The sequence below is a fragment of the Dysosmobacter sp. Sow4_B12 genome (genome assembly GCF_052116665.1).
In the GTDB taxonomy this organism is placed as follows: domain Bacteria; phylum Bacillota; class Clostridia; order Oscillospirales; family Oscillospiraceae; genus Oscillibacter.
This window is the reverse complement of sequence record NZ_JBQKKR010000001.1, coordinates 221,538-278,889: the sequence shown is the minus strand read 5'-3', so window position 1 is coordinate 278,889 and position 57,352 is coordinate 221,538. Positions and strand designations below refer to the sequence as shown.

The window sequence follows — 57,352 nt, the reverse complement described above, 5'->3', positions numbered from 1 at the left end:
GGCGGATGGTCTGCGGGACATCCTCACCCAGCTGATGAACATGAGAGAGGAGTGGCGTCATGCCAACTGTGCGGGAAATTGAACAGGCCCTCTTTGAGTTGGCCCCCGGAGAGGCCGCCATGGAGTGGGACAATGTGGGACACCTCCTGGGGGACCCGGACCAGACCGTGGAGCGGGTGCTGGTGGCACTGGACATCACGGAAGGTGTGGCGGACGAGGCCATCGCCTCTGGCTGCCAATTGATCGTGGCCCATCACCCCATTATGAACTGCCGCTGGACGCCGGTGCAGAACATCCGGGACGATACCTTTCAAGGGCATCTGCTTTTGAAGCTGCTGCGGAACAATGTTTCTGCTATCTGCATGCACACGAACTTGGACATTGCGTGGGGAGGGGTGAACGATGCTTTGGCCCAGCGGCTGGAGCTGGTAGACCCTGGGCCCCTGTGTGAAAACGGATTGGGCCGTGTGGGCGAATACCCGGAAAGCGTAGCCTTGGCGGATTACGTTCGCTTCGTGTGCCATGCCTTGGGCTGCAATGGCCTGCGGTATGCCGATGCTGGAAAGCCTGTGCGTCGGGTGGCTGTTGGCGGTGGCGCCTGCGGGGAGTTTGAGGACGATGCCATTCGAGCCAGTTGTGATACGTATGTCACTGCTGACCTCAGCTACCACCAGTTCTTGGACGCGGCAGGGAAAGGTATCAACCTCATTGATGCAGGCCACTTTCCAACGGAGGATCCCGTCTGTGAAAAAGTCATTGCGTATTTAACGGACCAGTTCCCGGAACTGGCTGTTACCAAATCCGCTTCCCACCGGGAAGTGATTCAGTACTATGTTGAAGGAGAGTAACTATCATGTCTGGACATTCCAAATGGCATAATATTCAGAAAACCAAGGGTGCGCAGGATGCAAAGCGATCCGCCGCATTTACCAAGATTGCGAAAGAGATCATTGTGGCCGTCAAGGAAGGCGGTGGTTCCGGCGATCCCAATAACAACTCCCGTCTGGCCACTGTCATTGCCAAGGCTAAGGCTGTGAATATGCCTAACGAGAACATTAAGCGCACCATTGACAAGGCGCTGGGTGCCGGCAGCACCGAGAACTTCGAGGCTGTTACTTACGAGGGCTATGGCCCCGGCGGCGTGGCTGTCATTGTGGAGGCTTTGACCGACAACCGTCAGCGCACTGCGCCTGAGGTCCGGCACGCTTTTGACAAGTGCAACGGCAACCTGGGTGCGCAGGGCTGCGTCAGCTGGTCTTTTGATAAGAAAGGTGTTATCGTCATTGACAATGAGGATGGCGAGTTGGACGAGGACACTGTTATGATGGATGCGCTGGAGTCCGGTGCTGCCGATTTTGAGGCTGACGGTCCTGCCCTGGAGATTACCTGTGATCCCGATGCCTTTAACGATGTGGTAAAGGCTCTGGAAGAGAAGGGATACAGCTTTGTTAACGCCGACATTGAGATGGTGCCTCAGAATTACATTACCTTGTCCGATGAGGGTGATGTGAAGAATATGAACAAGCTCATCGACATGTTGGAGGACAGCGATGATGTCCAGAATGTCTGGCACAACTGGGATAACGACTAAACGAAATAAGAAAAGGACGGCTTAAGCCGTCCTTTTCTTATTTCGTATAATTGCACAAAACTTACATTTTGTGCAATTATACGAAAAAGAAGTACTCTACTACTGGTCGGTTGCCTTTTTCCAGGGAAGTGGGTATCTTGAATGTGAGGTGAATTACATGAATAAAGAACGGTTGGGAATCTTTATCGCGGAGAACCGCAAAGCCCTGGACATGACCCAGAAGGACCTAGCGGAGCGTTTGCACATCACGGATAAGGCCGTCAGCAAGTGGGAGCGGGGAGTTTCACATAATTAAAGATACCACACCAATCCCATGCTGACTTTTGCTCAACCGATACAGCCGGAGGGCTGGATAACAAGAAAAGGCGGTATGCGCCCCGTGGAGGGGTAGCGTACCGCCTTTTCTTGTGGGGGTTTCCAAAGGGGGCAAAGCCCCCATTTGGCACACGACTTTGCGAAGCAAAGTGTAGTGTGTTATACCTGCTGGCGTGGCTGACGGGGGAAACGGGGTGCGGTGCTTTTTGCGCCCCGTTTGCTCCGGCAGGAAAACAGGCTGAATTTTTGTGAATGGGAATGAACAAAAAATCGGGCTGGTTTCAGAGAACGGCGGCAGGTATATGAAAGCCCCGTCCCTCGTCCTACGCTCCGACTTGTGGACAAAATCTCCCGAAGCTGTGGCCACACTCCCGGAAAAGTAGCAGGACAGCGGGCAACCGTCAAGGCTGAAATGAACGGTTTTATACCCGGCCTTGACCGCCGCCCTCCGTCCCGCTGAACGGGCAGACAAGGCGGCCAATCCCTCAAAGTGCTTGGCCGCACTTTTTTTAATTTGGGAGCGTTCTCCCTTGCAAAATTGAAATGGGCGGGAAGCCATTTTGTGGCTTTCCCGCCTTGATTACCTTTTGCAAAGACGGGCGGGGCTGTCAACGGCGGCGCATGAAATGCGCCGTTCATCTTGACCGTTGACTGGCTCGGCTGGCTTTGCTATTCGGTAGCCAGACGAATGCTTTTGGTCGCCATGTTATTTCTAAAAGCAAGATCATGTTCTACGAAGATCATGGTAGGAGAAAATTCTCTAATCAGATTTTCAATTTGCATTCGAGAATAGATGTCAATATAGTTAAGAGGTTCATCCCACACATACAGATGCGCTTGTTCACAAAGGCTTTTTGCTATCAACACTTTTTTCTTTTGTCCCGCCGAAAAATCTTCCATTTTCTTTTCAAACTGTATTCGTGAAAAATCCATTTTCCGTAAGATTGCCTTAAACAAACTTTCATCAACACGATTGGCTTCCGCAAACTCTGATAACGAACCGTTCAGCATAGAAGTATCTTGAGGTACATAGGACAATATCATGCCAGAACCTATTGCAACTGTCCCACGATGTTCTATTTGTTGCCCAACCAGTAGCTTTAGAAGGCTCGTTTTCCCAGAACCATTTTTTCCATAAAGGGCAATGCGTTCTCCCTGTTTTACTGTAAACGAGATTGGCTGGCAGACATTTTTGCCGTCAAAAATCGGTACAACATCAGAGAAAGTCACTAAGGTATCTGAAAAATAGAGAAGCGGAGCGATTTTCAAATCTTCTACGGTTTCCAAATTTTTGAGAAGGCCGGACTTTTCCTCGATTGCACGTTGCTGCCGCACTTCGATAGCCTTTGAGCGTTTCATCATTTTGGCAGATTTGTGACCAATATACCCTCGATCAACCGGGCCGTTCCCATATTTTGACGCTTCAATTCGGTCTGACCAGACAGAAGTTCTTTTAGCTGCCTTTTGCATATTATCAATGCTTTTTTTCAGCTTCACATTTTGAGCGAGTTCAAATTCTTGTTGACGCTGGAAGTTGGTAAACCAAGTAGAAAAATTTCCGCTTTGCACTTCGATGTTTGACCGATTGATCGACAGGATATGGTCAACACAGCCATCTAAAAAACAGCGATCATGAGAGACTAAAATGAATCCCTTTTTCCGTTTCAGGTATGCTGAAACGGTTTCTCTGGCTTCCATATCCAAATGGTTTGTCGGTTCATCAATCAGTAAAAAGTGTCCATCATTCAGAAAGAGGGTGGCAAGCAGCACCTTGGTCTGCTCCCCATTGGAAAGCGTAAAAAATGGTCTCCAAAGCACATCATCACGGACTTCCAGATAGGATAGTTCTCTCAACAGCTCCCATTCTTCCGCCAGCGGGCAGACTTCCGAGAGAATGTCCGCAGTTAATCTGTTTTTATTGCTAACAGGGTATGGAAAGTAATCAAATTGCACAGAGGCTTGTATTTTCCCATGGTATTCGTACTTTCCAAGCAGAAGATTTAGAAAAGTTGTTTTACCTCTGCCATTTCTACCAATGAACCCAAGTTTCCAATCTGTATCAATTTGAAAATTGACATTTTCAAAAATGTTATCATAGCTGGATGGATAGGCAAAGGTAAGGTTCTCGACTCGGATCATCGACATATCGCATTCCTCCTTTATTCCGGGGATAAAGAACATAAAATAAGAGCTGCAAGAAAGTCAATTCTTGCAGCTCGTCACAGCATAATAGTACCACCCCTATCAAGAGTGATACGCCTACGATATATCGAGTGAATAGACTTTTAACTTTCTTGCAATGGGTACAATGGTACTGTAAAACACAGTATCACTGTATATTCCAATTTATTTGCAAGAAAAGTTAATCATCTTTCCACCTCACCTCTAATTTTATGTATGTTAGTGTATCACAAAGACACAAGCAAGTCAAGGAAAAGGGCAATGATGATAATGAGTATAAGGCAGGGTACTTTCTGTTTTTGCTTCTCTGCGGGATATGAGATTTCGTAAAATCCGATTTAGATGTTAAGGCTCATGTATAAAAGCGGATAAGGATTGCCCTGTTCGTCAAGGTCTGTCCTTTTATAAACCTGAAAGCCCATGTGTTCATAAAAGCCCTTGGCCTGTGGGTTTTGCTCATTCACAGCCACCCGCTCTACGGCATAGGTTTTAATCCCATATTGGAGCAGGCGCTTTCCGAGCCCCTTTCCTCTTTCTTCCGGGGAAATGAACAGCATATGTGTTACCTCCACAACTTCAAATTTACTGTTCAGTTTCTTCCATTCTACCACAATTCCGAGAGCGTGGAAATGGGGGGATTTTCAGGCAGATTTCCCACCTTTCGGATATACGGGACGGGCGGTCATTTCGGTGTAGACTTAGGTTAGTTCATCGATGGACAGCACCTTGAAAACCGAATGACCGTCCGAAAAGGAATACCCCCGGCTGGGGAAGCACCGCAAGGAGCCGACTTCTGGACACTTTGTCCAGAGGTCACTTTGGGACAAGTTGTCCCGAAGTTATGGTGAGCGTGCCAACGCCGGAACACGCCGCAGGAATGGGGCAGGAAGCCTTTTCGGGGAGAACGGCAGCGGAAAGCAAAACGGAGGGAACGCATGAAAAATAATCCCTACAAAGACTTGCCGCCGCTGGAATGCAGGCCGGACGGTTCCCTTTACCGCATGACCCCGGCGCAGCGGAAACGGGCAAGCGCCCTGATACGCCGGGAGTGCTGTTGCTGTGAGGACGGCAACTGCATTGCCCTTGACGATGGGGACACCTGCACCTGCCCGCAGACGATTTCTTTCTCGGTCTGCTGTAAGTGGTTCCGCTGGGCGGTCTTGCCGCTGGACGGGACGCTGGAAGCGGAAATTTTCCGGGATAAGGACTTGAAACGCTGTGCGGTCTGCGGCGGTGTGTTCGTCCCCAAATCCAACCGGGCAAAATACTGCCCCGGCTGTGCCGCCAGAGTTCACAGGCGGCAGAAAACAGAAAGTGAACGGAAAAGGAGGTCTGCTGTGGACAGTTAGGAGCGAAAAAAGCCTTGATTTATCAGGCTTTGCAAGCCCCAAACCGGGGCAGGTGGTATAAAGTATCGCCCGCCCCGGAAAACGGGCTTCTAACCGTCCACAAAACGAACTATGACAAATACCATCTATATCCACCAGCCGGAAAAGGCGTTCAGCTTCACCCGGCTCCCGAATTTTCTCTTTGAAGCCCCCACATTCAAGCCCCTGTCCAACGAGGCAAAGGTTCTGTACGCCTTTATCCTGCGCCGGACAGAGTTATCCCGCAAGAATGGGTGGGCGGATGACTGCGGACGGATTTTCCTGTATTACCCTATCTGTGAAGTGGTCACACTGCTCCATTGTGGGCGGCAGAAAGCGGTGAATACCCTGCGGGAACTGCAATACGCCGGACTGGTGGAGATCCAGAAGCAGGGCTGTGGAAAACCCAACCGCATTTTCCCAAAATCCTATGAAGCGGTTCCAAACACCGACTTTAAGAAATCCCGTTCTGGTACACCGGAGGACTGAAAACCGTACCCATGAAGTACGGAAATCACTCCTGAGACGTACGAAAACCGGACGGTATATAGAAATACAAAGATAAAAAGACTGATTTATATTCTATCCATTCCAATCCTATCCGAGCTATTTTCTGCGGGATTTTCCCTGTGGAAAACCCCGGATAGGAAAGGAATGGGGAAAGGAGCAGAATGGCACAACACGCAATTTTACGGTTTGAGAAGCACAAGGGCAACCCGGCAAGGCCGCTGGAAGCCCATCACGAAAGACAGAAAGAACAGTATGCCAGCAATCCCGACATTGACACAAGCCGGAGCAAATACAACTTCCATATCGTCAAGCCGGAGGGACGCTATTACCACTTCATTCAGAGCCGGATTGAGCAGGCCGGGTGCCGAACCCGCAAGGACAGCACACGGTTTGTCGATACGCTGGTAACTGCCAGCCCGGAGTTTTTCAAGGGGAAATCCCCAAAGGAGATACAGGCGTTTTTCCAGAGGGCGGCGGACTTCCTCATTGGCCGGGTAGGACGGGAAAATATCGTGTCGGCGGTGGTACACATGGACGAGAAAACGCCCCACCTGCATTTGACCTTTGTTCCGCTGACAAAGGACAACCGCCTGTGTGCAAAGGAGATTATCGGCAACCGGGCAAACCTGACGAAGTGGCAGGACGATTTTCACGCCTATATGGTGGAGAAATATCCTGACTTGGAGCGTGGGGAGAGCGCCAGCAGGACAGGCCGGAAGCATATGATATAATTGCCATAGAGCAAAAGTATTGTAAGCGTGGGTTGTTTCTTTAGAAGGAGGATTTTTACGGTGAAACAACCTTACAATACTACCATTTACAACACGGCTCTTTATATGCGGTTAAGCCGTGACGATGAAAGCTATGGTGACAGCGTAAGCATTGAAACGCAGCGGACAATCCTGCAACAGTACGCAAGGGAGCAGGGGCTTCATGTGGTCGGGGAATATGTGGACGATGGGTGGAGTGGGACAAACTTCGAGCGTCCGAGTTTCCAGCGCATGATGGACGATGTGGAAGCCGGAAAAGTAAACTGCATTGTCACCAAAGACCTGTCCCGTTTCGGGCGGGAGCATGTGATGATGGACTACTATCTGGAATTTCTGTTCCCGGAAAAACGGGTGCGGTACATCGCCGTTGCGGAGAATGAGGACACAGAAAAGGGACTGTCCGATTTTGTGCCATTCAAAAACCTGTTCAACGAATGGTTCGCAAAGGACACCAGCCGCAAGGTAAAAACTGCTTTCAAGGCAAAGTTTGCCGCCGGACAGCGTATCAGCGCCTATGCTCCCCTCGGGTACAAGAAGCACCCGGAAATCAAGAACAAGCTGATAATCGACGAGGAAACCCGCTGGATCGTGGAGAAGATTTTTGACCTTGCTATTCACGGCAAAGGGGCGGCCAGCATTACAAGGATATTGATTGCGGAAAAAGTACCGACGCCGGGATTTATCAACTTCCAGCGTGACGGGACTTTCGCCAATATCTATGCTGGCGCACCAGAGGAAAAAGGCTACGCATGGACGATAGCGCAGGTCAAAAGCATTATGAAAGATGAAACCTACATCGGCCATACCATCCACTACCGGGAGACCAATATTTCCTTTAAGAACAAGCGGAGGATACGCAAGCCCCAAAGCGAATGGGTGCGGGTGGAGAACACGCAGGAGCCGATTATCAGCGAACAGGTTTTCCGGCAGGTACAGGAGCAGATCGCAAGCCGCCGGAGGGAGCGCAAGAATGGCACGACACAGATTTTTGCGGGGCTGATAAAGTGTGCGGACTGCGGCTGGTCGCTGGCCTACGGGGAGAATAGACAGAACAGCAAGCCCTATGGCTACTACCATTGTAGCAAGAACGGGCAAGGCACACGCCAATGCTCCATGCACTACATCCGCTATGATGTGCTTTACGCCTATGTCCTCTCCCGTCTGCAATACTGGTCGGCGCTGGTACAGCACGATGAAGAACAGCTTTTGAAACGGCTGCTGAACGCCAATGACAAAGGACAGGCCGCCGCAAGAAAAAAACAGGCTGCTGAACTGAAAAAAGCGGAGAAGCGGAAAGCCGAGGTCGATACCCTGTTTGCCCGGATGTATGAGGACTGGGCGGCGGGGCGTATCACAGAATACAACTTCAATATGCTGTCCGGGAAGTACCAAAGCGAACAGGCGGAACTGGAAGAAAAGATTGAACAGCTTCAATCTGCTATTGCCGCTGAAAGCCAGAGTGCCGCAGACGCAGAAAAATGGATTGCCTTGATGAAAGAGTGCGTCAATCCCACGGAACTCACCGCTGAACTCTTGAACACGCTGATTGAAAAAATCCTTGTCCATGAGGCGGTCAAGAACGAGGACGGAAGCCGGGAACAGGAGGTAGAAATCTTCTACCGCTTCATCGGCAAAATTGATTGAATGACACCAATATCTTTAAGTATGTGATACCGGTCTCAGCTACCCGGACGTAACGTTGTTAGAGCCTCTGGCGGCGGCCCTGGGGCTGGGCGTAGAGGAACTGATGGCCTGCCGGCGGCAAGAGGAAGGAGAGGAGCCTGTGAAAGTCTTGCTGGATATTTCCCGAGACAGTGTAAAACAGGAGCGGCGGCGGGGTTGGTCCCGGCTGATCGGCGTGTTGGTGCTGCTGGCGATGACGGGGCTGGTGGTTTTATACGCCGTGTCGTTTCGTTCCGTCCGGGAGGACGGCGGAAACATCTTGAAGCTGAAGGAGACCATGGACGGCGTGAACTATCTCTACATGGAGGAGCCTGGGCGCAAGGACCATCTGCTGAAGCTTCGTTGCGGCGACGGCGTGGATTTTGAGGCCATCCAGCTGGCCAATGAATGGGGAGAAGAGAACAGCTTCCGAATGTCCTTCCGGTGGAACCGCTGGACCCGGCGGGGCGTGGTGACGGAGTGTGAGCCGGACGGAGTTCACCTGGGGGGCCTAATGGACGTGACCTTCGAGGCCGACTGCGCGCCGCTGTTCGGGTATCCCGAGGTGTTTTTCACCACGGAGAACTACTACCCCGACCCATATAGCGAGCCACGGGGCAAAGGCTTCCTCTGCGATGCTCGCTTCTGGGTCACGGAAGTTCCCGTGAACAAGGGCATGCTGGACGAGGTGCAGGACGGCGGCTCTCCCTATCCCGATGAGATCAAAGAAACCATTCTCCTGGTGAAGGATTGCCGGAACGCCGCCATCTGTGACTGGGACGGCGACGGGCAGAACGAGGTGGTGGTCCGCACCCGCTGGCAAGAGAAGTCCTACACCGTCTACGACATGGTGGATGGAGAGCTGGTGTCCGTCTGGCCGGATACGGTGCCCCAGGAGGTCCGGGACAAGCTGGTGTGCATCTGGGAGCAGTGACGCCATGAAAAAAGAGTATCAAGAGCCTTCCCGGTGGCGCATCTGGATAGATACCCGGAGCCGGGTCGTGTCCTTCCATGAGGAGAAAGGCTGGGAACTGTTGGAGTTCCGGAGCCGGGAGCTGTTTCTGCGCTGTATCGACCAGTACAGCGCGGCTCAATATCGCTATCAGTGAAAACGATAATGAAGCCCCTCCCGCGTGTTCCGCGGGAGGGGCCATATCATATGCGAGCAAAACTGTAAGCCGGGTTCTGTATTTGACGGCCATCTATCTCGACGCACTGTTGCCAGTACGCTCAAGCCACCTCCTGGAAGCGGCCGGGCAGGCCTGTTGCTTCCGCACCACGGTGTTGCTCCGGATAGAGTTTACAGCGTCGCCATGTTCCCATGTGACGGGTGAGCTCTTACCTCGCCTTTCCACCCTTACTGGCGGCGCAAAGCGCTGCCAGCGGTATATCTCTGTTGCACTTTTCCTCAGATCGCTCTGGGCGGGCGTTACCCGTTATCCTTGCCCTGTGGAGCCCGGACTTTCCTCATGACCGGCCTTTCGGCTTGGCCACGCGACCGTCTGTTTTCCTCGCGGCATTTATTGTACAGGAAGGGAGGTGGATTGTCAATTCCGAAAAGGCAATCCGAAGTTGTAATTTTGCCCCGTTTGCGGTATAATTCCCCTGTGTGAAAAAACCGCCTTGCGGCGGTGGAGATAAGGAGCGTTCTCCATGGATTTTGAGGAATATTTACATTCATTACGGGATAAGACAGTGGCGGTTATCGGCATCGGTGTTTCCAATCGGCCACTGATCCAATTGCTGCTGGACCGGGGAGTGACTGTAACAGCATGCGACAAAAAGAGCCGGGAGGCTTTAGGAGCTATTGGTGATGAGTTAGAGGGACGAGGCTGCCATCTGCGGCTGGGAGAAGACTATCTGAAGAATCTAACGGAGGATGTGATCTTCCGTACACCGGGCATGCGGCCGGATTTGCCGGAGCTTACCGCTGCTGTGGAGCGGGGCAGTGTGCTGACCTCGGAGATGGAAGTCTTTTGTGAGGTTTGCCCTTGTCCCAAGATTGCTGTCACTGGAAGCGATGGTAAAACGACGACGACTACCATCATTGCCGAGCTTTTAAAGCGGGCTGGAAGGACTGTTCACCTGGGCGGCAACATTGGTCATCCTCTGTTGGCAGAGACCGGGTCCATGTCCCCTAAGGACATTGCTGTTCTGGAGCTGTCCAGTTTCCAGCTGATGACCATGACCAAAAGCCCCCACATCGCGGTGATTACGAATCTGGCCCCTAACCATCTGGATGTTCACAAGGACTTCCAGGAGTATATCAGTGCAAAGGAAAATATCTTTACACATCAGACCGAAAATGACATTGCAGTGTTTAATGCTGACAATGCTTACACAGCGGAGGAGGCGGAGCACGCTGTGGGCCGGGCTCGTCTGTTTTCCCGTCAACGGGAGCTGGAGGATGGCGTATTTCTGCGTGACAATGCCATTATCGCCAGAAGTGGTGGGCAAGAACGGGAAGTGATGCAGGTGTCTGATATTAAACTCCCGGGTGTCCACAATGTAGAGAATTATTTGGCAGCTATCGCTGCGGTGGATGGACTGGTATCTGACAAGACTATCCGGGAATTTGCCAGAGAGTTCGGCGGCGTGGAGCACCGCATTGAGCTCATCCGTACCCGGAACGGTGTCCGGTGGTACAATGACTCCATTGCTTCCAGCCCCAGTCGCACCATTGCAGGGCTGAATTCCTTCCCGGGGAAGGTAATCCTCATCGCCGGCGGAAAGGACAAGGGAATTCCTTACGATGCCCTGGGCCCGGTGGTGAATGATCACGTGAAGCTGCTGCTGCTGTGCGGTGCCACAGCTGGCGTGATCCGTCGGTCTGTGGAGCAGGCGAAGAATTATCATGGCCTGGAGATTTTGGATGTGGAGGATTATCAAGAAGCTGTGTCCATAGCCGACAGTCGGGCTGTGGAGGGGGATGTGGTCATCTTGTCTCCCGCCAGTACGTCCTTTGACCGCTTTGCCAATTTTATGGAGCGGGGCAAGGCCTTTAAGGCCATTGTGAATCGGCTGACCTAACAGAGCGACTAGGTCAGGCTCCTGCTCGCATAAGATGCGGAGAGGAGGTGGTGTCATGGGTCCGGGTTTCTTTTACTATCGCCGTCGGTGGAATCGCCGGCAGGCCTTGCGAGCCATGGCACTATTGACGGCTGCCGGTGTGCTGGCTATGGGTTTGTATATCTCGGCCCAAATGCGGCCGCTGCTGGAGAACTTGGCCACTGCCCGGGTGTCCAGCGCTGTTACCCGTATCGTCAGTGAGGCGGTGTATGAGGCCATTGAAAACGGGGAGATTCAGTATGACGGTCTGGTAACACTGGAGAAGGACAGCCAGGGAAAAGTTACAGCCGTCCGTAGCAATATGGCTGCTTTCAACCATCTGCAATCAGAAATACTTGACACGATATTGACCAGGGTAGGGCAAGTATCTGCCCGGGAGCTGTCCATTCCCATCGGCACCCTTACCGGGTCAGCCCTTCTGGCAGGACGTGGGCCCCGTATTACAGTGCGGATGGAATCTCTTGGTACTTCGGAGGCCCGGTTTGAAAACGCCTTTACATCCGCCGGCATCAACCAGACCCGCCATCAGATCATGCTGAACGTGGATGTGTACGTCAGTGTGCTGCTACCGGGATTTACGACTGCTACAAAAGTCTCCAATTCTTTTACTGTGGCGGAAACAGTGATCGTGGGCGCTGTGCCCGACACTTATACTTATTTCAGCACTACCCCAGAGACCTATGAGGAGGACTTAAAAGATTATATCTTGAACGGAAACTGAGGAGGAACCATGGACTACCGTGAGAGAATCAAGCAACTGAGGGACATCTTGAACGAAAATGGCTACCGTTATTACGTACTGGATGCACCCACAATGAGCGATTACGAATATGACATGCTGAACCGGGAATTGGAAGAGCTGGAAGCCCAGCACCCGGAGGAGGTGACGCCGGATTCTCCGACTCAGCGTATCGGTGGACAGACGTTGGAGGGCTTTCAGCCGTACACCCATGAGGTTCCGTTGGAAAGCCTCCAGGATGTGTTTAGTGCCGAGGAGGTAGCGGAATTCTGTGAGCGCATGGATGAGGGCCTGGGGGGAATGGTGGAGTATTCCGTGGAACCCAAGGTGGATGGTTTGTCCGTGGCTCTGGAGTATCGGAACGGTGTGTTCGTCCGGGGCGCCACACGGGGGGATGGCCGGGTAGGGGAGGATGTGACGGAGAATCTGCGGACGATCCGTTCTATCCCCATGTCCCTGCCGGACAAGCTGCCCCGTCTAATTGTCCGGGGTGAGGTCTACATGGCCCGGTCAGTATTTGAGGAGATCAATGCCATGCGGGAGCTGCAGGGCAAACCTTTGATGGCCAATCCCCGCAACGCCGCCGCAGGCTCTTTGCGGCAGCTGGACCCGAAGATCTGCGCCGAGCGGCGGCTGGACATCCAAGTGTTTAATTTGCAGCTGGCGGAGGGAAAGTCGTTTTTGTCCCACGCTGAGACACTGGAGTATCTCCGTACCCAGCGGTTCAAGGTCATTCCCCACAAGACTCTTCATGGGGCAGCTGCCCTGCAAGAAGAGATTGCCCGCATTAATGATGAGCGCCTGGACTATCCTTTCGATATTGACGGCGCGGTTGTAAAGGTAAACTCCCTCACAGATCGCGTGAAATTGGGGTCTACTGCCAAATTCCCCAAGTGGGCGGTGGCCTTTAAATATCCGCCGGAAAAGAAGCCCTCCCGGGTACTGGATATTGTGGTACAGGTGGGCCGTACCGGCGTGCTGACCCCTAAGGCGGTGCTGGAGCCGGTGCGCCTGGCAGGAACCACTGTCACCAACGCCACCCTTCACAACCAGGATTATATCGCGGAAAAGGACATCCGGGTGGGAGACACGGTCATTGTTCAGAAAGCCGGAGAGATCATTCCGGAGATCGTGGAGGTGGACTTTACAAAGCGGCTGGATGGAGCGGTGCCTTATATGCTGCCGGAGGTCTGCCCTGTGTGCGGCGCCCCAGTGGTCCGGGATGAGGATGGTGCCGCCCTCCGCTGTACCGGCGCCGAGTGCCCGGCCCAGCTGCTGCGGAACATCACTCACTTTGCAAGCCGCGGTGCCATGGACATTGATGGCTGCGGACCCGCCGTGATCCAGCAGCTGGTGGACAAAAATCTGGTCCACACCGTTGCGGACTTGTACAGCCTAACGGTGGAAAAGGTCCTGGATGCCAATCTAGCGGGCATCAAGCTGAAATCCGCGGAAAACCTTGTCCGGGCTATTGAAAACTCCAAGGCCAATGATCTCAGCCGGTTGATTTATGGCCTGGGAATCCGCCAGGTGGGCGAGAAAGCCGCCAAGGTTCTCTCCATGCATTTTAAAACTATGGATGCCTTGATGGCAGCTACTGAAGAAGAGCTGACAGAGATCAACGATGTGGGAGCCATCACCGCACGGTGCATTACGGAGTACCTTGCCCAGCCCCAATCCAGGGATTTGATTTCCCGCTTAAAAGAGGCTGGCGTCAATATGGACAGTACGGCAGAGCTGGTAGACGAACGGTTTGCGGGGATGACCTTTGTATTGACAGGTACACTGACCCGTTTTGACAGGAAAACCGCCCAGGCTCTTATTGAAGAGCGGGGAGGCAAGGCGGCTGGCTCTGTTTCCAAGCGGACCACGTATGTGGTGGCCGGTGAAGCAGCCGGCAGCAAACTGAAGAAGGCGCAGGAGCTGAATATCCCTATTTTGACAGAGAATGCGTTTGCCGATATGTTGAAGTAATTCTTGTAGCGAGAAAAGGAGAACAAGAGATGAAAGTTTCCCAGCGCTTGTACCAAGCCGCGCAGCCTATATGGGAGAACTGCTGTCAGCATCCTTTTGTTCAAGGAATGGTCCGCGGGACGCTTTCCCGGGAAAAGTTCCGGTTCTATATGATTCAAGACCATAAATATTTGATGAACTATGCCAAGGTACTGGCTTTAGGTGTGGTCCGAGCAGATCGGGAAAGTGATATGCGTCTTTTCGGCACACTTATTGACGGTACGCTGAATGCGGAAAACGAGGTTCACAGGAAGTATCTGGAAGAATTGAGCGTGGACCAGGCAACTGTCGATGCCGCTCCTGTGTGTTTGACCAGCGAGGCTTATACCAGCTACATGCTCAGTGTGGCCGTCAAAGAGGGCCTTGCGGAATTGGCTGTGGTGGTTTTGGCCTGTGCCTGGAGCTATTTATTCGTTGGAGACTACATGGACTCACTCCCCGAAAGCCGGGATTAAGGTAACTTTTACAGTCAGTGGATCGCAACCTATACCGACCCTGTTTACCGGGGACACACAGAAGTGTTGATTGATTTCGTGGACCGTTTGACCCTAGGCTATACAGAAGAGCAACTGCAGAATCTGGAACGAATTATCACCAACTGCTCTTATTACGAGCACCGATTCTGGGACATGGCCTGGAACCAGGGGGAATCGGAACATATTAAATAGCGGTTGTTATGGTAAAGAGAACTTGATATACTGATATACGAAAAAAGAAAAAATTTTAGGAGGGGTTTTCGTGTCTGCTATTTATTCTGTGTCTGTTTTAGGAACAATGTTGGTGCCTCTTGTGGGCAAGATCGTCTTTGCGCTGTTGGTGTGGCTGGTGGGAAAGTGGGCCGTAGGTAAAATTGTTGGCCTTCTGGAAAAGAGCAAGGGTTTTGCCCGTTTGGAGGGAACTGTCCGGACCTTTGCCCTAAGCTTTGTAAGGATCGGGCTGTATGTGTTGCTGGGTGTTTCCATCATCGGTATTTTGGGGGTGGAGACCAGCTCTATTGTGGCTGTGTTGGCCTCTGCCGGCGTCACTGTTGGTTTGGCCCTCCAGGGGGCACTGTCGAATCTGGCTGGTGGTATCATGCTGCTGGTATTCAAACCCTTCCGAATCGGGGATTATGTGGATGCTGCGGGTGTTTCCGGCGTGGTAAAGGAGGTCACGCTCTTTTATACCGTCATCATTACTGTGGATAACAAGCACATTACCGTACCTAATGGCAGCCTCATGAATGCCAATGTGGTCAATTATTCCATGGAGGAGCTGCGGCGTGTAGACCTAGTGTTTTCCTGCGCCAAAAGCGAATCTCCCGCCCGCATCCAGGAGTTGATGCAGTCTGCTATGGCCGGTTGCGGCAAAGTCCTTCATGAGCCTGCCGAGCCCTTTGCCCGGCTGTCCGGTGGAACTGCCCAAGCCATGGAGTTTACCGTCCGGGCCTGGTGCAGAAACGAGGACTATTGGGATGTGTTTTTTGACCTAACCCAAGGAATCACCGAGGCTTTGGCTGCTGCTGGCGTTCAGGCCCCTGCCTACCGGGTGGTGTCTGAGAGCAAGTGAACCCATCATCCCCTCTGCCTGCGGCAGGGGGGATGATTTTGATAGAAAAGAGGCGCGTATATGAAGGAAGAACGGCTGATGTTGGGATCTGTTCCCGCAATTGTGTATGGCGAAAAGTCGGACCGGGTGTATTTGTACGTCCATGGAAAGTGTGGCTGCAAGGAAGAAGGACGGGATTTTGCCGTTTTGGCGGCACCTTTTGGCTGGCAGGTACTGGCGATGGATCTGCCGGAGCACGGTGTCCGTCGAGGCGGACCGGAGCCGCTGGACCCCTGGCACACGGTGCCGGAGCTGCGGTCTGTCATGGACTATGCCCGAGAAAAATGGAGACACACAGCCCTACGAGCCACCAGTATCGGCGCTTGGTTTTCCATGTTGGCCTTTGCGGATGCTCCGCCGGAGCGAAGCCTGTTTGTCTCTCCTGTACTGGACATGGCAGGGCTGATTGAGACCATGCTGGGATGGGCTGGCACCACGGCAGAGGATCTGCACTGCCGGGAGAACATTCCCACGGAGTTTGGGGAGACACTGTCCTGGCAATATTACCAGTACGCCCTGTCTCATTCCACGGCGGACTGGCCGGGTAGGACGGATATTTTGTACGCAGGGAAGGACAATCTGACACCACGCAAAACAGTGGAGGTTTTTGCGGCCCGTCCCAAGCGGACACTGACCGTCATGGAAGAGGGGGAGCACTGGTTCCATACGCCAGAACAGCTGGCGGTATTGGAACGGTGGACGATTCAAATGCTTGCAGAAGAAGGAAAACAGAAATGATGGAAGTGGTGGCAGCCCTCATCCGCCGGGGCGATACATTCCTGGCCTGCCAGCGGCCAGCCGGAAAGGACAGGGGGCTTCAGTGGGAATTTGCCGGCGGCAAGGTAGAGCGGGGAGAGACAAAGGCCCAGGCTCTGTCCCGGGAATGGCGGGAAGAGCTTGGTGTAGAGCTGCTTGTGGAGGATGAGGTCACGGATGTGACGTATCACTATCCGGATGTGACCGTCCACCTAACGCTGCTTGCGGCTTCTATTGCGTCGGGGACACCCCAAAAACTGGAACATGCGGACATCCGCTGGATGACTTTGGCAGAGGCGAAAGAAAAGCCTTTTTGCCCAGCGGACAGGATCTTTTTGGAAAGGCTGGAGGCAATATGGTAAGAGATATTTTGAAAGCTCCCGTTTCCTGGAATCCCCTCTATGGATGCCACAGTGAATGATTTGACCACAGCCCGGGATCTGCTGGACACCCTAAAGGCCAATAAAAAGATGTCTGCATGAGGCGGATCACTGCATCGGTATCTTGATTTAAGCGCAAAAATGCCCGGGGCCTTTGGCCCTGGGCACTTTTGCGCCTTATTTATCGAAAGATGGGTTCATGAAGTACACATTTTTTTCATCCAGCTTGTCGCGGGCAAGACGAAGTCCCTCACCGAAGCGTTGGAAGTGAACAACTTCCCGGGCCCGCAAAAAGCGGATGGCATCGTTGACGTCCGGGTCGTCAGAGAGTCGCAGAATGTTGTCATAGGTCACGCGGGCTTTCTGCTCTGCTGCGACCGTGTAAGGACAACCTTTCTATTTTGCAGCTGAGAAAGTACCTGCCGAATATATTATGTGCTATAATAATCCATAATTGAGGAATTTGTCAATGTAAAGGTTCGGCTAATACACATATTGCGATAGCTTCATATAAAATATATTTTCATCTATCTCTTTTCATAGTTGTATTGATATTAAACACCTATTAATTTAGGAGAATCAGTATGGTACCTGGCTATCTTGGAGTGCAGAAGCGCCCCGAAATCGCAAGCAACGAGCATTTTTCAAAAAATGATTTCCGTATTAACCGCCGCCTCAGCAGTCTTCCCAGGGTCAGTGACAACGCTATTGACTGGGAACGCTACATTGAAAACCGCAAACCGTCGTTGCGCTGTAGGGTGGAGCACGCGTTTCGGATTATCATGTGTCAGTTCGGCTATAAGAAAACAGTGTATCGCGGACTGAGGAAGAACGAGAATCGGCTGTACGCCATGTTCGCCTGCGCGAATCTGTATGCGCTTGCCATTGCCGGACGAAAACTTTCCGCAACCTGACATAGGGGCAGTCTGCCCTTTTTCGGGAAACGGAGCAGAAAAACAGTGGAATAGCGGCTATATGATGTCGTATCTGCCTTAATTTGGCGCAAAAATGGCCGAAATATTAACCAGAGGCAGAATGGAGGCTTTTATTCAGAGTTTCCCTAGTATTACCCGGCCCTTGGACCGCCGTAGACGGTCTACAATTGGAAAGCAGCAAGCCATTCACTGACCCGTCCGGCGCAAAGCGGCAGAGAGCATATCAATGAGCCAGACCAGCAGGACCAGCCCCAGGGCAATGGCCCCCGCTTCATTCCAGGCATAGTGGTTCATGGCAAAGACCAGGGGCGCGCCGATGCCGCCGGCGCCTACCAATCCCAGCACAGACGCCTCCCGGATGTTCACATCGAAGCGGTACAGCACCGCCGAGGCAAAGGCCGAAGCCAGCTGCGGCAGCACCCCATATCGGATGCGGAGCAGGCGCGGAACGCCCATGGCCTCCAGCGCGTGGTACGCCCGGAAATCCTGGGCCTCGATGGCCTCCGTAAAGCGCTTGCTCAAAAGGCCCACACTGCACACGCCCAGGGTCAGCACCCCGGTAAAGGGTCCGGGGCCGGACACCCGAATGAAGATCAAACCGTAAATGAAAAAGGGCACAGAGCGGATCGCCATGATGACCGCCCGGAAGAACAGCGCCACGGGCTTTGGTATCAGGCGGGATGTGCCCAGAAAGGCCAGCGGTACCGCCAAAACGGTACCCACGCAGGTACCCACCAGCGCAATGCACACCGTTTCCAGCAGCAGATATCCCAGGCCTCCCGTATCCGCCTGGAAGAAGAAGCGCCAGTCGGGGTGGACCAGCCCGGACAGCATGGCCCCCACCGTTCCCAGGCTGGTATGGGAGAAGTCCGGCGGTTGGATGGTCATGGTGCAAACAATAAACAGCAAAGCTCCTGCCCACGCCAGAAGCCGTCTGCACCAGGGGGCCAGACGGCGTTCCTCCCGGACCACCTGGGCCAGGAAGCCGCTGAGTCCTTCGATCACACACACGGTCACAAACAGCAGGCACAGCATCACGCCCACCTTACTGTACTCCCGCCAGGAGATCTTTTCGTTCAGTAGCAATCCGATGCCGCCGGCTCCCACATAGCCCAGGATGGAGCTATGGCGTGCGTTGGCCTCCAGCAAATACAGCGCGTTGGCAAAAAAGGAAGGCGCGATATCCGGTAAGATGGCACGGAAATAGGCCTTGGTGGGAGACGTTCCCATGGCGCACAGTGCATGGTAGGGTCCCAGAGACGTCGTCTCGATGTCCTCATAGGTCAACCGGGTCATGATGGCGAAGGTGTAGACCGTGATAGCCACTGTTCCCGGAAAGGTGCCCAGGCCGAACAGAAATGTAGCCAGAAGCGCCAGGATCAGCGTGGGAAACGAACGGACGATCTGAACCAAAACCCGGGCTACTCGCCGAAGTGGCCGGGGCGCATAAAGATTTTCCGCGCATAGGGGTGCCAGCAGCAGCGCCAGCAGCGCGCCCAGCACAGTGCCGGTAACGGACATCTGCACGGTAGCCAGCAGAGGCGCCAGAATGCGGTGGATATAGCTCCAGTCCGGCGGAAACATGGCGGATACGATGTCCGTCAGATGAGCCCGTCGGACCCAGAACTGGGTAAGGGAGCAATCTGTAAACCGGGCCGCCGCCAGAAACACGAAGAAGAAGACCAGCCCCCGGAGCCAGCGTTTTCCGGTGGCCCGGCTCATGAGAGCTGCTCCTGTCCGCCGTAGACGGTAGCGAGGATGTCCTCCGACGGGGTGTCCGCGCCGTCGTCAAATACCACAAGTCCCTGACGAAGCCCGATCAGACGGCCTGAAAACTCCCGGGACAGCTCCAGATTGTGGCTGTTCATCAGAATGGTCAGTCCCTGGTCCCGCTGGATATCCCGCAGCAGCTCCAAGATCTGCCGCCCGGTGACCGGGTCCAGAGAGGCCACCGGCTCGTCCGCCAGCAGAATGGCCGGATGGCGCATCAGCGCCCGGGCGATAGCCACCCGTTGCTTCTGCCCGCCGGAGAGATTCTTGACCGGCTCCTCCACCTTGTCCGCCAGTCCCACCCGGGTCAGCAGCGCATCCGCCTCGGCGGTGCGCTCCTTCCCAAACAGGCCCAGCACAGCAGGCAGAAACGTCATGTCCGGCAGGCAGGCGTTGAGCACATTCTGCCGGCAGGTAGCGTTTTCCACCAGGGCGAAGTCCTGATAGATGGTGCCGATGGTTTTTTGGATGGTCCGGCGGGCCCGTCCGGCAGCAGTTTCAAAATGAACGCCGTTCATAAGGACCGCGCCGCCGTCGCAGCGGATCGCCCCATTCAGAATGCGGAACAGAGTGGTCTTTCCTGCCCCGGAGGGACCGATCACCGACACAAACTCACCCTGGCCGACGGAGAAGCTCACGTCGGCCAGCGCATGGGTGAGGTTTTGAAATTGTTTGCGGATATGTTGGACTTCCAGCAGCATAAGCAGCCTCACAGTATCTCCGCTCCGTGAAACCGGGAGCGGTTCATATTGACAAATCAGCCCTCCAGGGACTTCAGCAGCTCCTGGGCCGCCCGCTCTCCGTCGTAATCGGAGTCCTGGCCCCAGGTGTAGCCCACCTGGCTGAACACGCTGATGATCTCCCGGCCCTCATCGGTCTCGGCGATCTCCATGAAGGCTTCGCCCAGCGCCTGCCGGAAGCCCTCGTCCGCCATGGTGTCAGAGGTCTTGCTGTACGCAATCATGTCATTGTAGATGCCATCGGTAACGCCGATGACACCCGTCTGCTCCACCATAGGCGCAGTGCCGCCGAAATCGCTCTCCCAAAGGGGCGCGTTCTTGATACGGATGTGACCGTAGGACACCATCACGTCCACCTGGCCGGAGGCAAGCCGGGCCACAGAGGTGGTGTGGGAGTCAGACTGCACCACATGTTCAAGATCGCTGATGCCCTTGCCGTAGTGGTCCTGGAGCCACAGACAGGGATAGATGTAGCCGGAGGCGGAGGTGGGGCCCAGCACGGACCAGGTGGCGCTGTTCAGATCGTCCCAGGTCAGCTCCTCGCCATTGTTCACCTTGGTCAGCAGCTCCTGACCCTTTTCGGTGGGGCCGGCCAGGATGATGCAACGGTAGTAGGTGCTCATGTCCTTCGTATTTTCCTCAATGGTACCGTCGTTCCAGTCGGCGGGATTTTCGGAATCTTTGTTGATGGCATAGCGCAGGGCGGTGAGCAGCACATCGCAGTCATCGGAGAACAGCACATAGTTGCCGCCGGAGATGAAGCCGATGTCGGCGCTGCCTGCGCTGAGGGCTTCGCCCACGGCGGTATAGCTGGTTCCGACGGTCATGTCGATCTCCTTCACGTCATAGCCCTTTTCCAGCAGCTTGGCCTGCAGCATCTGCTCCAGGGGCTCGGTGGCCGTGACGATCTGGTCAGCGTCGGCATAGGGAGAGAATGCGATCTTCAGGGACGGAACTTCCGTGACACTGCTGCCCGAACTGCTTTCCGGGCTGCTGTCCCCGTTGGCAGGAGCGGTGTCTTTGCCGGCGCAGCCGGTGAGGAGGCCCAGGCACAGGGCCAGAGCAAGGAAACGTGCGATGATCTTTTTCATGGGAATACCTCCAGATTTGATTTTCTGCCCGAAAAAAAGGCATGTGCCTTGCAGCACATACCTAAAATGACTTCAAGCAGATGCTGACAGTCCCACCGGTCCGAACCGTTGGGACAGCGGTCGGTCGATCCTCACTGGGATCCTCTCAGCCCGGAACACGGGCTCCCTCGCAATCTGGTTTCGTCATCAATATGAGCGCGGCGTCAGGGCGCTCCCCCTCGCGTCGCATTCCGTAACCGAAGTACAATTTACCACAGTAAAATAAAAATTGCAAGAACCTTCCTCCAAAAAACGTCAAGGGAACTGTAGGATTACAATAGCAGGGCAGACTGCTCCACCAGATGGAGCCCGGTCACCAAAGTGCTGGGGATCATAGGCGGCGGCTTCCCCAAGGACCTGCAGGGAGTGATTCTGAAAGGGAAGGAGCCCATTACCTGCCGCCGGTGGATTTTGAGGCCAAGAAGCGGGCAATGCAGTCCTTTGGACCCACTCCCAGCTGGCGCGCGGTCCTGAGCTACTGCTTGTATCGATGCCATGAAGATAGAGATCACCTTCACCGCTCGTATGGACGGCACCGTGGCTTTCATCGAGATCAAGGAAGACGACACCGTGAAGGGCGGCCAGCTGCTGCTGATCATCATGTGATCAGCTGTCAAAAAAATATAAAGCAATTATACTTTACAGTAATTGAAACAGAGAGGAGCAAGCCTGATAAGGTTTGCTCCTCTTTGTATTTCAGAAGTTCCAGTGAATCTCAATAGGCACCTCATGAGTACCGGGAATCCGTTTTCCGACGATTATGTAGTCAATCAATATTTCCACCATCTCGCGGGTCAGATGCTCTACGTTGGTGTAGCGCTGAATCAGTTCCTTACGCTGATCACCGGCCTGCATCTGAGCCTCCAACTCGTCCAGCCGGTGGTCCGCCTCCTTGATCTGCTGTTCCATGCGCTCACGATCCGCCGCAAAACTGTCCGCCATAGAAATATAGTCTTCCTCACTGACAATGCCTTTGACCTTATCCATATACAAAGTGCGCAGGTAAGTGCGGTTATCCTCAAGCTGCTTCTGGAGCCTGGCCTTGGATTCCATCCAATTTGCTTTTTGCTGTTCCAGGTTCTGGCTGAATTGGACATTGCGCTCCAGTTCATCCTGATCCAAATAAGTGCGGGAGAGGGCGTTCAGCTCCTGAATCACCATGTTCTCCAGCTTTTCCACGGAAATAAAAGAACCGATGCAGGCGTCCTTCGCCACATGGCGGTTGGAGCATTGCAGGTAGTGCCTCCCGCGATTCTTGGATGAACGCATGGTGTAGCCGCAGTTGGCGCACCGAACCTTCCGAGCGAAAAGCCCAATGCTGCCCACATCAAACGGCTTGGCGCGGGACGCAACCATTGCCTGTACCCGATCCCAGAGGTCACGTTCAATGATCGGCTCATGGGTTCCCTCAACACAATACCACGTTTCCTTGGGGCGGGGCTTATTCTGCTTGGTTTTATAAGAAATGCTGCCGTACTTGCCCTGGACCATGTTGCCAATATAAATCTCATTGACCAGCATATCCGAGATGGCGGAATACTTCCAGAGAGTACTGTTTTTCCGTTTCGGCTGCTGGTAGCGCAGGCCATGAAGCCGCTTGTACTCAGTGGGGTTTGGAACACCCCGGTCATTGAGCATCCGGGCGATGGCTGTTTTACCGTAACCCTGGGAAAAGAGCGTAAATACCTCCCGTACCACAGCGGCGGCCTCCTCATCAATGATGAGATGGCCCTTCTGGTCGGGGTCCTTTTTGTAACCATAGAGGGCGAAGGCACCAATATGAAACCCGTTTTTCCGCCGGTTGGTCAGGACGCTGCGGATGTTTTCCGACATGTCCTCCAGATACCACTCATTGACCAGGCCGTTGATCTGCCGGGACTTTTTGTTACCCTTGTTGGCCGTATCCGCATTATCTACCAGGCTGACAAAGCGGATGCCCCAGATAGGGAAGAGACCGTTGATGTACCGTTCCACCAGCTCCAGCTCACGGGTGAAGCGGGACTGGCTCTTGCATAGAATGATGTCAAACTTGCGGGCCTTGGCATCTTCTAAAAGACGCACAAATTCCGGGCGGTTCCGGTCGGAACCTGTGTAATTATCATCACTGTAAATGTTATATACTTCCCAGCCTTGCTCAATGGAATATTCCAAAAGCATGGCCTTTTGATTCTGGATGCTGTTGCTGTCATCCGTTTCGAATTTCTTATTGCGGTCCTCTTCAGACAGACGGCAATAGATCGCAACTTTTTCCATTCGGATTGCCTCCTATCTATAAAAACACCCGCTTTCATCACAGCTTGAGCGTGATGAAAGCGGGTCATGTATTGCACCGATATTCAGTTTATCGAGCGCCGGACAGGATCGCCTTGGAGCGTTCCAACTGATTGATCAGCTGAATCCAGACGCTTGTATAAGCCTGTACGGTTGTGCAGGTCTCACCGCTTTTAAAATAGCTCTTGCAGAGAACAGAGTCATTCATAAATCAATTCCTCCTTACTCAAATTTATGCTGGTATCCGGCGGGGCAGAAGTAAAATGAAGCGCCCTTTATCGGGTGATTCTGCCGGTACGAAAATTTACTCAGCGGGATCATCCGCAGGCGAAACAAATCCAATTGAAACCAACTGGGGAAGAGAGGGGAGGTAGGAAATGCCCGCTCTGGCCTCGATGGTCACAGGGTTGATACCGATGCTGCGCAGCTGCTTGAGCCGCTTCTTGCCGTTTTTGAATTGGAGAATACTGTTCGTATCCACTTTGGCGTGCCGGTTGATTTTTTCCAGGAACTCAATGAGCTTCCATTTTTTCGATGAAGAGAAGTCGGTATCCCAAAGGATCCGCTCCTTTGCCTTGGCCAGCGTATAGTACGGTGCATCAGGTACCAACCGCTGAAAAAGCCGCAGCATAATTTCCTCGCCGTGGCAGCACAAAGCATCCATTAAGATGTACCAGGGACGGTACCGATCCAGAGAAAACTGCTGCAGCTGCTGGTCGATTCCCTGTGAAAACAAGGATGCCTCCAGCCGCAGAAGCGAAAAAGGATTATCCCAGGATGTAGACAGGAGCTGATCGGTGATCTGATAGAGCTTGTCATAGACCGTCACCTGATACCGCTCATTCGCTCGCCGGAATGAATGACTGGCGCGATAATCAGGGTAAGTAACCGGCTTCCAACCTGTACAAGAGGCTCCTTTTTCCAGCAATCGGATGTACTCCAGGAGCACAGTATTATTCACAGGCGTATTTTTACATAAATCCAGACGGTTCAATTTGAAATCGTGGATCGTCTGGCTGATCGGCATTTCCTGGACAATCGTATCCAGGGCCTGTACCAGCGCTTCCATATTGCTGCTTGTCGGGGCGAATATCGCGGTTGCTTCCATATTCCCCAGCAGCCTCGAGGGGTTCACGCGCAGGAGCATTTTTCTGCAATAACCGTTCGTGGGCTTCTGGATCGAGACCTGGACCCCATGCTCAGACCAGCGGTTATAGTAAAGAATACCGGTCGTTTTATTTCTGTAGCAATAATGATTTTGCCCGGCGGCAGAAAGGTAGAATGCATTTCTGCATGCGCGGGTCTCTTCGGGGGAAATGTTCACATAGATTTCAAAAGTGTGCACGTTCATAAAAACACCTCATTATTTAGAATGTTGGTCAGTGTATTTTTTTATGATCATTCCGTACTGACCTTTCATGAAATTACCATCATGTTGGGGTGCAAATATTTTTTAAAACGGCTTTATATATGGTAATTTATGTAAGTGCTATTTTTTCTGTATCATGTCTGTATTCATGATAAATCCATCCAATCATCTTGAAATAATTGGAACCTTATGCATATACTTAAATAGATGCTGCTGCCGCAATATCACACTAAAATAATATTACGTAGAAATTTCGGACGATCCGGAAAATGATCTTCGCACAGCGGAGCAGCTGAGGCTGACAGCCTGCAAGAATTTCTTTTCTATAGAGCTGTTGGCAGCGATATAAAAATAAAAACAGTGTTCGGCCAGGGGAACATACAGGCGGAAACCGACGGCAAAGAGCGGTTCAGGTGCCTGTCCCGGAGTCAGAAAGACGCCTCCAGAAGGATCTTCTGGAGGCTGTTTTTTTAATCTTGAAAACAAAAGTTTAGTGTTCGCATATTGATTTATTTTTATTGAAGTGGTATTTAGTGTATAAGGGGGTGCGGCTATATGGGGACTTTTCTGGATCGCGAGCAGGCTGTCAATCTGATCTGTGAGCAGCAGGAACGGCTGTATTCGGTGCTAGATGCGCGTCTGGATGACAGCGCACAGGAAACGCTTTTTCAGCAGAGCTTCCGGTGTTCGCTGGCGCCGGTTGAGAAGGGACTGATCGAAATTCACCTGCTTTTTCTGCGCTGTGTATTCGTTCCGGATGAATTGCCTGATCCGAAGCGGTTCCGGTTTTCGGTCCTGGATCTATCCTGGATGGCCAGCCAGAACATTCGCATCCAAAAGAAAATCGAGCAGCAAGGGGAGAAACAAACGAGCCCTGAAGCTGACGCGATCTCCTTCCGGATGATCATCAAACGCGATGCACAGGCAAAGAAAAACTACAGGAAATGGAGCGGCGGTATCCGCAAACTGATTCAGGAAGCGGTTCTGCGCAATCTGATCGCAGACCCGAAGCGGACTGCCGAGATCATTACGGGAGAGGCGTTCTGGGAAGGCGCAATCTGCCAGACCGGCCTTCATCCGGCTTACAATGTTCAGGGTCGTGTGATCCGGGAGCTTGTTGCTCAGGAGCTTTTGGTGGATTGGCAGGGGAAAGTGGTGGGCAGGGATGTGCCGCGCCATCCGTTGGGGTGGGATCTGCGAAAACTCTGCCAGGGCTTTTCCAGATATCTGGGGTTTCCCCAGCTGCGGGAACGGTTTATGTGGCAGTTCATTCCCGAGGGAGAACGGCAAAAGCTGAACCACATGGCGACCGCTCCCTGGCATATTGGCTGGTATGAGCTGAACGGGATTCCGGTCATGTCCGGTATCCGCTCTGCGGAGACACGGCCTTCCGGCTACGGAAGCGCATTGCTGCGGGATTTATCCCAGCCCAACCGGTTGGAAGACTTATTGTCGGTGGCTCCTTATGAGATCACCGTTCCTCTTTTGTGCTATGGGATATTCTCCGTCATTAAACCGTTTCTGCCGGATTACCCTGCCAGAATTTCGGTGAATGATTCTTTTTCCAGCGTCATGAAACGGCAGAAGGAAATGATATTCCTGTCACTCACCGGCCCTCATTCCCAAGCCCTCGCTAATTTGTTTTATGGTGCTTTTGTGGACTACGGAGAAGGGGAGAGAGCGGGCGAAAAGGAAGCGAAGAAAAGACTTCGCCAGCTCCAGAGCAGGGTACATGATGGCGTTGTCATTCTGGATGAGGAGTTTAAAAACTTACAGACATTCCGGAACCGGGCAATGCTCCGGGACGCCTGTATCGTGCTGACGAATTCCGCCTTTGAAGAAAACCAGTTTGAGATCCGTCTCAGTTCCGATGCATTTGACCCGCAGTGTTGCTCACCGGCCATGCATCAGGTATTCCCAAGGGTCCTGATCACGTTCGTTGATTGGTTCCGAGAGGAATATGTATGGCGACGGAAAGAAAAGGTTCAGGAAGCCCTGGGTTGTATCGCGGGCCAGGCCCATAAGCTCTATCAACGCTGGCGGCAATTATTTGCCGGAGAGAAAGAGTCCCAAATACCGAATAAACTGCGCAGACTTTCTGACAGTCCGGCAGGGAACTGGAGCGAATTAGACGATGTGATCAAGCTTTACACCGACCGGTTGGAAGCGATTATTGAGAAAGATTCGGATGATCAGATTTACAATACACGAAAAAAAGAAGCGGCATTGAAGTGGGTCTCCGATTTTTCAAAACGGGCCAGGGAGGAGGCAAAGAAGTACCGGCTGACAGCCGATACTTCCTTTACAAATGATTTTTTCCACTTCAGCAGCATCAGAAAGCAATATCCCCGAAAAAGGGCATGGGCCAACCTGCAAATCGCTCTCTGCGTGTTCCAGAAATTCAGGGAAACCCAATCGGAATACGCCCAAATCTTGCTTCCGGAACCGTGGGAGGCGTATTTGCAGGAAGGCTTAAAAGTATCGGGGAAGACGTATGAACAGCTCTTTTTTGGTTATTTATCTCAGGAATTGGAAGCGGGACGGGTGATCCTATTCCGAACAAACCGTACTGCTGACTGTTCGGGCTGGTATGACGGAGCAAAAGACTTGTTCTATCTGCCATATTCCGATTACTACAGTGGCTTCCGGAACTGGGCGATGGAGCAGGGCCGGATGGACTTGTCCAGTCAGCGCGTTTTTCAGAAACAATTGGCGGAGAAAGGATTTCTGCTGCTTGCGGACAACCACAGCAAAAGCGGCTACAAGCGGGCCGATCACCGAATGGTCGTAGACCCTTATTCGGATACCAAACCGAAGGTCAGTGTGATCAAGGTCAAGCCCGATCTTACGGAGCTTAGTGCAGAGGCGCAGACGGTCATGCTGCAATTGAAAGCACAAAAGGTTCCGCGCCGCCGGGATGCTCTGAAGGAGAAGTAGCTCAGAGTTCTTCCAGACGATCCCGCCGGACCCGCCACTGCCGCCCGATTCGGAACGCTGGCAGCTGCCCGGAATGGACCATCTTGTAGAACGTGTTTTTCCCAATGGCCAGCAGCTCCATGACCTCCCGGGGCGTCAAGAATTCGTTGATCTGTTCCTCATAGTTAGCGTCTTCACGCTCATAGCCAAATTCATCATATCGTTCATCAAATCTCATCATAAAATCTCCCTTCAAATTATTGGCATCGTGCCTTACGTGGTTGTTGTCCCTTTTAAGCCCATTTTGCGTTATTCCGTCCCGGTCAACCGTATATTATTAACATGATAAAGAGCCAGAACCCGTAATTTTTCGACGATTGCGGACTCTGGCTCTTTTTCTGTTTTGCAGAGAAAATGGCTGTTTTCAACTCTGCAAGCTGAAATTTGGGGTGAAAACTAAGGAAACCACGAAAGGAGAGAAAACACATGCTGATCCGTTTGCTGCGCTTGATCCGCACTGTTTTAGCGGAAATCGTAGGCGTTCTGCTGCGCGAAACTGTTCTTGCGTAACTGCCTCAAGGGAAAAGAAGGGATGGTATAACCAATGATAAACTGAACCTGGATTCCAAGGACATCTTTGGAATCATGCTGGCTGCTGCCGCCGCACTGGTATGTGCGGCAATCGACTATTTTATCAAGGAGAATGACGATGATGAGTGAAACTTTTATCTGCTGCCACTGTGGGCAGACGCACCCGCTGGAAAACCGCATCCTGGTGGGGGACGATGCACTTTGCGAACGCTGTGCCAATGAGGAGACCGTGATCTGCACCCACTGCGGTGAGCGTATCTACCGGGATGACAATGCCGGGGATGAAAACACGCCCCTCTGCCAGCCCTGCTATGACCGCCACTATACCAGTTGCGAACGCTGTGGACGTATCATCCATGTGGATGATGCTTACTATGAGGATGACGATGAAGATGATCCGCTCTGCTATGACTGCCATATCCATGCACGGCGACATAAAATGATCGAAGACTATTATTACAAGCCGGAGCCTCTGTTCCGCGGCGATGGCTCCCGCTATTTTGGCGTGGAACTGGAGATCGACGGGGCCGGTGAGGATGACACTAGTGCCCAGAAAATCATGGAGATTGCCAATAGAAACGGCGTGGAGAACCTGTACTGCAAGCATGACGGGTCCTTGGATGACGGTTTCGAGATGGTGACGCATCCCATGACACTGGAGTACCACATGAAGGAAATGCCTTGGAAGCTAATTCTTCAGGAGGCAATTCGTTTGGGCTATACCAGTCATCAGGCCAGCACCTGCGGCCTCCATGTTCATGTAAATCGGGATGCCTTTGGAGAAAGCGAAGCAGAGCAGGATTCGGTGATTGCCCGCATCCTCTACTTCTTTGAAAAGAACTGGGAGGAACTTCTGAAATTCAGCCGCAGAACACCCCGTCAGCTGGAACGCTGGGCCACCCGCTACGGATACAAGGACCAGCCGAAAGAACTGCTGGACCATGCCAAGAAGGGCTACCACGGCGGACGATATACCAGCGTGAACCTCACCAATACGGATACCATCGAATTCCGGATTTTCCGGGGAACCCTCAAATACAACACCCTCATCGCCACATTGCAGCTTCTTGATCGAATCTGTGATGTGGCGCTTTGTTTGACCGATGACCAGATCAAGGCCATGTCCTGGACCACTTTTGTTTCCGGCTGTACGCAGCCTGAGTTGGTACAGTACTTAAAGGAACGACGGCTGTTTGTCAATGAACCGGTGGAGAGTGAGGAGGAAGTCTCATATAAGGGGAGGCAGCCCATCCAGGTGCCGGAGTTTGAGCAGGTCATAGGCAAGTGGAGAAGCGGCGCTATCACAGCGGCAGAGGCCATGCGGATACTCCATATGACAAAAACAACCTTTTACCGCAAGGTCAAGCAGACTTGAAGGAAAAAGATACTCCAAAAAGTCACGAAATATGTTACAATGGCCCTGCGAGGTGAGAAAACGATGCTGATGGAAATCAAGGAACTGCACCGTTCTTCTAAAAGTGTTGTTACACTGGTTATTGACCCAGACACTGGTGCCCGCTATGTGCGTAAGGAACTTCAGAAACCACACCCGGTCTATAAACAGCTGCAATCTCTGCATCATCCCTATCTGCCCCAAATCGTGCAGCTGGAGCAGAGACAAGACGGCGTTACATTACTGGAAGAGTATATTGATGGCGCGAATCTGGCAGAGATCACCCTACCGGAGAAACGGATTGTCTCCCTCATGGAAGAACTGTGTGAGGTGCTAGTATTTCTGCATGGGCATGGGATCATCCACAGGGACATCAAACCTTCCAATCTGCTGCTGGCCCCGGACGGACATATCCGGCTTATTGATTTCGATGCTGCCCGAGAGGGAAAGCCAAGCGCCGACAGCGATACCCGGCTGCTGGGAACCCGCGGCTATGCTCCGCCGGAGCAGTATGGCTTCGCACAGACAGATTCCCGTGCGGATATTTACGCCGCGGGTGTCACTATGAAGCAGCTTTTAGGGAAACGAGCGGAGAAGCGTCCCTATCGGCATATTTTACGCAAGTGTACGGAGTTTGCTCCCAAACGGCGCTACAAAACGGCGAAGGCGCTGCTGCGGGCGCTGAAAACCAGAACCCTTCAGCTTTGGCTGCCGTGGGTCATTGTCGCTGCGGTGCTTTTGGGTGCAGGCGGGTTGGCATGGTGGTATTATGCCAATCGAGCGGTGATCACCGAAGCACGATACCCCGATAAACCGTTACTGTTCTATGCTACATATGGAGATTACATGATTGCCAATGTGGGTGATTTGCGTGAGAAGCATCAAACAGTATCCATGGCAGTCGATTTGGACGGAGATGGGAAAAAGGAGCAGATCAAGCTTTACAGCACAGGAAACGCCTACGACTTTTACGGTGATTTGACGGTTGGAACGGCAGACGGAAACTGGATGGATCTTGTCGGCTGGATGATCTATGACACGTCCATGTGGGAACGACTAGTCGGCGACCCATATATGTGGGAAATTGTTCCGGATGAATATTATGTGCAGATCACCTGCCTGGACCTAAATCCGAGCCAAAAGGATGGCAAGGAGATTGTGGTGTCCATCGGCGATATGGCGACAGAATCGGTTTGCGGCGTGTACCACTACACCGGGGCGGTTTATGAAAATGTAGACAGCCCAAACCCTGTGGACTATATGGGACGAATGTGGGGCGGTGCCAGTTTTAAGGTAGACGCAAATTATAATCTCCTTAGCGACCTGCTGAGCAATCCTTATCAGGCCCAGAACAGCTATCAATATCTCAGCAATGGCATTCAGCCCGATTGGAAGGGTGAAGTGGACTACGAAAAATACCGTTATGCTATCGAGGACAATTTGAGTTTGGAAGAAAGGAATGAAGCATTTTCGGGATAAAAACAAAAGGGTGCTGACCTATGCTCGGTCAGCACCCTTTCCTATTCCAGCACTTCAATATTATGGTCGTAGAGCAGTTCGTTTGCGTCAATGATATTCTGATGATGGCCAATAGCATAGAGCAGCAGCGCGTCCCGTGGATCTCTGGGGTACAACTCCCGGTATCCAGCCTGCTTCAGCAGCACCTGCACTTCCTTATCGTCAAGCTCCAATCCAAAGGCCAGTGCAATCACCTTATCCCGAGAGGGGTACTTCTTTCCAAGGAAGATTTGATACACGTAGGCTTTATTCAGGTTGGAGCGCCGCACCACATCAGCTTTGGAACAACCCTTTTGCTTCAGCCAACTCTCTAAGTATTCCGGCAGACTGCCAAGCTGCATCTCGCTGCGGTTTTCGGCAAAGTAGTCCAGAATATTGTCTGAACGGCTGATCTCATGAGCCAGCTCGTCAGTTGTTTTCATGTTCCGCTCACCTCCGCCCACAATACTACGCTCATTATAGCACAAAAAGGTTAGCTGACAGCTAACCTTTTCTTACTTTATCTCTGCTACTATACAATAGAGCCCAAAATAAAAGAAAGAGTGAGGGAATAGAAATGATTTCTGCTGTGCTTTCCATTATCATCGTAAATCTGTTGTATAAGCTGTACGCAAAACTCATCGGCGCTGATGTCATGTTCTTCAGCACGAAGAAAAAACTGGGGGCCTATGTTCTCCTGTGGGTGCTTCTGTTCTCAACTACTGGTATCTGAAAAAATGCGGCGAAGAGATTCGCCGCATTTTCCTAATCCGATTTCATTAAGAACAGATTCAAGACATCCTTTGCATTTGGTAGTGCAGTGAGACAGCAAATTCTGTATAGCAGACATATTGCCGGGTTCATAGCCAAAGCCGAAGATGCCCCGACTTTCAATTGCCTGTAGTAGATAGATCTAGTGTCAGCCAATTCGGACACTTTCTCGCGCGTTGGGATTAATCTCGCCATCGTACCCTTGGATGCTGGACGATTTTAATCAGTTGCTGTTTCCAATATTGTAATGTTTTAATAGACGTGATAGTATAACAATTAAAGGTAAAAATACAAGCCTTGGGATAAAATAATAAGGGGAGGATCGTAATGTGGAAATATTTATTTGCACTCATTGCAGTAATGAGTACAGCACTTGTAATCACGGGGTGCTCGGAAGGTAATAATTCTTCGGATGAGACTGTTTCCACAGAGGCAAGTTTTCAGGCAGGGCTTGAAGAAGAATTTGTTCAAAGTTCTATCTATGATGATGTGTTAAGCATTTTTTTCATGTCGGATGTTGATATGCCCGAGTTAAACGATTCCACGGTAGCCTATACTATGGATACCTGGAATGATAGCGAGGATTACAAATCTGGTCTCAATATCAGCATCTATTACATTGAAAATACGAATTATGAATTTGGTTTTGTGAGCAATGAGGATTTTTCCCGAAATAGGGTTCTGTGGGTTTCCGTGATAAACCCTGATCGTGAGCAGTTTAACTGTATGCTAGATAAGTTGAACTATCATCAGGAACCCTATCGTGATATAGCAACCGGTGAAATCGTGGATATTCCATACGGTTATATTTCTGTGGAAGATACGCTGATTTTGATAAACGGATCCAATGAATTTATGAGCCATATTTCTGACGAGGCCCAAACAGCAGACGGCACGGCCATCCATTCCGCATATGAGCTGTTAAATGTCAAAGCGATTGCAGACGTGCTTGGAATTGATGCAAACAATACATTATCTCAATGTGCATCATTTAGTGATGTTAATGTGGTCTATAATAATCTTAGGCTTGCTGTGCTGTACGGTGTCAGAGGATACGAGGAGTATTGGAATACCAATGGATTTGGTACAATAATGTCAGACTATAATGAATTATCCACAGCATTGAGTGACCCGGAAAATAGTGACTTGTCCGAAGTTCATTATCTCATAAACGAGGGTGGATCTGATCCCACTAATGATCCCGACTCTCCGTACTATGAACCGCCAATAGATGTGAACTTGAGTTCTGGGGGCTCTAATTCTTTCTCTGGCTTTGATGGAAGAACAGACTATGGTTCCTCAAATAAACGAAACTGCCCAGCAATTGTACAGGCATATATTGATAGCGGTTATGATGTCTACAAGATTAATCAGCGAGGCGCAAGTGGATACTATTATGCAGAGTACGACAGTACGCATCAATTTAAGACCTATTATTTAATAGTGCAAGCAAATAATTCCACAAATCTTCATCCTCAGCAGATTCTTTACAGCAAATTTGGAAGCCCCGAATACAATATGCAGAATTGTTCTTTTGATGATAATTGGTGATAATTTCAATAAGTACTTTTTGGGCTACATTATAACTTCAGGCAGCTAAGTGCACCTAAACAGCGCCCTCGGTTCTGTTTGGAACCGAGGGCGTTGTTTTGGGTTAAGCCGTCAGATACAGGGGAATTCTATTTCCTTCAATCTTTGATGGCGGCCTGAGCGGAAACCAGCCGGGCAATGATCAATGTTGTCCTTACACCATCGCAGCATCTGCTGCCAGCTTTTAAAAACGTGCCAATAGGGTAGACCCTATTGGCACAGATAAGAGTCACAATTTGTGCAAACAAAGATTTCCTGGGCCTTTGCATTGACATTTTTTGTATGCTATGATATATTTTAATTACCCTTATACCACTACAAGGGAAAATCGTGTTACTACGATAAGGTAGAACACCTCGAAGCGACACCCCAGCCTTATCGGCTGGGGTGTCTTCGTATCTGAGAAAGGAGTTCTCTCAAATGTCGGAATCTCATTACGCATTGGGGTTGGATATCGGAATTGGTTCCGTCGGTTGGGCAGTCCTCCAAAATAACTTGAATGGAGAACCAATACGCATTTGGGATCTCGGGGTCCGTATTTTTGACAAGGCAGAACAACCAAAGACGGGGGAGAGTCTGGCTGCGCCCCGTCGGGATGCCCGAAGTACCCGGAGACGTCTGCGTCGTCATCGTCATCGGCTGGAACGGATCAAATATTTGCTCGAGCAAACAAACATCATGACGTGTCAGGAAATCAAAGAATTTTACGAAAGGGGCGGCTTTACCGTCACTCCATATCAGCTTCGGGCGGAAGCCTTGGACCGCTTGTTAACGAAAGAGGAAATCGTAAGGGTGCTGATTCATCTGGCGCAGCGCCGGGGATACAAGTCCAACAGCACGGCAGAAGCAGCATCGAACAAAGAGGACGGCCTTGTAAAAGCAGCCATCAAAGAAAACCAGGACTGTATGATGAAGAATGGCTACCGCACAGTGGGCGAGATGATGTATCGGGACCAAAGGTTCTGGCAGACAAATCCCGATGGGACACGGTATCAACAGACCCGAAACAAGGCAGACGACTACCGGTTTACAGTGGATCGTATTTCGGTGGTAGATGAAATCCATCAAATTTTTGCAACTCAACGACGCCTTGGCAGTGCATGGATGTCAGAGACGTTGGAGCAGGTGTATCTCTCTATTTTTGAGAGTCAGCGCAGTTTTGATGAAGGGCCGGGAGGAAACAGTCCTTTCCGCGGTGGCGTTGCTGAAAAAGTTGGCAGCTGTACATTTGAAACGGCAGAGCCACGGGCTGCCAAGGCAACCTATACTTTTGAATATTTTAAGCTGTTGCAGGACCTGAACCATATGAGATTGACCGGAAAAGGGCTTCCGTCCCGCCCCTTGGATCAGTCCCAGCGGGAGCTTCTGATTGCTGCGGCCATGCAGTCACCCTCTCTGAATTACGGACAGATCCGCAAAAAATTGGCGCTGGATGAAAATACCTATTTCAACGATCTCTCCTATGGTGATAGAAGTCAGGAGGAGGCAGAAAAGAAAAAGTGGCCTCAGATGCAGTCCTACCACAAACTGCGGACCGCGCTGAACAAGGTCAGCAAAAATGCCATACAGACGCTGAGTATACAGCAGCTTAATGAGATTGGGTCCATCCTGACGCTCTATAAAAGCGACGCTAACCGAATAGACGCACTGAGGAAGGCAAATATTCCTGAAATGTTTGACCAGGAACTATTGCCGCTGTCTTTCAGTAAATTTGGAAATCTTTCCATAAAGGCCATGGAGAGATTGATTCCTCTTTTGGAATGCGGGCAGCGATATGATGAGGCCTGTTCCTCCATTTACGGCGACCACCGCGGCAGACAGTCGGAAGGGCGGAAAAACCGATTGTCTCTCAGTGATATTGAGGAGATTACCAACCCAGTGGTGCGTCGAGCTGTGTCGCAGACCATTAAAGTAGTCAATGCTGTGGTACGGACCTACGGGCCGCCGGATGTGATCCGCGTTGAACTTGCGCGTGAAATGAGCCGCAGCTTTGATGAACGCCGTAAAATGGAGAAGCGTCAGGAGGAGAATCGGGCTGCGAATGAACGGGCCAAGGAGCAAATCGCGGAATACAAAGGTGACCATGCCACAGGCCTGGATATTGTAAAGTTCCGCCTTTTCAAGGAGCAGGACGGCGTCTGCCTGTATTCGGGAAAAAATCTGGATATCTCCCGGCTGTTTGAACCGGGTTATGCGGATGTGGATCATATCATCCCATACAGCCGCTGTTTTGATGACAGTTATCAGAATAAAGTCTTGGTACTGGCCAGTGAAAACCGCCAGAAGGGAAACCGGATCCCATATGAATATTTCGGGCAGGACGAAGATCGCTGGCATAGCTACGAAGTCCGGACAGAAAATCTGATCCGCAGCTACCGGAAGCGGCAGAAATTGTTGAGAAAAGGACTTACCGACGAAGAAAGCCAGGGCTTTATTGAGCGAAATCTCAAAGATACCCAGTATATTACCAGGGCGGTTTACCATCTTCTGCGGGATCATATGCTCTTTGCCGAGTCCCGCTATGAAAAGAGTCCTGTGCAGCCAGTCAACGGTGCTGTCACTTCCATGCTTCGGGGACGCTGGGGCATTCAGAAGATTCGGGAGGACGGAGACCTGCATCACTGCCTGGACGCGGCGGTGGTGGCATCTACCAGCCCAGGAATGATACAGCAGCTGACCGTATACAACCGGCAGAGGGAATCTCTGGAAAAAACTCCCGGAGTATATGTAGATGTATCTACCGGGGAACTGGTGGAACGGGAAAACTGTGATACCAGGCGCTGCCCGCAGTTTCCTCAGCCCTGGCCGCATTTCCGCCAGGAACTGGAGGCGCGTCTGGACCCGGTGGATCCCCGGCACGCCATTGATCTCTTGAAGCTGAACACCTACGAGAGCAATGAGGAGATCAGACCGGTTTTTGTCTCCCGAATGCCAAATCATAAGGTTACTGGTTCAGCACACGCCGAGACCATCCGCAGCAAAAAAATGGGCGATGGATATACAGTGACAAAAACAGAGCTGGCAGATCTGAAGCTCAATAAATTTGGCGAAATTGAGGGCTACTACAATCCGCAGAGCGATACGCTGCTGTATGATGCGCTGCTGACACGGCTGAAAGAATTCGGTGGCGATGGAAAGAAAGCGTTTGCGGAGCCGTTTTACAAACCGAAGCGGGATGGAACGCCCGGCCCCTGCGTGAATAAGGTAAAAATTTTCGAGAAGTCCACGCTGAACCTTCTGGTTCGAGAAGGTGTTGCAGCCAATGGCAACACAGTCCGTATTGATGTGTTCCAGGTACCGGATGACGGATACTACTTCATACCGGTTTATGTGGCGGATACCAAGAAAGCAATGCTGCCCAGTAAAGCCGTTGTAGCGCACAAGCCCTACGACCAGTGGAAAGAGATGTCGGGTCAGCATTTTATTTTCTCCCTTTATCCCGGAGACCTGATACGCATTCGAAGCCGAAAGGGCATAAAACTGAAGCTGGCAAAGGGCGGCACGGGAGAAAGTGAAATCAGCCGGCAGGATGGACTGTATTACTATCGGGGAGGGGATATATCTACGGGGGCAATTTCCATCTCTACGCATGATCGGAGGTACGAGAGCCGATGCATCGGCATCAAGACACTGCAATCCATTGAGAAGTATCAGGTGGATGTCCTGGGCAATTATCATAAAGTAAATCTCCCTGAAAAACGGATCCCGTTTACAAAGGAGGGCTGAAATGGAATATCGGAATATCTTTTTGGCAAATCCCGCACGAGTCAGTGTACAGCGCGAACAGTTGGTCATTGAACAGGCGGAGAAGTACATGGTCCCGCTGGAAGATATCTCCGCTATTCTCATCGAATCCCGTCAGGTAACACTGACGTCGTACGCTGTTGCATCTTTGGCGGGGCACGGTATCACAGTTTTCCTTTGCGATGACAGGCATCTGCCGAGCTGCCAGATATTACCCATCAACCAGTATTGCCGCCAGAGAAAGCTGTTGATGGCGCAGTGCGAAATTGGAAAACCTCTACAAAAAAAACTCTGGCAGCAGATCGTGATCCGGAAGCTGCAAAACCAGGCAAAGTGTCTGGAACTCATGCACCACGAAGAATGTGAAAAATTATATCAGATGGCGCACAGTGTCCTTTCCAATGACCATGATAATCGTGAGGCTGCGGCTGCTGCGATTTATTTCCCGGCATTGTTTGGCCGGGGCTTTTTCAGAGGCTCTGACGATCCCCGCAATGCTGCACTGAATTATGGTTATGCCATTCTGCGGGGTGGAATCGCACGGAATCTGGTAATCCATGGGCTGGAACCTTGTATTGGTATCCATCATCGCAATGAATTGAATCAGTTTAATCTTGCGGATGACTTGATAGAACCATTCCGCCCGGTCGTTGATCTCTATGTGGCAACCAATTTCTGTGAGGACGATGATGTGCTGACAGCGGAGCAAAAAGCGGGCCTGTTCAATCTGACAAATCACATGGTTCAGCAGGCGGGAAAGTGGTACAGGATTATGACCGCCATCGGTCGCGCCTCGGTGGCATTAGCAAACTCCATCGTGGATGAAGATGCAAAACTGGAATTGCCGCACCTGATTCCGCTGGAGCTGCACCGATATGAATAGGCTTATGAGAATACTGGTGATGTTTGATCTGCCAGTCAAAACAAAAGCACAGCGCCGAAGCGCCGCGCAATTTCGTAAGTTCCTTGTAGAGGACGGGTACCATATGGTACAGTATTCTGTTTATGCACGGGTGTGTAACGGGCGTGATTCTGTGGAAGCCCACAGAAGACGAATCCAGCTGGCTTTGCCGCCCACGGGATTTGTGCGGATGCTGGTAATCACAGAGAAGCAATACAACGCAATCGAATTGCTGGTTGGTAAGCCGACGCCATATGACAAGCCGCAGCAATTTGAGCAGCTCATGATTTTTTGAAAAAAGCAGAACGATTTCGCAAGGAAATCGTTCTGCTTTTTCCTGTTTTCTTGGTATTTCCGGATAAAGCGCAAGGAAAAAGTGGCAATTTTTTGTTTCCCATTTTCGCCTATTATACCACTACAAGAGAAAAAGGGGAACTACGACGTAGGTGGTCATGGTAGGATAGCGGACTACTATTATACCACTACAAGAGAAAAAGGGGAACTACGACAACTATGAACACAAAGCAATGTGAGAAGTGATTATACCACTACAAGAGAAAAAGGGGAACTACGACTTTGGCTGCATCTCCTTTTGTCCTCCTCTCATTATACCACTACAAGAGAAAAAGGGGAACTACGACAACAGCCTGGTGCTGGATGCATGGGACCACATTATACCACTACAAGAGAAAAAGGGGAACTACGACCTGCCGTCTGGAAGGTGTTGCCTTCAGATCATTATACCACTACAAGAGAAAAAGGGGAACTACGACATTTCGGTGCCGGCCGCCCAGGCGGTAGGCCGCCAGTTCCTTGCCGGAGACGTAGGGAGCATGGCCCTGGAGGTACATGCCCCGCTTGATGCCCTCGTCAATGATGCTGTGCATCCGGTAACCGTCCTGATAGACGCCGACAAAGTCCATGATCTCGGCGATGCCCACCACATCGTCCATATCCAGGATCTCGCCCACCTCTTTGGCACCAAAGGACGCGCCGGTGCTTTCCAGCTCCGGAACGGCGGGAACGCAGGAGGGAGCCAGCACATACTGCCGCAGGGCAGATTCCTTGGCGTTGCCCAGCATGAAGCGGACGCCCTCCACACCCATGACGTTACCGATCTCATGAGGATCGGTGCAGATAGTGGTGGTGCCCCAGGGGAGGATGGCCCGGCTCAGGTTTTCGGGGATCATCATGGTGCTCTCCACATGCATATGGGTGTCGATGTAACCGGGGATCAGATAGTAGCGGCCCTGGCCGTCATAGGCGCTGGCGGCAGGGACCTCCGCAGGCTGGCCCGCCTCCACAATCAGATGCTCTGTGCGCTTCCGTTCTTCAGAAAAGCTGCCCGCCATGGAACGGTAATCCTCCTTGCTGACGATTCCCTTTACCTTATCCAGATAAAGACAGCGGAGACAAAGCTGATCATCGCCCAGCTGCTGCAGGAGCGTTGCTTTTGTTTTCAGCCAATTCTGCCTCTGCTGGTGTACACTCTGAACGCATACAACGCGCCGTACCAATTCTTCCTGATCCAGATAGTGCCGGGAAAGGCTGTTCAGCTCCTGAATGACGAGCCGCTCCAATGTATCCACGGAAATAAAGGCGCCGGGGCAGGCATCCCGCGCCGCACGGCGGCTGGCACATTGCAGATAGTGCTTCCCACGGCTTTTTGTGGAGCGCATGGTATAGCCGCAACTGGCGCATAGCACCTTCCGGGCGAACAGGCCAAGGGTCCCGCCGCGAAAGGGTTTGGCCTGGGAAGCGGACAGCGCCTGTACCCGGTCCCATAGGTCCCGGTCAATGATGGCTTCGTGGGTCTCCTCCACACGATACCACATTTCCTTGGGCCGGGGCTTGTTCTGCTTGGTTTTATAGGAAACGCTTCCATATCTGCCCTGGACCATATTTCCAATGTAAAGCTCATTGGTCAGTATGCCGGAGATAGCGGCGTATTTCCAAAGGGCGCCGGTTTTGCCCTTTGGCTGCTGATACCTCAGACCGTGGAGACGCTTATATTCCGTGGGATTCGGGATGCCGCGTTCATTGAGCAGCCGGGCGATGGCGGTTTTTCCATATCCCTGGGAGAAGAGGGTAAATATCTCCCGGACCACTGCTGCGGCCTCCTCGTCAATAAGGAGGCGGCCTCTTTGCTCCGGGTCCTTTTTATAGCCATAGGGTGCGAAAGCGCCGATATGAAAGCCGCCTTTGCGGCGGCTGGTCAGCACAGCCCGGATATTTTCCGACATATCCTCCAGATACCATTCATTGACAAGGCCGTTGATCTGGCGGGCCTTTTTGTTCCCCTTGTTTGAGGTATCGGCATTGTCCACCAGACTGATGAAGCGGATGCCCCAGATGGGAAACAGACCATTGATATACTTTTCCACAAGCTCCAGCTCACGGGTGAAGCGGGACTGGCTTTTACAGAGGATGATGTCAAAGCGATGGACTTCGGCATCCTCCAGCATGCGGGTAAACGCCGGACGGTTTCGGTCAGAACCCGTGTAATTGTCGTCACTGTAAATGTCATATACTTCCCAGCTGTGCTGGGCTGCGTATTCCAGCAGCATGGCCTTTTGATTTTGAATACTGCCGCTGTCATCCGCTTCATTTTTCTTATTGCGGTCCTCTTCGGACAGGCGGCAGTAGATGGCGGCCTTTGACATATGAAGCCTCCGTTTCATCTAGGTGAAAGCAGGCACGTGCCGCTCTTCTTATTTGATGCTGGACAGGACTGCCCTGGAGCGTTCCAGTTGGTTGATGAATCGTACCCAGGCACCGGTATTATAGGCCTGGACGGTGGTGCTGGTTTTGCCGTCCTTGAAGTAGTTTTTACAGATAGTGTCGTTCATGTTGCAAGACCTCCTGCCTTAAGGATATGCCGGTGTCCAGCAGGGTAGAAGCAGCCTGCCATATGCCGGGCCGCTTTTGCACGGTTTTCATGCGCGCGGTGAAAGACTGCCGGATAGAAAAAGGCCCTGCCGTTTCCGGCAGAGCCCCTGTGCGACTGGCGGGCGTGAAAGCTCCCGAGGCGCTTATCAATTAAGCAGCCCCATCCCCGAAAAGGGACAGGGCTGCTTTGACTTGTTATCCAACGGTTTTCCAGTGCTTGTCCACGTGGTTCAGGACCTCGCAGCCGTCCTCCGTTACCAGGACCAGATCCTCCACCCGGACGCCGAACTTGTCGGGCAGGTAGATGCCGGGCTCAATGGAGAAGATCATGCCGGGCTTTGCCAGGTTGTGGTTGGCAGAACTGACGTCACCCTTTTCATGGTCATTCTGGCCGATGAAATGGCCCAGCCGGTGGGTGAAGTACTCACCGTAGCCAGCGGCGGCGATGTGGTCCCGGGCGGCCTTGTCAAGGTCACACAGGGGCACGCCGGGGCGGATCATGGACTCCGCCAGTTCATTGGCGGAGCGGACTAGATCGTGAATGGCGGCGTACTCTGCCGGGGCTTCCTTGCAGAAGTAGGTCCGGGTCATGTCGGAGCAATAGCGGGCCTTTTTGCAGCCCATGTCGATGACGATGCAGTCACCGGCTTTCAGCACGGTGCCGTCCGGCTCGTGATGGGGGTCGGCGGCGTTGGGGCCAAAGGATACGATGGTCTGGAAGGCTTCGCTGTCACAGCCCTCCGCCGCGTATTGGGAAACGATGTAGTCCGCAATTTCCTTTTCCGTAACACCCTCTTTCAGGCGCGCCGCGGCCCGTTCCATCACCTGGTCGTTGATGCGGGAGGCTTCCCGCATCAAATTCTGCTCCACGCTGTCCTTGCAGGCCTGCACATTGTCCACGCAGTCAGAGGCCAGCACACACCGGCAACCAGGCAGGCGGTCCATCAGGGGCAGCAGAAACATGGCGGGCCACTCCTTGTCGATGCCCAGGGGCTTGCTGCCATCCACCTGCTCCGCCACCATAGCAACACAGTCATCGGTGTCGGAAAACCAAATCTGGCGGCAGTCAGCCTCCGGCTCCGGGAAGAGACGGTTGAGGAAGAGAATGTGATTGCCGTCCCGGCGCAGGTACAGCGCCAGCATCCGCTCATAGGGGAACACATAATACCCTGTCAGATACCAAATACTGTTGGGGTTGCTGACCAGCATCTGTTCCAGGCCCATCTCCTCCATAGCTGCGAGGACCTTTTTGATACGCTCCTGGTACATGTTACTTCTCCTTTTTCAAGAATACAGTTTCGATCAGTGTCGGCGAAAGCAGCTGTTTCACCGTCCGCACACCGGTTTTCAGAGACTCCACCGGTGCATACTCAAAGCGGCCGTGGGCATTATGTCCGGCAGAGGGCAGGTTGGGGCACAGCAGTCCCTGGTAGGTCAGCATGCAGCCGTCGGTGCCGCCGCGGATGGGGGAGTGGGTAGGCTCAGCGATACCGGCGCCCTTCATGGCCGCCTCGGCCAGTTCTACGATCTCCATATGGTCCTTCAGGACCTCGTACATGTTGTAATATTGGTCCTGGGTATCCACCGTTACCGTGCCCGGGCCATAGCGGCGGTTGATCTGCTCCGCGGCCGCGTCCATGGCGGCGATGCGCTGGCGGAAACGCTCCATGCTGTGGTCCCGGATGATGTACTCCATGGCGGCCTCCTCCACCTTGCCGTGCATCTCCTGGAGATGGAAGAAGCCCTCGTAGCCCTCGGTATGGGCGGGGGTCTCCAGTGCGGGCAGCAAGGCGTTATACTCCATGGCGATCAGCAGGGCGTTCTTCATCCGGTCCTTGGAGGTGCCGGGGTGGATGCTGAAGCCGTGGACCGTTACCACGGATTTCGCAGCATTGAAGGTTTCGTACTCATAGTCTGTGATGTCGCCGCCGTCCAGGGTATAGGCAAAGTCGGCGCCGAAGCCCTTCACATCAAAATTGCTGGCGCCGAGACCGATCTCCTCGTCCGGGGTGAAGCCCAGCTTGATGGCGCCGTGGGGGGCGTTTTCGGCCAACAGCTCCTCCACCGCCTGCAAAATGATGGCGATGCCCGCCTTGTCGTCAGCGCCCAGCAGGGTGGTTCCGTCGGAGCAGACCAGGTCCTGGCCCACGAACTTTTGCAGCTCCGGGAAATCGCTGCCCTTCATGACAATGTTCTGTTCCTGGTTCAGCACCAGGTCACCGCCCTCATAGTGGAGGACCTGGGGCTTGACGTCCTTACCGGTCATATCCGGTGTGGTGTCCATGTGGGCGATGAGGCCGATGGCGGGCAGATGCTCACAGCCGGGGGTGGCGGGCAGAGAGGCATACACATAGCAAGTATCGTCCACAAACGCATTGTCCACGCCCATACCGTGCAGTTCTTCTACCAGCAGCCGCGCCATGTCGAACTGGCGGTCGGTGCTGGGAGTAGTACCCCGGTTGGCATGGTAGTCACTTTCACTCCACACCTTGGCATAGCGCATCAGACGCGCAACAACGTTATCCATAGCTGTGATTCTCCTTATTCGTCTTCAGACAGCAGATTTTCGGGGTTCAGGCATTTCAAGTCATCCAGAACAAACAGGCCGTCCTTGCGGATCAGGACATCGTCGAACCAGATCTCGCCGCCGCCGTATTCCGGCGTCTGAATCTGGATCAGGTCCCAATGGACGGCGGACTTATTGCCGTTGGAGGCGTTGTCATAGCTGTTGCCGGGGGTGAGGTGGAAGCTGCCGGCGATCTTTTCATCAAAGAGAATGTCGCCGATGGGGTGGTTGATGACCGGGTTCACGCCGAAGGCGAACTCGCCGACATAGCGGGCACCCTCGTCAATGTCCAGAATTTCGTTCATGTAATCGGTATTGTTGCTGGTGGCCTTGACGATCTTGCCATCCTTGAACTCAAACCGCACGTCCCGGAACAGGAAACCGTCGTAAGGGGAGGGGCAGTTGTAGGTGATATAGCCGTTGACAGAGTCTTTCACCGGGGAGGTGTAGACCTCACCATCGGGGATGTTGCGGTTGCCGTGCATGCCGAAGCAGGGGATGTCCTTGATGGAGAAGGTGAGGTCCGTGCCGGGGGAGATGATGTGGACCTTGTCGGTGCGGTCCATCAGGGCTTCCAGGTGTTCCATGGCCCGGCCCATCTTATCATAGTCCACCAGGCAGGCCTTGAAATAGAAGTCTTCATATTCCTCGGTGGATACACCGGCCAGCTGGGCCATGGCGTCATTGGGATAGCGGAGGACGCTCCACTTGGTGTGGTTGCAGCGCTGGTCCAGGTGGATGGGCCCCCAGTAATACTGGCGGTAGCGGCGCTGGGCCTCGTCGCTGACGTTGTGCCACATGCTGATATTAGTGGTGGCCCGGATGTCGATATAGGCGTCCATATCCTTCATCCGCTCCAGCTCGTAGGAGGCGATCTCTGCCATGTGCTCCGCGTCGGCACCGGCTACCAGGGCGCCCTCCACATCATAGTCAAAGATGTGGATAAAGGGTTTGCCGCCTGCGGCGTAGGCCTCCTGTACCAGGGCTTTCATGAGGGTGGTCTCGCTGCCGTGCAGCTCAATGAGAATCTTTTCACCCTTTTGCAGGCCAACGGCACTGTTGATCAAAAACTTTGCAAATTTCCGGATTCTGGGGTCTTCCATGTCGTTTCTCCTTTCAAAGCGTATAGATGGCAAACGGGGACAGAGGTTTCCCTCTGCCCCGTAAGATTTTTATGATTACTTGTACAAGGCTTCCAGAGAATGTGCATCGTCGGCGTGTCCGGCAGTCAGCGCGGAGACAATCAGGATGGCGATCACGGAAGCGGGAACAGCCACGATGGCGCACTGAATACCATAGGGAGTGCCCATCAGGGTCCAGATAATGGTCATCGCACCGCCCACAATGATACCGGCCATGCCGCCGGCGGGGGTCACCTTCTTGGAGAAGAGGGCGAACAGGATGGCGGGGGTGATGGCAGCGCCGTACATGGTGTAGGCAGTCATCTGCAGCTGCAGAACGGTGGGGAAGTACAGCGTCAGAGCCACAGCGATGATGCTGAATACCACGATGGTCACGCGCAGGACCGTCATCTTCTGGCGGTCTGTGGCGTTCTTATTGATGTACTTGACATAGATGTCGTTAGTCAGGTTGGTGGCGGAGGAAAGCAGGTAGCTGTCCGCCGTGGTGACAATGAAAGCCATGCAGGCGCACATGACCAGCGCGCCGAACACCAGAGGCAGATAATCCACAGCCACCTGGAAGATGACGTTGGAGGGAGTGTCCAGAGAGGGATACAGCTTTGCAGCCTGGGTCACCAGGGCAATGATGCTGATGATGACCAGCAACTCGCCGATGAACATACCAATGTTGGACTTTTTGGCCTCATCGCTGTTCTTGGCGGAGGCGAAGCGCTGCAGCATATTCTGGTCACCCAGCATCAGGGCCAGGGAGGGCAGGAAGTAGCCTAGAATGGTCCAGCCGGACATACCGCCGGTAAGGGTGGTCTTTTCGGGAGGCAGCACGGCACCCTGAGTGCTGGCCGCATGCATCAGAATGGGGATGGCCAGGAAAAAGCCGCCGATCATGATAAGGGCACTGACGGCGTCGGAATAGGCCACGGAGACTAGGCCGCCGCCCACGGTGATGATGACCACGATGACAGTGCAGATGGCCAGAGCCATGCCCTGGGACATCTCGATGTTGCTGGAAGAGCACAGCAGCACCAGAATGTTGGCGGCGGCCTTCAGCTGGGTGGCCAGCACGCCCACATAGGCCAACACGACGCACAGAGCGGAGATGATGCTGGCGGCTGTGCCGTAGCGGGCACCCATGATCTCAGGCACCGTCACCTTGTTTGACTTGCGGACCTTGCCCGCAATGAAGTACAGCAGGATGATGCCGATGGGAGGGGCGGCAAAGGTCAGTGCACCTACCCACGGTCCGCCGGTGTACACCACGCCGGCAGAGCCGGTGATACCGCCGCCGCCGCACCAAGTGGCCAGCAGGCTGCCCACCAGAATGATGAAGGGGATCTTGTGTCCGCCGGTCATCATATCATCGGTGGTCTTGACTTTCTTGTGGGCGATCACCAGGCCGTAGATCATCAACAGCACCAGATAAGCCCCAATTGCGATGATATAGCTCATTTGATTTCTCTCTCCTTTGTAGAAGTTGTTTACCATTATAACGAGTCAAAGCGTAAAAGTCAATTCCGTAAAACCTATATGAAATATTGGTTGAAAAAACTGTCGAAAAGGTGAAAACGCGTCTGCGGGCAGAGAATATTTGGGCTTTGTACTATATAAATAAGTCTCTGTATTTTTTCGGGATCGGCTTCATCCTAAAACATGCGGCGGACCAGAAGGCACAGCATAGATCAATGTTGTCTTTACAGGATCGCAGCATCTGCTGCCAGGTCCTCGGTTAGATCCGCAATCAAGTCGCCCTTTACTGCCATACTTGCGGCGCTCCAAGGGAAACCAGAGGCGGCAGTGGGATAAACACTGGCGGTGTGGTCAACGAAGTATGCGTCGAAGCCCGCAGACTTAATTTGCTCTTCCGTCAGATTCCGGGTCAACTGATGCACGATTGTACCAATCATTTCGAGGTGGCCCAGTTCCTCAGTACCGATGTCGGTCAGCAATGCTTTTAACTCCGGATAAGGCATGGAGTATCGCTGGCTTAAATAGCGAAGGGATGCTCCCAATTCGCCATCCGGTCCACCGTACTGACTAATGATAACAGCTGCTAGCTTGGGATTGGTGTTTTTGATCTTTACTGGGTATTGAAGCTTTTTTTCATATACAAACATTATGCGTTTCCTCCTTCCTCCCAAGGCCACGGATCTTTTAGCCAGACATAGCCTTCCTCAGGGGTCAAATCTGTTTGCAGCAGGGGACCGTATAGTTTTTGGTATTTTTCACGGCCTTCCTTGGCCAGCTTAATATAGGACCAATACAGCTGCAAAGCCTCCTGGTCCTCCGAATGCGTTACCAGATACAGCCCCAGTTCATCGATAGCAAAATCCAGAGCCATCAATTCTACAAGAGCGGTATTGGCCAGCTTGGTCTTTGCTTGAATGGCCTCCTTGAAAGGAAGATCCAATCCTGGGAACAAAGTGCCGGTTTGCAGGGCTTCCATCCGGCTGAACCGCGTAGGATTTGGCTCTTGCATGGGTACATAGGGGAATGCCAGCGGCGCACAACCGCCAGGCAGGCTTCCTTGATTCGCACCGCAAGAAACGGTGGGTGGGCTCATTTCGGGTTTTTCCATTTGTGGTGGCTTCCTCCTTTGGCATAGTGGCGTACAGTGGCTCCGTACGCTAACCCATACTATGCGGTTGGTTGGACGGGTGAGCCTGCCCTTGATTTTGCGATGGTCAACAGCTATAATCGGAATGTAGACAGAAAGTAAGGCATAAACTCCCGGCAGGGGGTGCGGCCTTGTGATGATTCTGTTGCTGAAAAAACGAAATCTACTGACCGGCGGGTTGCTGTGTTGCTTTTTTATTGCGTTCGCAGCGGTGCTGTGGCGTGGGAACAGTGTATCTGTGCCGGCTTTTGGCGGCGGCAGAGGAGAGCCTGTACTTGTTATCATTGACCCGGGCCATGGAGGAGAGGATGGCGGTGCCGTTTCTACAGATGGAGCTGTCAAGGAAAGCGGTTTGAACTTATCGATTGCTCTGCGGGTGGAAGATTTGATGCGATTTTTGGGGCAGGCAACTGCAATGACCCGACGAGAGGACGTTTCTATTCATTCTCCGGAGTCTCGTACTGCCCGGGAAAAGAAGGTTTCTGATTTGCATAACCGAGTTGCGCTGGTGAACAGCAGAGAAGGGGCGCTGCTGCTGAGCATCCATCAAAACAGCCTGCCGTCTTCCACGGTGACCCATGGGGCGCAGGTATTCTGGAATCGTAAAGATGGCGCTGAGGAATTGGCGCAGTCAGTTCAAGACGCGCTGAACATTGCTGTTAATGCGAAAAATGAAAAAAAGACCAAATCCATTCCAGCGACTATTTACTTGATGAAAAATATCAATGTACCAGGCATTTTAGTGGAGTGCGGTTTTCTTTCCAATAAGGAGGAAACCGCATTACTCCAGCAGCCGGATTACCAAGTACGGCTGGCAACAGCTATTACCGCTGGATGTTTGGCATCTTAAGAGGAACAGATATGAAACAAAAAACGATGTTCTACTGTACGGAGTGCGGAAATGAAACACCGAAATGGGCAGGGAAATGCTCGGCTTGCGGTGCCTGGAATACCATTGTGGAGCAGCCGGAGACACCGAAAAGCTTCTCCAAAGGCGGAGCACGGATGGCCTCTCGTGTTAACCTTTCCGCACGCCGTGCCTGCCCGGTGACAGACTTGCAGGCGGATGAAGAGATTCGCTTCCCAACAGGGATGCGGGAGTTGGACCGGGTGCTGGGCGGTGGTGCCGTAAAGGGATCTTTGGTGCTGGTAGGCGGCGCTCCCGGCATTGGAAAATCCACCTTGATGTTGCAAATTTGCAGCAAATTATGCGAGTTTTCTAAAGTATTATATGTGTCTGGTGAGGAATCGGAACATCAGTTGAAGCTACGGGCTCAGCGGCTGCGCGTAGAAAGCAGCAGTTTATATGTCATTTCGGAGACCAGTTTGGGAGACCTTCTGGAATCTGTGGCGACAGAGAAGCCGGATGTTCTTATCGTGGACTCTATCCAGACTCTGTATAACGACGCATTGGATTCTCCTGCGGGTAGCGTCAGCCAGGTGAAGGATTGCACTCTGGCGCTGATGCAGCTGGCAAAGGGCCAAGGAATTACGGTGTTTGTCATCGGCCATGTGAATAAGGAGGGCTCCATCGCGGGACCAAAGGTTCTGGAACACATGGTGGACTGCGTACTGTATTTTGAAGGAGATCAGCATACCTCTTACCGTATTCTGCGGGCGGCCAAAAACCGCTTTGGCGCCACCAATGAGATCGGTGTGTTTGAAATGCGGGACGAAGGCCTTACAGAGGTGGAAAACCCTTCAGAAATGTTGTTATCAGGCCGACCGGACGATACACCAGGAACCTGTGTAGCCTGTGTGATGGAGGGCATGCGGCCTGTTTTGGCGGAAATACAGGCACTTGTGGTGACTTCCGCCGGCGGCAATCCACGCCGTACCAGCAATGGCTTTGACTACAACCGGGCAGCCATGCTTTTGGCTGTTTTGGAAAAACGCGGAGGATTAAAAGTGTCCTCGTGTGATGCATATCTCAATATTATCGGCGGATTGTGGCTGGATGAGCCTGCCGCTGATTTGGCAGCTGTGGTGGCTCTGGCGTCCAGCTATCTGGACCGGCCAGTACCCCGGGACCTGGTGGCAATCGGGGAAGTGGGGCTTACCGGCGAACTGCGGACTGTGAATCAGCTGTCACAGCGAATCTCCGAGGTGCGGCGTCTGGGATTTACCCGATGTGTTGTTCCGGCCCATCGTGCGGAAAGCTTGCGTCCGCCGGAGGGGTTGCAGCTGATTCCGGCTCGGAATATCGGTGAGGCGATCCGAGCCGCTTTGCGGCAGATGGGATGAAATGGACACAGGCGCCGCCTAAGGCTGGCATACCTGCCGCGGCGGCACTGTCCAGCGTGCAGACGCCATCCTGTTGATAAACGCATTTACTGGTGCACGGGATCAAGCTCATGAGGCATCATCCGTTTCGTTGATTGTTGCCGTTAGCTTGACCGAAAGCGACTGATTTTATGAGGGAAAATCGGGAAGGGAGGATTTGCGGGAATACATGTTTTTGAACAAAATAAAAATTTTGTTCAATTTAGGGGAGAGGAAAACGGCCTCTTCTTGGTTTAAGGGTGTTTCCAACTGGTATTAAGCGGCAGTAATTAGAGACTGGACAAGCTCCGGGGTTTGCGATTGCCGCTCTGGATGGCACTCGGTGATGTATTTTCGTTTGAATGTTCTATGATTGATTACCGCACCGAAGCGCCGGAGATTTTGCGGGATTTTCTGGCGTATCATGAAACTGTCAAAGCGCATTCCAGGCGGACAGTTGACGAATACTTTTTGGACTTGCGAAATTTTTTCCGCTATATGAAACAGATCCGCGATCCGCAGCTTGCCAATCGAGCGCTGGATGAGATCGATATTATGGATCTAGACCTTGAATTTGTCTCGAGCATCACACTGACGGATATTTACGGTTATATGGCTTATCTCAGCCGGGAACGTGTGCAGAATCAAAACAGCCGTAATCCGGAGTACGGCCTCAATGCTGCGACCAGAGCTCGAAAAATCGCCACCATCCGTTCGTTTTATAATTATCTTACCAATAAGATGCACCTACTTCGTGAAAATCCTGTCAAAGATATTGATTCTCCGAAATTAAAGAAATCCCTGCCAAAATATCTCACATTGGATGAAAGTATTCGGCTTTTGGATTCTGTCGACGGCAAAAATCAAGAGCGTGATTACTGTATTTTAACGCTGTTTCTCAATTGCGGGCTGCGAATTTCGGAATTGGTGGGGTTGAATCTTAATGATATTCAAGAAGATGCCTTGCGGGTCTTGGGCAAAGGAAACAAGGTCCGTATCATTTATTTGAATGAGGCCTGTCAGAATGCACTTCGCCAGTATCTGGCGGTACGGAGGCCCATTCGCGGTAAGGATGAAAACGCCTTGTTTTTATCCTCTCAAAATGAGCGCATGAGCCGGTCTACCGTCCATGCCATGGTGAAAAAGCGCCTTTCCGAGGCTGGTATCAATGCCAGTGAGTATTCCTCCCACAAACTGCGCCATACCGCCGCCACGCTGATGCTGCAAAACGGCGTGGATGTCCGGGCTGTTCAAGAAGTGCTGGGTCATGATCATCTGAATACCACAGAGATATACACCCATATCGATAATGAATCTCTGCGTGTGGCTGCAAAGGCAAATCCCTTGTCACATGTAAAGAAAAGAGGAAAAAAGACGAGTGCAGATTAAAAAAACTGCCCCCTAAAGGGGCGGTTTTTTTAATGACAAAAGGCCCTCTTCCCTGCCGGCTCAGCGGTTTAGAAGCCGCATCCAGTTCCAGCCGCTGTACATGGGTATGGTGCCCAGGCGCCACACAGATACGCCGGTGACGCCCAGCAGACGGGCGTCATTCAGCGCTGTCTGGATGCTGCGGTCATTCTGATACCAGAGGAAATAGCGGCTGCCGTCCTCAGAGCGGTAAATGGCATAGGACTGCTGGTACTCTTGTGACCAGCCAAATTCCGTGCTCTCCTGGGCGAGACGTCTGGACACGGTATCATTAGAAGGATACACCGGCGTACCGGAGAGAAGGTTGCCGTTTTCGTCGATCTTCCAGGCTACGTTCCTGCAGCTGAAGCCAAGAACTATCTTGGAGGGGTCCACTTCGCCGGTTAGGGCTTTCAAGCCCAAATACACTTGATCGATGGGAGCGGAAGCGGCGGTTTGGTAATAGGTGCTGCCTATGAATTGGCTCATGTCCCGGGGGTCGTAGTCATAGGCCATCAAAATGACCTTGTCAGACAGGGCGCCGATGGCGGCGTAGTCATAACCGTCATACCAGCCGCCGTTGTAATAGCCGCTGCTTAAGACCGGAGGCACGCAGACATACAGGGACTTGCCCAGTTGGTCCAAGGCGGCCCGCAGCTCTGTCAAAAAGGCGGTGAAGTTGTCCTTGCTGCTTTTGCGCAGACCCTCAAAGTCGACGGTGATGCCGTTGTATGGATTCTTGCCGATGGTACTGTAGGAAACGGTCAGCTCATTGATGATCTGCTCCACCGCTTGGGTACGGCCTTCCTCCGATGCCAGCACCTCCGCCACGCCTCCGGAGGTATCCATGAACACGTTCAAGTTTAGAGCAATACTGTTGTTGTCCATGTAGCCGGTCACACTGTTATATCCGCTGGGGACAGAAAATTCATTGCCGCCGGCGCTGGTGGTGGACAGCAGCGCTGTTTCCCCATCCCAGGTCATGCGGCTCCAACCGGCGCTGACGGTGTCCATATTCCGGGCAAAGTCCAGCTGGCTGTATGAGGAGATGGCGTAAAAGCCATGGAGAAAGTCGGTTTTCTGGCGCAGCTTTTCATAAATGCGCACCAGCATGGCTGCTGCCTGAGCTCGGGTGGCAGTTTGATTGGGGCTGAATGTGTTTTCGGAGGTCCCCTTGGTCATGCCGATGGTATAGGCTACGGTGATATAGCCTTCCTCCCCTGCCGGCAAGTCCGTGAAAGGCGTGGTTCCATGAAGAACGGAGTAAGCGTCGGACATTGGCGTGTTAGAGAAATTCAGATACTCCGCCGCAGACTTTAAACCCAGGGCCCGCACCAGCATTTCCGCCATTTCTCCCCGGGTAATGGGGGCGTTGGGGCGAAATGCTTTACCGCTGTCCACCGCGTCATTTTGAACGGCGGCACCGATGGCGGTGCGGTAGGTGGAGGAAAGTCCCTCCGGCAAGGCCATAGCCTTGGTGATGCCAGCTTCGCTGCCGCTCCAACCCAACATCCGGCTCAGCACTGTGATGAACTGGGCTCGGGTCATGGAGTCGCTGTATCCGAAGGTAGTCTCACTGTATCCGTTCATAAGACCATAGTCCACCGCTTTTCGGACTTCTGTGGCCAGCGCTCCTTCCACCGGGACATCCCGGTAGTCCGCGGCCGCCGCGGAAACCGACAGCAACGATATCACCATAGCTGCCGCCAGCAGCCAGGAACCGAACCGTTTCATTGGAAACATCCTTTCTTTTCCGGTATTTATTTCCTTATGATAGCAGGCAGCCCGGAAAAGTTGTGAACAGAATTTGAAATTTTAAGGCCGGACCGTGCCGGTGATGTGCAGAAAGCGGATGTCCCGGAATTCGTAAGTGGACAGAGGGCGGTTGTCGGCATCGTAGCTGTGGGCGGCTACCAGCACGTTTTCCAGCGTTGGGACGGCGCCAACGGACACGACCACAGGGCTGTGCTGAAAGCTCCCGCCCTTGAAGCTCAGCTGCACGATGTCTCCCGGCCGCATCTGTTCCAGGGTGGAGACTTCTCCCACGGGACCAATGGAAAAGGTCTTGCGGGTGAAAAAGTTCCAGAAATACTCCACGCCTGTCCAGGCGGGAGCCTTTTGGTTGGCATCGATGTAGTACCAGCCAAAGGTAGGCGTGAAATTCATGATCTGGCTGGCGGCAAACACACATTGAGAAGCGAAATTTGTGCAGTCACCCCCGATGGTTTCATAGTCGTAATAAGCCGGATTGCGGCCATAAGCCCAGCGGTGGGCGTACTGCACGGCGGCCTTGCGGTCATAATCCTGCAAAAAGCGCATGGTATCCCCTCCCCTGTCATCATCTTATGCGGTTGGAGAGCCATGGTGCGTCAAAAAAGGGTGGAGACGCATGATGCGTCTCCACCCTTTTTGAGATCTTCTTACAATATAAATTAGGCCTTGTGGTCGCAGCCCAGAACGTCCACGATCTTGTGAGAGACCATGGCCTTGATAGCGGCACGGGCGGGCTTCAGATACTGGCGGGGATCGAAGTCGCCGGGATGCTCATCAAAGTACTGACGGATCGTGGCGGTCATGGCCAGACGCAGGTCGGAGTCGATGTTGATCTTGCAGACGGACAGCTCGGCAGCGTGACGCAGCTGCTCCTCGGGGATACCAACAGCGTCGGGCATCTTGCCGCCGTGCTCGTTGATGGCTTTTACGAACTCCTGGGGCACGGAGGAAGAGCCGTGCAGCACGATGGGGAAGCCGGGCAGGCGCTTGGAGACCTCTTCCAGCACGTCAAAGCGCAGAGGAGGCGGAACCAGGATGCCCTTTTCATTGCGGGTGCACTGAGCGGCGGTGAACTTGTAAGCGCCGTGGCTGGTGCCGATGGCGATGGCCAGAGAGTCGCAGCCGGTCTTGGCAACGAACTCCTCGACCTCTTCGGGGCGGGTATAAGAAGCGGCGTGAGCAGCGACCTTCACATCATCCTCAATGCCGGCCAGAGTGCCCAGCTCAGCCTCGACGACAACACCGTGGTCATGGGCGTACTCCACGACCTTCTTGGTGATCTCGATGTTCTCCTCGAAGGGCTTGGAGGAAGCGTCGATCATGACGGAGGTGAAGCCGCCGTCGATGCAGGACTTGCAGGTCTCAAAGTCGGGGCCGTGATCCAGATGCAGGGCGATGGGAATGTCGGGGCACTCGATGACAGCGGCCTCCACCAGCTTCACCAGATAGGTGTGGTTGGCGTAGGCGCGGGCACCCTTGGATACCTGCAGGATCAAAGGAGCCTTCAGATCCTGAGCGGCCTCGGTAATGCCCTGGACGATCTCCATGTTGTTGACGTTGAAAGCGCCGATGGCGTAGCCGCCGTCGTAGGCCTTCTTGAACATTTCGGTAGTGGTAACCAATGCCATAATGTTTCACTCCTGTTCTTATTTGTCCCGCCCTTTCTGAAGGCCTTTTTCCAACCTAAACGGAAGAGTTCGTTAAGGGATTGGCAAATTAGACGTTTCGAATGGACGAAAACGATTTTCTTCTATGATAATATCACAGAAAAATTAAATTGCAAGTATTTACAATTCTTTTTTTCAATGTTATGATAGCAATGCCCTCAGTTGACAAAAGATCATACCGCTTTTTCTGCCCGGAACGCCGCCAGACGGCGGCTGCGTGTGGTTTTTTGTCACCTGAGGGTCTAACAAATTCTGAGGAGGCTTTTTCTCATGAGTGAACTGAAAGGCGCATGCATCGTGGGCCAGTCCGGCGGCCCCACTTCCGTCATCAATGCCAGCGTGTACGGTGTCATTGACACCGCCTTGAAAAACCCCAACATCACCCGTGTCTTGGGCGCGGAGCACGGTATCAAGGGTGTTCTGAACGACCGCCTGTTCGATATGGCCCAGGAGGACCCTGCTGAACTGGAGCTGCTGAAATACACGCCCTCTTCCGCTCTGGGCTCCTGCCGCTATAAGATGGCTGACCCCGATGTGGACGACACCGATTACAAGCGGATTCTGGAGATCTTCAAGAAATACGACGTCCGCTACTTCTTCTACAACGGCGGCAACGATTCCATGGACACCTGCAACAAGATTTCCAAGTACATGCAGAAGGTGGGCTATGAGTGCCGCGTCATGGGTGTGCCCAAGACCATTGATAACGACCTGTACGGCACCGACCACTGCCCGGGCTTCGCTTCCGCTGCCAAGTATATCGCCACCTCCTGCATGGAGGTCTACCAGGATGCCCGTGTGTATGACACCGGCATGGTCTGCATCATCGAGATCATGGGCCGTCACGCTGGCTGGCTGGCTGGTGCCGCTGCTCTGGCCACCGCTTACGGTGCTGGTCCCGACCTGGTGTACCTGCCTGAGGTGGACTTCGACATGGATGCTTTCCTGGCGGATGTGGAGCGCATCTACAAGGAAAAGGGCAACTGCATGGTGGCTGTTTCCGAGGGCATCCACTACGCTGACGGCACCTTTGTCTCTGAGGCCAAGACCTCTGCCACCGACGGCTTCGGCCATGCGCAGCTGGGCGGCTTGGCTTCCCTGCTGGCCAACATTGTCAAAGAGAAGACCGGCGCCAAGGTCCGCGGCATTGAGCTGAGCCTGCTGCAGCGCTGCGGTGCTCACCTGGCTTCCGAGACCGATATTGAGGAGTCCTATATGTCCGGTAAGGCTGCCGTGGAGAACGCTGTGGCCGGCATTACCGACAAGATGGTGGGCTTTGAGCGCACCTACGAGGACGGCAAGTACGTCTGCAAGACGAAGCTGCTGGGCCTGACCGATGTGGCCAACACCGAGAAGAAGGTCCCCCTGGAGTGGATCAATGCCGCTCACAACAACGTGGAGAAGCCTTTCATCGACTATGTGCTGCCTCTGATCCAGGGTGAGCCCAAGCTGCCCAAGCAGGATTCCCTGCCCCGCTTTGCCAAGCTGAAGAAGGTCCTGGCGAAGTAAGCAAACCGCTATGGATAAAAACAGCGTGTACCGATCGGTACACGCTGTTTTTTGTCATTGTGCTTCCAGCCAGTGTCGGGCCTCCTCGGCTGTCCTTGAAAGATAGCGGATGGTCTCCGCTGGATACTCGCCAACAGCTGTTTCCCCAGTGACCATGACGCCCCAGGCACCGTCTGCCACGGCGTTGAAAATATCACTGACCTCCGCCCGTGTTGGCACGGGAGAGTGCTCCATGGAAGATAGCATCTGCGTTACCACGATAAAGGGCTTCCCTGCTGCCCGGCAGGCGGCGGAAATGTCCTTCTGTACGGCGGGCAGATGCCACAGCGGCATATCGTTGCCCAGGTCTCCCCGGGCAATGACCACCACATCCGCCTGGGGAAGAATGTCCGGCAGGTTTGCGGCTCCCTCCAGCGTTTCGATTTTGGCGAACAGCTTCAAGCTGCCGGCACCGTTCTCCTGCAGAATTTGCCGCAGGCGGCAAAGTTCTTCTCCACTGTGGACAAAGGGCTGCAGCAGTCCGGTGACGCCGAATTCCGTGGCGCGGCGGATGTTCCGTATATCTCGCTCTGTCAGTACAGGGAGACGGAGGTCCTTTCCCGGCAGTTTGATGCTCTTGCGGCCTGTGAGGGTGCCGCCCCGGAGAACTTTCGCCTCTGCCCTGCCGTTTTCGACGGCGGTGACCTGAAGCGCCAGCTTTCCGTCGTCCAGCAGTACCTCACAGCCGGGTTCCAGCGCTTCCAGCACCGGCTTGGGAAATGGGATTCCCTCTTTGCCAAAAAAGACAACAGCACTGTTTTGCAGAGACATCGGGCTCTCCAGCGCGCCGATGCGGAGCTCCGGCCCTTGGGTATCGATGACCAGCTGCGGGGCATTCACGCCGGCGGCCGCGGCCGCGGCGTGAAAAGCGCGGAGCATATCGGCGCTGTCTTGCAGGTTACAGTGGGACAGGTTCAGACGCATGCCGG

At 52.9% G+C, this 57,352-nt stretch carries 48 protein-coding genes, 1 other RNA gene, 6 pseudogenes and 1 CRISPR repeat array (2 of these 56 only partly in view); of the genes and pseudogenes, 31 read left to right on the top strand and 24 right to left on the bottom strand.

Going from position 1 to position 57,352, the window contains the following annotated elements; all coding sequences use genetic code 11:
- The 4 genes from ACTQ4R_RS01440 to ACTQ4R_RS01425 form a co-directional block, all read left to right on the top strand.
- On the top strand, window positions 1–82 hold the final stretch of the coding sequence (locus tag ACTQ4R_RS01440; protein ID WP_441625122.1) for a tRNA (adenine(22)-N(1))-methyltransferase. 635 nt of this gene lie to the left of the window's left edge; the window shows 82 of its 717 coding nt (coding positions 636–717); its start codon lies off the left edge, out of view; the stop codon is at window positions 80–82.
- Window positions 60–848: a Nif3-like dinuclear metal center hexameric protein gene (locus ACTQ4R_RS01435; protein WP_441625120.1), complete on the top strand. Its 789-nt coding sequence runs from the start codon at window positions 60–62 to the stop codon at window positions 846–848. Before ACTQ4R_RS01440 ends, ACTQ4R_RS01435 begins: the two co-directional genes overlap by 23 nt.
- 5 nt (window positions 849–853) lie before the next feature.
- Entirely contained in the window at window positions 854–1,591 is a 738-nt protein-coding gene (locus tag ACTQ4R_RS01430; RefSeq protein WP_441625118.1) for a YebC/PmpR family DNA-binding transcriptional regulator, read from the top strand.
- A 157-nt stretch (window positions 1,592–1,748) separates the two neighbouring features.
- On the top strand, window positions 1,749–1,886 hold the full coding sequence (locus ACTQ4R_RS01425) for a helix-turn-helix domain-containing protein (protein WP_441625116.1): 138 nt from the start codon (window positions 1,749–1,751) through the stop codon (window positions 1,884–1,886).
- A gap of 689 nt (window positions 1,887–2,575) precedes the next feature.
- Here ACTQ4R_RS01425 and ACTQ4R_RS01420 read toward each other — a convergent pair.
- Both ACTQ4R_RS01420 and ACTQ4R_RS01415 read right to left on the bottom strand, forming a co-directional pair.
- Window positions 2,576–4,051, bottom strand: coding sequence for an Lsa family ABC-F type ribosomal protection protein (locus ACTQ4R_RS01420; protein ID WP_235398761.1), 1,476 nt, complete (start codon window positions 4,049–4,051; stop codon window positions 2,576–2,578).
- 374 nt (window positions 4,052–4,425) lie between these two features.
- A pseudogene (locus tag ACTQ4R_RS01415) lies at window positions 4,426–4,656 on the bottom strand (GNAT family N-acetyltransferase); the annotation flags it as partial.
- 366 nt (window positions 4,657–5,022) lie between these two features.
- Between ACTQ4R_RS01415 and ACTQ4R_RS01410 the strand changes: the two are divergent.
- From ACTQ4R_RS01410 to ACTQ4R_RS01385, 6 genes and pseudogenes are all read left to right on the top strand, one after another.
- Complete coding sequence (locus tag ACTQ4R_RS01410) at window positions 5,023–5,436, top strand: cysteine-rich VLP domain-containing protein (RefSeq protein WP_032548360.1); 414 nt, start codon at window positions 5,023–5,025, stop codon at window positions 5,434–5,436.
- A gap of 111 nt (window positions 5,437–5,547) precedes the next feature.
- Window positions 5,548–5,943 carry a replication initiator protein A gene (locus tag ACTQ4R_RS01405; protein WP_008666017.1) on the top strand — a complete coding sequence of 132 codons (396 nt, stop codon included), beginning with the start codon at window positions 5,548–5,550 and terminating at the stop codon, window positions 5,941–5,943.
- A gap of 182 nt (window positions 5,944–6,125) precedes the next feature.
- Window positions 6,126–6,689, top strand: a pseudogene (gene mobV / locus ACTQ4R_RS01400) (MobV family relaxase); the annotation flags it as partial.
- A gap of 66 nt (window positions 6,690–6,755) precedes the next feature.
- Window positions 6,756–8,378: a recombinase family protein gene (locus tag ACTQ4R_RS01395; protein ID WP_021391045.1), complete on the top strand. Its 1,623-nt coding sequence runs from the start codon at window positions 6,756–6,758 to the stop codon at window positions 8,376–8,378.
- 55 nt (window positions 8,379–8,433) lie between these two features.
- On the top strand, window positions 8,434–9,330 hold the full coding sequence (locus ACTQ4R_RS01390) for a hypothetical protein (protein WP_441625113.1): 897 nt from the start codon (window positions 8,434–8,436) through the stop codon (window positions 9,328–9,330).
- A 4-nt stretch (window positions 9,331–9,334) separates the two neighbouring features.
- On the top strand, window positions 9,335–9,505 hold the full coding sequence (locus ACTQ4R_RS01385) for a hypothetical protein (RefSeq protein WP_441625111.1): 171 nt from the start codon (window positions 9,335–9,337) through the stop codon (window positions 9,503–9,505).
- 49 nt (window positions 9,506–9,554) lie between these two features.
- Here ACTQ4R_RS01385 and rnpB read toward each other — a convergent pair.
- Window positions 9,555–9,910, bottom strand: an RNA gene (gene rnpB, locus ACTQ4R_RS01380) — RNase P RNA component class A.
- A 139-nt stretch (window positions 9,911–10,049) separates the two neighbouring features.
- On the opposite strand from rnpB, the gene murD reads away from it, so the two are divergent.
- The 7 genes and pseudogenes from murD (at window position 10,050) to ACTQ4R_RS01345 (ending at window position 16,922) form a co-directional block, all read left to right on the top strand.
- Entirely contained in the window at window positions 10,050–11,426 is a 1,377-nt protein-coding gene (gene murD, locus ACTQ4R_RS01375) for a UDP-N-acetylmuramoyl-L-alanine--D-glutamate ligase (protein WP_441625109.1), read from the top strand.
- A gap of 115 nt (window positions 11,427–11,541) precedes the next feature.
- Window positions 11,542–12,186: a sporulation protein YunB gene (gene yunB / locus ACTQ4R_RS01370; protein WP_441625107.1), complete on the top strand. Its 645-nt coding sequence runs from the start codon at window positions 11,542–11,544 to the stop codon at window positions 12,184–12,186.
- 9 nt (window positions 12,187–12,195) lie between these two features.
- Window positions 12,196–14,178, top strand: coding sequence for an NAD-dependent DNA ligase LigA (gene ligA, locus ACTQ4R_RS01365; RefSeq protein ID WP_441625105.1), 1,983 nt, complete (start codon window positions 12,196–12,198; stop codon window positions 14,176–14,178).
- A gap of 29 nt (window positions 14,179–14,207) precedes the next feature.
- A pseudogene (tenA, locus tag ACTQ4R_RS01360) lies at window positions 14,208–14,885 on the top strand (thiaminase II).
- A gap of 70 nt (window positions 14,886–14,955) precedes the next feature.
- Window positions 14,956–15,765: a mechanosensitive ion channel family protein gene (locus ACTQ4R_RS01355; protein ID WP_441625103.1), complete on the top strand. Its 810-nt coding sequence runs from the start codon at window positions 14,956–14,958 to the stop codon at window positions 15,763–15,765.
- 102 nt (window positions 15,766–15,867) lie between these two features.
- Window positions 15,868–16,542 (top strand): alpha/beta hydrolase, encoded by a 675-nt coding sequence (locus ACTQ4R_RS01350; RefSeq protein WP_441625101.1) that lies wholly within the window; start codon window positions 15,868–15,870, stop codon window positions 16,540–16,542.
- Window positions 16,539–16,922 (top strand): (deoxy)nucleoside triphosphate pyrophosphohydrolase, encoded by a 384-nt coding sequence (locus ACTQ4R_RS01345; RefSeq protein ID WP_441625099.1) that lies wholly within the window; start codon window positions 16,539–16,541, stop codon window positions 16,920–16,922. The genes ACTQ4R_RS01350 and ACTQ4R_RS01345 overlap by 4 nt, the downstream gene beginning before the upstream one ends.
- Before the next feature lie 195 nt (window positions 16,923–17,117).
- On the opposite strand, the pseudogene ACTQ4R_RS01340 reads toward ACTQ4R_RS01345, so the two are convergent.
- Window positions 17,118–17,318: pseudogene (locus ACTQ4R_RS01340) on the bottom strand (manganese catalase family protein); the annotation flags it as partial.
- A 206-nt stretch (window positions 17,319–17,524) separates the two neighbouring features.
- Between ACTQ4R_RS01340 and ACTQ4R_RS01335 the strand changes: the two are divergent.
- A complete protein-coding gene (locus ACTQ4R_RS01335) occupies window positions 17,525–17,854 on the top strand; it encodes a transposase (RefSeq protein WP_441625097.1) in 330 nt (109 codons plus the stop codon).
- A gap of 207 nt (window positions 17,855–18,061) precedes the next feature.
- On the opposite strand, the gene phnE is transcribed toward ACTQ4R_RS01335, so the two are convergent.
- The 3 genes from phnE to ACTQ4R_RS01320 are packed head-to-tail and all read right to left on the bottom strand — an operon-like array spanning window position 18,062 to window position 21,476.
- Window positions 18,062–19,597 (bottom strand): phosphonate ABC transporter, permease protein PhnE, encoded by a 1,536-nt coding sequence (gene phnE / locus ACTQ4R_RS01330; RefSeq protein WP_441625095.1) that lies wholly within the window; start codon window positions 19,595–19,597, stop codon window positions 18,062–18,064.
- Window positions 19,594–20,346, bottom strand: coding sequence for a phosphonate ABC transporter ATP-binding protein (locus ACTQ4R_RS01325; protein ID WP_441625093.1), 753 nt, complete (start codon window positions 20,344–20,346; stop codon window positions 19,594–19,596). Before ACTQ4R_RS01325 ends, phnE begins: the two co-directional genes overlap by 4 nt.
- Window positions 20,347–20,402: 56 nt before the next feature.
- Entirely contained in the window at window positions 20,403–21,476 is a 1,074-nt protein-coding gene (locus ACTQ4R_RS01320; RefSeq protein ID WP_441625091.1) for a phosphate/phosphite/phosphonate ABC transporter substrate-binding protein, read from the bottom strand.
- A gap of 525 nt (window positions 21,477–22,001) precedes the next feature.
- On the opposite strand from ACTQ4R_RS01320, the gene ACTQ4R_RS01315 reads away from it, so the two are divergent.
- On the top strand, window positions 22,002–22,121 hold the full coding sequence (locus ACTQ4R_RS01315) for a biotin/lipoyl-containing protein (protein WP_441625988.1): 120 nt from the start codon (window positions 22,002–22,004) through the stop codon (window positions 22,119–22,121).
- Between the two features lie 90 nt (window positions 22,122–22,211).
- Here the strand turns inward: ACTQ4R_RS01315 and ACTQ4R_RS01310 are convergent, their stop codons facing one another.
- From ACTQ4R_RS01310 to ACTQ4R_RS01300, 3 genes are all read right to left on the bottom strand, one after another.
- The gene (locus ACTQ4R_RS01310; protein ID WP_441625089.1) at window positions 22,212–23,768 is read right to left on the bottom strand and encodes a recombinase family protein; all 1,557 of its coding nucleotides are present in this window, start codon (window positions 23,766–23,768) and stop codon (window positions 22,212–22,214) included.
- Window positions 23,769–23,856: 88 nt separating this feature from the next.
- Entirely contained in the window at window positions 23,857–23,994 is a 138-nt protein-coding gene (locus tag ACTQ4R_RS01305) for a hypothetical protein (RefSeq protein ID WP_235229234.1), read from the bottom strand.
- A gap of 96 nt (window positions 23,995–24,090) precedes the next feature.
- Window positions 24,091–25,137: a hypothetical protein gene (locus tag ACTQ4R_RS01300; protein ID WP_441625086.1), complete on the bottom strand. Its 1,047-nt coding sequence runs from the start codon at window positions 25,135–25,137 to the stop codon at window positions 24,091–24,093.
- Between the two features lie 573 nt (window positions 25,138–25,710).
- Between ACTQ4R_RS01300 and ACTQ4R_RS01295 the strand changes: the two genes are divergently transcribed.
- The gene (locus ACTQ4R_RS01295) at window positions 25,711–28,092 is read left to right on the top strand and encodes a hypothetical protein (RefSeq protein WP_441625084.1); all 2,382 of its coding nucleotides are present in this window, start codon (window positions 25,711–25,713) and stop codon (window positions 28,090–28,092) included.
- 1 nt (window position 28,093) lies between these two features.
- Here ACTQ4R_RS01295 and ACTQ4R_RS01290 read toward each other — a convergent pair whose 3' ends face one another.
- Window positions 28,094–28,312 carry a helix-turn-helix domain-containing protein gene (locus ACTQ4R_RS01290; RefSeq protein ID WP_441625082.1) on the bottom strand — a complete coding sequence of 73 codons (219 nt, stop codon included), beginning with the start codon at window positions 28,310–28,312 and terminating at the stop codon, window positions 28,094–28,096.
- 468 nt (window positions 28,313–28,780) lie between these two features.
- Here ACTQ4R_RS01290 and ACTQ4R_RS01285 point away from each other — a divergent pair, with 468 nt between their 5' ends.
- Window positions 28,781–30,037, top strand: coding sequence for an amidoligase family protein (locus ACTQ4R_RS01285; protein WP_441625080.1), 1,257 nt, complete (start codon window positions 28,781–28,783; stop codon window positions 30,035–30,037).
- A 63-nt stretch (window positions 30,038–30,100) separates the two neighbouring features.
- Complete coding sequence (locus ACTQ4R_RS01280; protein ID WP_441625078.1) at window positions 30,101–31,534, top strand: serine/threonine protein kinase; 1,434 nt, start codon at window positions 30,101–30,103, stop codon at window positions 31,532–31,534.
- Between the two features lie 41 nt (window positions 31,535–31,575).
- On the opposite strand, the gene ACTQ4R_RS01275 is transcribed toward ACTQ4R_RS01280, so the two are convergent.
- Window positions 31,576–31,995 (bottom strand): helix-turn-helix domain-containing protein, encoded by a 420-nt coding sequence (locus ACTQ4R_RS01275; protein WP_441625076.1) that lies wholly within the window; start codon window positions 31,993–31,995, stop codon window positions 31,576–31,578.
- Window positions 31,996–32,129: 134 nt separating this feature from the next.
- Here ACTQ4R_RS01275 and ACTQ4R_RS01270 point away from each other — a divergent pair, with 134 nt between their 5' ends.
- From ACTQ4R_RS01270 to cas2, 5 genes are all read left to right on the top strand, one after another.
- Window positions 32,130–32,285: a hypothetical protein gene (locus ACTQ4R_RS01270; RefSeq protein WP_441625074.1), complete on the top strand. Its 156-nt coding sequence runs from the start codon at window positions 32,130–32,132 to the stop codon at window positions 32,283–32,285.
- A 365-nt stretch (window positions 32,286–32,650) separates the two neighbouring features.
- Window positions 32,651–33,874: a hypothetical protein gene (locus tag ACTQ4R_RS01265; protein WP_441625072.1), complete on the top strand. Its 1,224-nt coding sequence runs from the start codon at window positions 32,651–32,653 to the stop codon at window positions 33,872–33,874.
- A 459-nt stretch (window positions 33,875–34,333) separates the two neighbouring features.
- Complete coding sequence (gene cas9 / locus ACTQ4R_RS01260) at window positions 34,334–37,639, top strand: type II CRISPR RNA-guided endonuclease Cas9 (RefSeq protein WP_441625070.1); 3,306 nt, start codon at window positions 34,334–34,336, stop codon at window positions 37,637–37,639.
- Window position 37,640: 1 nt separating this feature from the next.
- Window positions 37,641–38,540, top strand: coding sequence for a type II CRISPR-associated endonuclease Cas1 (cas1, locus tag ACTQ4R_RS01255; RefSeq protein ID WP_441625068.1), 900 nt, complete (start codon window positions 37,641–37,643; stop codon window positions 38,538–38,540).
- The gene (gene cas2 / locus ACTQ4R_RS01250) at window positions 38,533–38,853 is read left to right on the top strand and encodes a CRISPR-associated endonuclease Cas2 (protein ID WP_441625066.1); all 321 of its coding nucleotides are present in this window, start codon (window positions 38,533–38,535) and stop codon (window positions 38,851–38,853) included. Before cas1 ends, cas2 begins: the two co-directional genes overlap by 8 nt.
- 111 nt (window positions 38,854–38,964) lie before the next feature.
- Window positions 38,965–39,331: a CRISPR direct-repeat array (repeat unit 36 nt; unit sequence ATTATACCACTACAAGAGAAAAAGGGGAACTACGAC).
- 96 nt (window positions 39,332–39,427) lie between these two features.
- On the opposite strand, the pseudogene ACTQ4R_RS01245 reads toward cas2, so the two are convergent.
- The 8 genes and pseudogenes from ACTQ4R_RS01245 to ACTQ4R_RS01210 all read right to left on the bottom strand — a co-directional run.
- Window positions 39,428–41,221 (bottom strand): annotated as a pseudogene (locus tag ACTQ4R_RS01245) (recombinase family protein); the annotation flags it as partial.
- A 48-nt stretch (window positions 41,222–41,269) separates the two neighbouring features.
- On the bottom strand, window positions 41,270–41,407 hold the full coding sequence (locus tag ACTQ4R_RS01240) for a hypothetical protein (protein WP_441625064.1): 138 nt from the start codon (window positions 41,405–41,407) through the stop codon (window positions 41,270–41,272).
- A gap of 235 nt (window positions 41,408–41,642) precedes the next feature.
- Window positions 41,643–42,716, bottom strand: a complete 1,074-nt coding sequence (locus ACTQ4R_RS01235; protein WP_441625062.1) for a M24 family metallopeptidase — start codon at window positions 42,714–42,716, stop codon at window positions 41,643–41,645.
- 1 nt (window position 42,717) lies between these two features.
- Window positions 42,718–43,974 carry a peptidase T gene (gene pepT / locus ACTQ4R_RS01230; RefSeq protein WP_441625060.1) on the bottom strand — a complete coding sequence of 419 codons (1,257 nt, stop codon included), beginning with the start codon at window positions 43,972–43,974 and terminating at the stop codon, window positions 42,718–42,720.
- Window positions 43,975–43,988: 14 nt separating this feature from the next.
- Window positions 43,989–45,116: an aminopeptidase gene (locus ACTQ4R_RS01225; protein WP_441625058.1), complete on the bottom strand. Its 1,128-nt coding sequence runs from the start codon at window positions 45,114–45,116 to the stop codon at window positions 43,989–43,991.
- A 75-nt stretch (window positions 45,117–45,191) separates the two neighbouring features.
- Window positions 45,192–46,601 (bottom strand): sodium:solute symporter family protein, encoded by a 1,410-nt coding sequence (locus ACTQ4R_RS01220; protein WP_441625056.1) that lies wholly within the window; start codon window positions 46,599–46,601, stop codon window positions 45,192–45,194.
- A gap of 257 nt (window positions 46,602–46,858) precedes the next feature.
- Window positions 46,859–47,266 (bottom strand): annotated as a pseudogene (locus tag ACTQ4R_RS01215) (manganese catalase family protein); the annotation flags it as partial.
- The gene (locus tag ACTQ4R_RS01210; RefSeq protein ID WP_441625054.1) at window positions 47,266–47,727 is read right to left on the bottom strand and encodes a spore coat protein CotJB; all 462 of its coding nucleotides are present in this window, start codon (window positions 47,725–47,727) and stop codon (window positions 47,266–47,268) included. The gene ACTQ4R_RS01210 and the pseudogene ACTQ4R_RS01215, both read right to left, overlap by 1 nt.
- 175 nt (window positions 47,728–47,902) lie before the next feature.
- Here ACTQ4R_RS01210 and ACTQ4R_RS01205 point away from each other — a divergent pair, with 175 nt between their 5' ends.
- The 3 genes from ACTQ4R_RS01205 to ACTQ4R_RS01195 all read left to right on the top strand — a co-directional run bounded on the left by ACTQ4R_RS01205 (window position 47,903) and on the right by ACTQ4R_RS01195 (window position 51,417).
- The gene (locus ACTQ4R_RS01205) at window positions 47,903–48,616 is read left to right on the top strand and encodes an N-acetylmuramoyl-L-alanine amidase (RefSeq protein WP_441625986.1); all 714 of its coding nucleotides are present in this window, start codon (window positions 47,903–47,905) and stop codon (window positions 48,614–48,616) included.
- 11 nt (window positions 48,617–48,627) lie between these two features.
- Window positions 48,628–50,010: a DNA repair protein RadA gene (gene radA, locus ACTQ4R_RS01200; protein ID WP_441625052.1), complete on the top strand. Its 1,383-nt coding sequence runs from the start codon at window positions 48,628–48,630 to the stop codon at window positions 50,008–50,010.
- Between the two features lie 387 nt (window positions 50,011–50,397).
- Complete coding sequence (locus tag ACTQ4R_RS01195) at window positions 50,398–51,417, top strand: tyrosine recombinase XerC (protein WP_441625984.1); 1,020 nt, start codon at window positions 50,398–50,400, stop codon at window positions 51,415–51,417.
- A gap of 60 nt (window positions 51,418–51,477) precedes the next feature.
- Here the strand turns inward: ACTQ4R_RS01195 and ACTQ4R_RS01190 are convergent, their stop codons facing one another.
- The 3 genes from ACTQ4R_RS01190 to fba all read right to left on the bottom strand — a co-directional run bounded on the left by ACTQ4R_RS01190 (window position 51,478) and on the right by fba (window position 54,836).
- Window positions 51,478–53,169, bottom strand: a complete 1,692-nt coding sequence (locus ACTQ4R_RS01190) for an S-layer homology domain-containing protein (protein WP_441625050.1) — start codon at window positions 53,167–53,169, stop codon at window positions 51,478–51,480.
- An 81-nt stretch (window positions 53,170–53,250) separates the two neighbouring features.
- A complete protein-coding gene (locus ACTQ4R_RS01185) occupies window positions 53,251–53,754 on the bottom strand; it encodes an amidase domain-containing protein (protein WP_441625048.1) in 504 nt (167 codons plus the stop codon).
- Between the two features lie 113 nt (window positions 53,755–53,867).
- Complete coding sequence (fba, locus tag ACTQ4R_RS01180) at window positions 53,868–54,836, bottom strand: class II fructose-1,6-bisphosphate aldolase (RefSeq protein ID WP_441625046.1); 969 nt, start codon at window positions 54,834–54,836, stop codon at window positions 53,868–53,870.
- A gap of 309 nt (window positions 54,837–55,145) precedes the next feature.
- Here fba and ACTQ4R_RS01175 point away from each other — a divergent pair, with 309 nt between their 5' ends.
- Window positions 55,146–56,384 (top strand): 6-phosphofructokinase, encoded by a 1,239-nt coding sequence (locus tag ACTQ4R_RS01175; RefSeq protein WP_441625044.1) that lies wholly within the window; start codon window positions 55,146–55,148, stop codon window positions 56,382–56,384.
- 54 nt (window positions 56,385–56,438) lie between these two features.
- Here ACTQ4R_RS01175 and ACTQ4R_RS01170 read toward each other — a convergent pair whose 3' ends face one another.
- Window positions 56,439–57,352, bottom strand: the 3' portion of a protein-coding gene (locus tag ACTQ4R_RS01170; RefSeq protein WP_441625042.1) for a pyruvate kinase. 79 nt of this gene lie beyond the right edge of the window; only the last 914 of its 993 coding nucleotides appear in the window; its start codon lies beyond the right edge, outside the window; its stop codon occupies window positions 56,439–56,441.

What these genes read in the sequence shown, in the direction of transcription:
- ACTQ4R_RS01435 (WP_441625120.1), top strand. Translation starts at nt 60, where the DNA reads ATGCCAACTGTGCGGGAAATTGAACAGGCCCTCTTTGAGTTGGCCCCC.
- ACTQ4R_RS01430 (WP_441625118.1), top strand. Translation starts at nt 854, where the DNA reads ATGTCTGGACATTCCAAATGGCATAATATTCAGAAAACCAAGGGTGCG.
- ACTQ4R_RS01425 (WP_441625116.1), top strand. Translation starts at nt 1,749, where the DNA reads ATGAATAAAGAACGGTTGGGAATCTTTATCGCGGAGAACCGCAAAGCC.
- ACTQ4R_RS01420 (WP_235398761.1), bottom strand. Translation starts at nt 4,051, where the DNA reads ATGTCGATGATCCGAGTCGAGAACCTTACCTTTGCCTATCCATCCAGC.
- ACTQ4R_RS01410 (WP_032548360.1), top strand. Translation starts at nt 5,023, where the DNA reads ATGAAAAATAATCCCTACAAAGACTTGCCGCCGCTGGAATGCAGGCCG.
- ACTQ4R_RS01405 (WP_008666017.1), top strand. Translation starts at nt 5,548, where the DNA reads ATGACAAATACCATCTATATCCACCAGCCGGAAAAGGCGTTCAGCTTC.
- ACTQ4R_RS01385 (WP_441625111.1), top strand. Translation starts at nt 9,335, where the DNA reads ATGAAAAAAGAGTATCAAGAGCCTTCCCGGTGGCGCATCTGGATAGAT.
- murD (WP_441625109.1), top strand. Translation starts at nt 10,050, where the DNA reads ATGGATTTTGAGGAATATTTACATTCATTACGGGATAAGACAGTGGCG.
- yunB (WP_441625107.1), top strand. Translation starts at nt 11,542, where the DNA reads ATGGCACTATTGACGGCTGCCGGTGTGCTGGCTATGGGTTTGTATATC.
- ligA (WP_441625105.1), top strand. Translation starts at nt 12,196, where the DNA reads ATGGACTACCGTGAGAGAATCAAGCAACTGAGGGACATCTTGAACGAA.
- ACTQ4R_RS01345 (WP_441625099.1), top strand. Translation starts at nt 16,539, where the DNA reads ATGATGGAAGTGGTGGCAGCCCTCATCCGCCGGGGCGATACATTCCTG.
- ACTQ4R_RS01335 (WP_441625097.1), top strand. Translation starts at nt 17,525, where the DNA reads ATGGTACCTGGCTATCTTGGAGTGCAGAAGCGCCCCGAAATCGCAAGC.
- phnE (WP_441625095.1), bottom strand. Translation starts at nt 19,597, where the DNA reads ATGAGCCGGGCCACCGGAAAACGCTGGCTCCGGGGGCTGGTCTTCTTC.
- ACTQ4R_RS01325 (WP_441625093.1), bottom strand. Translation starts at nt 20,346, where the DNA reads ATGCTGCTGGAAGTCCAACATATCCGCAAACAATTTCAAAACCTCACC.
- ACTQ4R_RS01320 (WP_441625091.1), bottom strand. Translation starts at nt 21,476, where the DNA reads ATGAAAAAGATCATCGCACGTTTCCTTGCTCTGGCCCTGTGCCTGGGC.
- ACTQ4R_RS01310 (WP_441625089.1), bottom strand. Translation starts at nt 23,768, where the DNA reads ATGGAAAAAGTTGCGATCTATTGCCGTCTGTCTGAAGAGGACCGCAAT.
- ACTQ4R_RS01305 (WP_235229234.1), bottom strand. Translation starts at nt 23,994, where the DNA reads ATGAATGACTCTGTTCTCTGCAAGAGCTATTTTAAAAGCGGTGAGACC.
- ACTQ4R_RS01300 (WP_441625086.1), bottom strand. Translation starts at nt 25,137, where the DNA reads ATGAACGTGCACACTTTTGAAATCTATGTGAACATTTCCCCCGAAGAG.
- ACTQ4R_RS01295 (WP_441625084.1), top strand. Translation starts at nt 25,711, where the DNA reads ATGGGGACTTTTCTGGATCGCGAGCAGGCTGTCAATCTGATCTGTGAG.
- ACTQ4R_RS01290 (WP_441625082.1), bottom strand. Translation starts at nt 28,312, where the DNA reads ATGATGAGATTTGATGAACGATATGATGAATTTGGCTATGAGCGTGAA.
- ACTQ4R_RS01285 (WP_441625080.1), top strand. Translation starts at nt 28,781, where the DNA reads ATGATGAGTGAAACTTTTATCTGCTGCCACTGTGGGCAGACGCACCCG.
- ACTQ4R_RS01280 (WP_441625078.1), top strand. Translation starts at nt 30,101, where the DNA reads ATGCTGATGGAAATCAAGGAACTGCACCGTTCTTCTAAAAGTGTTGTT.
- ACTQ4R_RS01275 (WP_441625076.1), bottom strand. Translation starts at nt 31,995, where the DNA reads ATGAAAACAACTGACGAGCTGGCTCATGAGATCAGCCGTTCAGACAAT.
- ACTQ4R_RS01270 (WP_441625074.1), top strand. Translation starts at nt 32,130, where the DNA reads ATGATTTCTGCTGTGCTTTCCATTATCATCGTAAATCTGTTGTATAAG.
- ACTQ4R_RS01265 (WP_441625072.1), top strand. Translation starts at nt 32,651, where the DNA reads ATGTGGAAATATTTATTTGCACTCATTGCAGTAATGAGTACAGCACTT.
- cas9 (WP_441625070.1), top strand. Translation starts at nt 34,334, where the DNA reads ATGTCGGAATCTCATTACGCATTGGGGTTGGATATCGGAATTGGTTCC.
- cas1 (WP_441625068.1), top strand. Translation starts at nt 37,641, where the DNA reads ATGGAATATCGGAATATCTTTTTGGCAAATCCCGCACGAGTCAGTGTA.
- cas2 (WP_441625066.1), top strand. Translation starts at nt 38,533, where the DNA reads ATGAATAGGCTTATGAGAATACTGGTGATGTTTGATCTGCCAGTCAAA.
- ACTQ4R_RS01240 (WP_441625064.1), bottom strand. Translation starts at nt 41,407, where the DNA reads ATGAACGACACTATCTGTAAAAACTACTTCAAGGACGGCAAAACCAGC.
- ACTQ4R_RS01235 (WP_441625062.1), bottom strand. Translation starts at nt 42,716, where the DNA reads ATGTACCAGGAGCGTATCAAAAAGGTCCTCGCAGCTATGGAGGAGATG.
- pepT (WP_441625060.1), bottom strand. Translation starts at nt 43,974, where the DNA reads ATGGATAACGTTGTTGCGCGTCTGATGCGCTATGCCAAGGTGTGGAGT.
- ACTQ4R_RS01225 (WP_441625058.1), bottom strand. Translation starts at nt 45,116, where the DNA reads ATGGAAGACCCCAGAATCCGGAAATTTGCAAAGTTTTTGATCAACAGT.
- ACTQ4R_RS01220 (WP_441625056.1), bottom strand. Translation starts at nt 46,601, where the DNA reads ATGAGCTATATCATCGCAATTGGGGCTTATCTGGTGCTGTTGATGATC.
- ACTQ4R_RS01210 (WP_441625054.1), bottom strand. Translation starts at nt 47,727, where the DNA reads ATGGAAAAACCCGAAATGAGCCCACCCACCGTTTCTTGCGGTGCGAAT.
- ACTQ4R_RS01205 (WP_441625986.1), top strand. Translation starts at nt 47,903, where the DNA reads ATGATTCTGTTGCTGAAAAAACGAAATCTACTGACCGGCGGGTTGCTG.
- radA (WP_441625052.1), top strand. Translation starts at nt 48,628, where the DNA reads ATGAAACAAAAAACGATGTTCTACTGTACGGAGTGCGGAAATGAAACA.
- ACTQ4R_RS01195 (WP_441625984.1), top strand. Translation starts at nt 50,398, where the DNA reads ATGATTGATTACCGCACCGAAGCGCCGGAGATTTTGCGGGATTTTCTG.
- ACTQ4R_RS01190 (WP_441625050.1), bottom strand. Translation starts at nt 53,169, where the DNA reads ATGAAACGGTTCGGTTCCTGGCTGCTGGCGGCAGCTATGGTGATATCG.
- ACTQ4R_RS01185 (WP_441625048.1), bottom strand. Translation starts at nt 53,754, where the DNA reads ATGCGCTTTTTGCAGGATTATGACCGCAAGGCCGCCGTGCAGTACGCC.
- fba (WP_441625046.1), bottom strand. Translation starts at nt 54,836, where the DNA reads ATGGCATTGGTTACCACTACCGAAATGTTCAAGAAGGCCTACGACGGC.
- ACTQ4R_RS01175 (WP_441625044.1), top strand. Translation starts at nt 55,146, where the DNA reads ATGAGTGAACTGAAAGGCGCATGCATCGTGGGCCAGTCCGGCGGCCCC.